Source organism: Bradyrhizobium sp. USDA 3650 (assembly GCF_054057395.1).
This window is the reverse complement of the sequence record NZ_JBSRZG010000001.1, coordinates 1064452-1122122: the sequence shown is the minus strand read 5'-3', so window position 1 is coordinate 1122122 and position 57671 is coordinate 1064452. Positions and strand designations below refer to the sequence as shown.

Here is a 57671-nt window from a genome sequence, read left to right as displayed (position 1 = left end):
ATACGGTGACGCCGATCATGCCGGAGAACACGGCGACGCCCATGGCGCGCCGCATCTCCGAGCCGGCACCGGTCGAGAGCACTAGCGGCAGCACGCCCATGATGAACGCCATTGACGTCATCAGGATCGGGCGCAACCGCAGTCGGCTCGCCTCGATCGCTGCCCGGATCGGCGTGCGGCCTGCGAACTCGAGCTCGCGCGCGAATTCGACGATCAGGATCGCGTTCTTGGCCGAGAGTCCCACCAGCACGATCAAGCCGATCTGGGTGAAGACGTTGTTGTCGCCCTTGGACATCCAGACGCCGAACATCGCAGCCAACAGGCCCATCGGCACGATCATGAGGATCGAGAGCGGCAAGGTCAGGCTTTCATAGAGTGCGGCCAGCACCAGGAACACCAGCAGGATCGCCAGCGGGAACACCCAGAGGCCGGAATTGCCGGCGATGAACTCCTGATAGGTCAGGTCGGTCCATTCGAAGGCGAAGCCGGGCGGCAATGTCTCCGCCGCGATCCGCGTCGCGACCTCCTGTGCCTGGCCGGAGGAAAAGCCGGGCGCAGCCGCCGCGTTGATGTCGGAGGACAGGAAGCCATTGTAGCGGATCGCGCGCTCGGGGCCCGCGCTCTGGCGGATCGTGAGCAACGCCGACAGCGGCACCATGTCGCCGGAGGACGAGCGCACCTTCAATTGCCTGATGTCGTCGGCACGCGCGCGGAACGGCGCGTCGGCCTGCACGTAAACGGAATACGTGCGGCCAAACTTGTTGAAGTCGTTGACGTAGTAGGAACCGAGATAGATCTGGAGCGTGTTGAACACCTCCGTCACGGGGACGCCGAGCTGGAGCGCCTTGGTGCGGTCGATGTCGGCAAAGAGCTGGGGCACGTTGACCTGGAAGCTGGAGAACACGCCGGCGATCTCCGGTGCCTTCTGCATCGCCGCCATGAACGCATTCGTCGCCTGGTTCAGCGCTTCATAGCCGAGGCCGGCGCGATCCTCGATCTGCAGCTTGAAGCCGCCGATGGTGCCGAGACCGTTGACCGGCGGCGGCGGGAACATGGCGATGAAAGCTTCCTGAATCCCGGAGTATTTCTTGTTGAGGTCGGCCGCGATTGCATTGCCGCTCAGCGCGGGGCTCTTGCGCTCGTCGAACGGTTTCAGCGTCGAGAACACGATGCCGGCGTTGGAGGAGTTGGTGAAGCCCGAGATCGACAGGCCCGGGAATGCAACCGAGCTCTCGACACCGGGCTGGGTTAGCGCGATGTCGCTCATCTTGCGGATGACGTCTTCGGTGCGGTCCAGCGTTGCCCCATCGGGAAGTCGTGAGAACCCGACCAGATATTGCTTGTCCTGACCCGGCACGAAGCCGCTCGGGACCTGCTGGAACAGGAAGGCGGTGAGGCCGACCAGGACTACATAGAGGCCCATGACGGCCGCCTTGCCCGAGATCACCTTGGTGACGGTGCCGCTGTAATTCTCCGACGAGCGTGTGAACACCTTGTTGAAGCCGCGGAAGAACCAGCCGAGGCCCTTTTCCATGATGATCGTCAGCCGGTCCTTCGGCTCGTTGTGTCCCTTGAGCAGCAGGGCCGACAGCGCCGGCGACAGCGTCAGCGAGTTGACGGCCGAGATCACAGTCGAAATCGCGATCGTCAGCGCGAACTGCTTGTAGAATTGCCCGGTGAGGCCGGAGATAAAGGCGAGCGGCACGAACACGGCGATCAGAACCATGGCGATCGCGATGATCGGCCCCGACACCTCGCGCATCGCCTGGTAGGTCGCATCGCGCGGCGACAGCCCGCCCTCGATGTTGCGCTCGACGTTCTCGACCACGACGATGGCGTCGTCGACCACGATGCCGATCGCAAGCACCAGGCCGAACAGGCTGAGCGCGTTGATGGAGAAGCCGAAGACGTGCATCACCGCGAAGGTGCCGACGATCGACACGGGCACCGCCAGCAGCGGAATGATCGAGGCGCGCCAGGTCTGGAGGAATAGGATCACCACCAGCACCACCAGCGCGATCGCCTCCAGCAGCGTGTGGATCACGGCCTCAATCGACGAGCGGACGAATTGGGTCGGGTCGTAGACGATCTGGTAGGACACGCCTTCCGGCATGTTCTTCTTGATTTCGGCCATGGTGGCGCGGACGTGGTCGGAAATCTCGAGCGCATTGGAGCCGGGCGCCTGGAAGATCGGGATCGCAACCGCCTGCTTGTTGTCGAGCAGCGAACGCAGGCCGTATTGCGAGGCGCCGAGCTCAATGCGTGCGACGTCGCGCAGCCGCACCACCTCGCCACGCGTGCCGGTCTTGACCACGATATCGCCGAACTGCTCCTCGTTCGCCAGCCGTCCCTCGGCGTTGACGGACAGTTGCAGGTCGATGCCCTTGACGTTCGGGGAGGAGCCGACCACGCCGGCGGCGGCCTCGACGTTCTGCGCCTGGATCGACTTGACGATGTCGCTTGCGGTGAGGCCGTGCTCGGCTGCCTTCTGCGGATCGACCCACACCCGCATCGAATAGTCGCCGGCGCCATAGAGTTGAACGTCGCCGACGCCGTCGATCCGCGCCAGCCGGTCCTTGACGTTGAGCACGGCGTAGTTGCGCAAATACGTCATGTCGTAGCGATTGTTCGGCGACAGCAGATGCACGACCATGGTGAGGTCGGGCGAGGACTTCTTGGTGATGATGCCGAGCTGCCGCACCACGGCGGGCAGGCGCGGCTCGGCCTGCTGCACGCGGTTCTGCACCAGCTGCGTCGCCTTGTCAGGATCGGTGCCGAGCCGGAATGTCACCGTCAGCGTCATCGCACCGTCGGTGGTCGCCTGGCTCGACATGTAGAGCATGTTCTCGACGCCGTTGATCTGCTCCTCGATCGGCGTCGCCACCGTTTCCGCGATCACCTTCGGATTGGCGCCGGGATACGTCGCGCGCACCACCACCGAGGGCGGCACGACGTCGGGATATTCCGAGATCGGCATCGCGAACAGCGAGATCAGGCCCGCGAGAAAGATCAGGACTGACAGCACGCCGGCGAAAATCGGACGATCGATGAAGAATTTTGAGAGATTCATGGCCTTGCCCCTGCGCGAGAGACGACTCTCCCGTCATTCCGGGGCGCGGACAGAGCCGCGAACCCGGAATCCAGAAGTATGTCTAGGTGGTTCAACGATTTCGACGTTCCGGTTCGCGTTGCCCGCGCGCTCCGGCATGGCGGAGACGCTAACGCTGCACGACGTCCTGATTGCTGTGGTTGGATGCCTGCTGCGGCCCGCGCGCGCCCATTGCCGCGATCTCCGTCTTGAGCAGGGCACCCGGGCGCACGCGCTGGAGGCCGTTGACGATGATGCGGTCGCCGGTCTTCAGCCCCGCCGTCACGATACGCAACCCGTCCACCGAGCCGCCGAGCGTGATCGACCGGTAGACCGCGCGGCTATCGTCGCCGACCGCCATCACGAACTTCTTGTCCTGATCGGTGCCGATCGCGCGCTCGTCGATCATGACCAGCGATTGCTGCTTGGGTTGGCCCATGCGCACGCGGGCGAACTGACCGGGGATGAGACGCCCGTCCTCGTTGTCGAACACCGCGCGGACACGGATGGTGCCGCTCTGGCCGTTGACCTGGTTGTCGATGAGCTGGATGTGCCCCTTCGCCGCGAGACCGCCGGAGGTCGCCATCGCGACCGGGATCTGGTCGAGATTGCCACGCTTGCCGGAGTCCTCGGAAATCGAGTTCAACGCCCGCACCACCAGCTCTTCATCCGCATCGAATGACGCATAGATCGGATTGACCGAGACCAGTGAGGTCAGCACCGGAGAGGCGGTGCCGGCGGCGACGAGATTGCCGACGGTGACTTCGATCTTGCCGACGCGGCCGTCCACGGGCGCACGTACCTCGGTGTAATCGAGATTGAGTTTTGCGGTCTGGAGCGTCGCCTCGGCCGCCTTCACGTTGGCGATGGCCTCGCGGTTGGCGTTGTCGCGCTGGTCGTAGTCGCGCCGCGTGACCACCGCGTTGCCCACTAGTTGCGCGCCGCGCTCGAGCTCATTCTGCGTGAACACGACGCGCGCTTTCGCAGCTTCGAGCTGGGCCGCGGCCTTGTCGACCTCGGCCGCGTAGGGCGCCGGGTCGATCTTGAACAGGACGTCGCCTGCCTTCACCAGCGCACCTTCGGTGAAGTTGGCCGACAGGATCGCACCGGCCACGCGCGGGCGAAGCTCGACGCGTTGGATCGCCTCGAGCCGGCCGGAGAAATCGTCCCACAGCACCGTCTGCTTTGGTTCGATCAGCGCGACAGTGACGGGGACAGCTTGCTCGGCCGCGGCGGTCGCAGTCGCCTGCGCGGCACGAAAGTAATGGCCGGTCGCGATCGAGCCGGCTACGGCGAGAGCGCCCACGATGGCGACGCCGCCGAGAAGGCGGCGGACACGGCCGGGACGAAAGGTATTTTGGGAGGGGGGCATTTGCGCGCTCCAGATATGTAGTGTTCACTACAGATGTGGAGCTGGATACCGCAGCGCAAGATACTTATGTACCGTCCGCTAAGAAAATTGTAGCCTCTTACCGCAAGAGTTGGCAAGTGGAAGAGAAAATAAAGCGAGAACAAAGAGATAGGATCTGGCGTTAGGTTGAGAGACGACGCCGATTTCGAGGAGAACAGGCACATGGGCATGGGACGCCCCCGCGAATTCGACGCCGAAACGGCGTTGGACCAGGCGATGGAAGTGTTTTGGCGCCATGGCTATGAGGGTGCCACGATCGCTCAGTTGACCGAGGCCATGGGGATCAATCCGCCCAGCCTCTATGCCTGTTTCGGCAACAAGGAAGGGCTGCTGAAGGCCGCGCTCGACCGCTATACCAAACTGCGCAACGTCTGGATGGACGAGGTGGTGGCGGCACCCACCGCCCGCGACGTCGCCGAGCGGATGCTAATGGGCATCGCCGACAAGCAGACCGATCCGGCCAACCCGCCCGGCTGCCTGCTCGTGCAGGGCGGCATTGCGTGCGGCACCGGATCAGAGAGCGTCCCCTTTGAGCTCGCCGCCCGCCGCAGCCAGAACGAGGACCAGCTCCGCGATCGTTTTGTTCGCGCCAAGGCCGAAGGCGATCTCAAGCCGACTTCCGATCCAGCCGCGCTGGCGCGCTACGTCTCGGCGGTGTCGGTCGGCATGGGCGTGATGGCGTCCTCAGGCTCCGATCGCGAAGCGTTGCAGCAGGTCGCGAGCGTCGCCGTGCAGGCGGTCGAGGCGCAGTCGACTGAAAGAACCTGACGACCGTTGCCGCCTTCCTCTCTCATCTCACCGATTGCGTGGCAGCCAACGACGGCGGCGGGACGAAGCCGCCGAACGCGCGTTCGATCAATCCGGCGAGCGCAATCGTGGTGCGATCCTCGAGATAAGGCCCGATGATCTGGACGCCGATCGGCAGGCCCGACGGCGTGCGCTCGATCGGAACGGCGGTCGCAGGCAGTCCGCAGGTCGAAGCGGGGTCTGCCCAGATGAAGCACGCATCGGCATAGTTGTAGAGCTGTCCGTCGATATCGAGTTGCCGCGCGTCGAACGGCTCGGACTGGTCCTGGGGAAACGCCGGCACGGCCGCGGCCGGGTAGATCACTGCGTCGAACTCGCGGAACAGCTCCTGCCATCGTTGTTGCAGCCGCAGGCGCGCCGCATCGGTCGCCAGCCATTCACGATGGACCATCGCCCAGCCGCGCGCGCGCTCGGCCTGCAGGCTGCAGTCGTCGGGCGAAAGTGCCGCGGCAACTCCTTGCGCGTCTGCGAGGGCGGCCGGTGTCAGGCGCGGACTTCGCGCCGCGTTGAGCAGCTTCATGTAGAGCCGCGCGGATTCGGCGAGGTCGGGCAGCGACGCACTCGAGCGCGAAACCCGCGCGCCTGATCGTTCGAGCCGTTCCGCCAATCGCCCGATGGCGGAACGCACGGCATCGCCTGTCGGCATCAACGGATGCGTATCGATCACGAGAATCCTGAAATCCCTGAGCTGGTCGTGTCGGGGGGCCGGCAACGCAAGACGATAGCCGATCCCGTCGCGCGTCTCGTCGGGGCCGGCGATCACGTCGAGGGCGAGCGCGAGATCCGAGGCAGTGCGCGTCATCGGCCCGACGACAGCCAGATCGCCCTGGCCGGTGACGGGCGGTGCCGGCGGAAGGCTGTATCCGCGCAGCGGGACCAGGCCGAGGCTCGGCTTGTGTCCGAACACACCGCAGAAATGCGCGGGCACCCGGATCGAGCCGCCGATATCCGAGCCGATCGAGAGCGGTCCGAACCCTGCGGCCAGCGCCGCGCCCGATCCGCCTGAGGAGCCGCCGGGCGATCGGCCGAGATCCCACGGATTGTTTGTCGTCCCGTAGATTTCATTGTAGCTCTGAAAATCCCGCAGACCGATCGGGATGTTGGTCTTGCCGATGATGACAGCGCCCGCCGCCTTCAACCGCGAGACGACAAGGGCGTCCTCCGCCGGTTGGAAATCCCTGAAATGCGGAAAGCCCCATGTCGTCGGCAGGCCGGCGACGTTGAACGGTTCTTTCAATGTCACGGGGATGCCGAGCAACGGCAGGCGCTCGCCGCGGCCAAGTGCGGCATCGGCGGCGCGCGCGGCGTCTCGTGCGCGATCGAAATCGCGAACGACGACGGCATTGATTCGCCCGTCCAGCGCCTCGATGCGCGCGATCGTATGCTCGATCAACTCCGACGCAGAAACCTTGCGCGCGTGCAGGGCGCTCAGCAGTGTGCTGATCGAACCGTAGTCCCAGTCGCTGGCGGTCAGTCCGAGCGGCATCACGATCTCCATTGTCTTGCATCGCCGCGTCGATGTCGCTCGGCTGCAAACCGATCCGAGCATCGAGCATGCAATTTGGCAGATGTAATGAGGAGGCCGCGCAACGGGAACCAGATCTGTCCGCCGGTCGGGGGCCGAAGGCGGCGTCCGACCGCCAGATCGCGGGATACGCACTTCTTGCCGCGGTCTATGCGCGATCGATGGGCTCTGTACGCGCTGCTGCTCGCGTGGCATTGGGGGCGGTGAAGCCTGGACACTGACGCATGTTCGCCCTGACATTCCTTGGGACTTCGGCCAGCGTTCCGTCGGCGGAGCGCAACCACCCCGCTCTCCTGGTGGAGGCAGCGGGCAAGCGCGTCCTCATCGATTGCGGCGAGGGCACGCAGCGCCAGTTGCTGCGCAGCGGCGCGGGGTTTCGACGGCTTGACCGCATCCTGCTGACGCATGCCCATCTCGATCACGTGCTCGGCATCCCCGGTCTTTTCTCGACGCTTGGGTTGCGCCAGCAATCGGACGTGACGATCGTGCATGGGGGGCAGGATACACTCGACATCGTCATCCGCATGCTTGCCGGCCTGTGGGGCGCAGGCAGGGCGCCGATCCCTGTGGAGTTCGCACCGCTGATTGAAGGACAGGTTGTCGACGCCGGTGACTTCACCATCGACTGCTTTCCGGTCCGCCACCGCGACACCGACAGTTTTGGCTTTTCCTTCCGGAGCCCCGCACGTCGCCATCTGGAGCGGGAGCGCCTCGCCGAGCTCGGCGTTCCCGATGGGCCGATGCGCGGAGAACTGGCGGCGGGACGACCGGTCGTGATCGCCGGCCGTACGATCGATCCGGAAGACGCTCTGGGGCCGCCGAGCGGCGGCAGGAAGCTCGTGGTAATCGGCGACACCGAAACCACCGACGGGCTATCCAAACATGTCGTCGACGCCGATCTGCTGGTGATCGAGGCGACCTTCCTCGATCGCGACGCTGCGACCGCACGGGACTATGGCCACCTCACCGCCCGCGAGGCGGCTTCATTTGCCGCCGCGAACAACGTCGGGCAACTCGTGCTGAATCACATGTCGGGGCGTTATCGGGACGAAGAAATTCTGGCCGAAGCGATAGGGATTTTTCCAAGTACCCGGATCGCCGCCGACTTCGATCACATCGTGATTTAAACGCCGCCCTCAGCTCGTCAATCCCGACTTGATCGCGAGGTCCTGCACCTCTCGCGTCGCCTGCATCAGCCTTGGCAGCGCCTGGTCGCGGAAGGTTGGCATGTCCATGCGCATCGCATCGACAGTGACGCTCAATCCGCCGATCACGAGACCCCGGGCATCGAAGATCGGCGTTGCCAGCGTGCGCAGGCCATAGGCGTTCTCGCCGTCGGAGACGGCATGGCCCTTCTTCTTCACCTGATCGAGCCGGGCGAGCAGGGCATCGAGATCGGTCAGCGTTCGCTCCGACAATTTGACGCGAGGACGCGCTTCCAGTCGCTCGATCTGCTCGTCCCGCGCCAGATGCGCCAGCATGGCATGGCCGAGCGCGGCGCTGTAGGCGGGAATGCGCGTACCCGGCCGGCGATCCATCTTGTGGCGGTCGAGGCCCGCGCCGATGCGCGCGAGATAGATCACGTCGCCGCCGTCGAGGATCCCGAGCGAGGCCGCATCGCCGACATCAGGCACGAGATCGCGCAGCAGCGGCTCGACGATCGGCCGCAATGATCCGTGCGACAGCACGGTGTAGCCAAGGTCGAGACAGGCAACCCCGAGGCGGAACCGGCGGCTTTGCGGAACCGCCTGGACATAGCCGAGCTCGACCAGGGTCTGGATCAGCCGGAACGCCGTTCCGCGATCGAGATCGGCGCGTGCGGCAATCTCACTCAGGGTCAACTCGAAGGCCTCGCTGGTGAAGCCCTTGAGCACAGCGAAGGCCTTGCCGACGGAAGCGACATAATTCTTGGGATTCTTCGGGATCGTTGCCGGTGCGCGCTTGGTGGCCTTCTTTTCTATCTTGGCCATGCTGTAATGTCTCGCCATGACATGTCGCCCTTGACGTGGCGCCAAGCTGATTTTACGACAGGTCAAGCCAATAACAAATGTTCGCATTCCGAACAACATCGATTTGACGATCGGAGGAAGTTTGTCGACATCATCGCTGCACCCTCATGGCGTGTTCTCCGCCGCGCTGACGCCGCTCGACGCCGAGCTCGCCCCCGACCATGCGCGCTTCATCGCGCATTGCCGCCATCTTCTGGACGAGGGCTGCGATGGCATCGCGTTGCTGGGCACGACAGGCGAGGCGAACTCTTTTTCGGCGGCCGAGCGCATGGCACTGCTCGAGGCGGTGGTCGCCGCCGGCATCGCACCGCAGCTGCTGCTGCCGGGCACCGGCGTTGCCGCGCTCAGTGAGACCATTGCGCTGACGCGCCACGCGCTCTCGGTCGGCGTCGATACCGTCGTGATGTTGCCGCCGTTCTACTACAAGGGCGTCACCGATGACGGCATCTTCGCCTCCTACAGTGAAGTCGTGCAGCGCATCGGCGATGCCAGGCTCAAGGTCGTGCTCTATCACATCCCGCAGATGTCGGCGCAGCCGATCTCGCATGCCCTGATTGAGCGGCTGCGCGCGGCTTATCCGTCCACCTTCACCGGCATCAAGGATTCCTCCGGCGACTTCGCCAACATGACCGCGATGGTCGAGCGCTTCCCGGGCTTTTCGGTCCTGGTCGGGGCCGATCCGCTGCTGTTGCCGCTGCTGCGCAAGGGCGGCGCCGGCTGCATCACCGCCACTTCCAATCTCGTCGCGCGCGATCTCGCCTATGTCTACAAGCATTTTCGCGATAGCGACGACGACGCGGCACTCAAGACTGCGCAGGCGCGCATCGTGAAGGCGCGCGAATTGGTCTCGCGTTTTCCGCAGATGGCCTCCCTGAAGGCGCTGGTGGCGGAGCGCACCCGCCATGCCGGATGGCAGCGCCTGCGGCCGCCGCTGGAATCCTTGCCGCCGGAGCAGGTCAAACAGCTGCTCGCGAACGCGACGGCAATCGCTGCCTAGCGCGGCGCGCGACGAGGCGATCCGATGTCCGACCCTTTCCGTGATGCGTTGACCGGGCTTGCCGCCATCGTTGGCGACAAGCACGTCGTCGCGTCGGGGCTCGACCAGGAGCCGTACGTCGTGGACTGGCGCGGGCGTTATCACGGTCGCGCCGCCGCCGTGGTAAAGCCCGGCTCGACCGCAGAGGTCGCCTCCGTCGTCGAGTACTGTGCGGCAAGGCAGCTCGCGATCGTACCGCAAGGTGGCAACACCGGGATGTGCGGCGCTGCGACCCCGGATGATCGTGCGGGCAATGTCGTGATCCGGCTCGACCGGATGCGGGCCGTGCGCGACGTCAGCCCGCTTGCCAACACCATCACGGTCGAGGCCGGATGCATTCTCGCCGAGGTGCAGAATGCGGCCCGGGACGTCGATCGCTATTTTCCCCTGAGCTTGGGTGCCGAGGGCTCCTGCCAGATCGGCGGCAATATCTCGACCAATGCTGGCGGCACGGCGGTGCTGCGCTACGGGCCGACGCGCGATCTCGTGCTCGGGCTGGAGGTCGTGCTGCCCGACGGGAGAATTTTCAACGGCCTGCGTGCGCTTCGCAAGGACAACACAGGTTACGCGCTCAAGCAGCTCTTCATCGGCGCAGAAGGGACGCTCGGCATTGTCACCGCTGCTGTGTTGAAATTGTTCTCGCCGCTGCGCAGCTCGGCGCTGGCGCTGCTCAAATTGCAAGGCGTCGAGCAGGCGCTGGAGATCATGCAACGCCTGCGCGGTGCGGTCGGCGACCGGCTCGGCAGCCTCGAGATCATGTCACGATCACAGATCGAGGCGATCGCGGAGACCGTGCCGCATGTCACGATCCCGTTCGAGCTGACTACGCCGTGGTATCTGATCGTCGAGCTGACCGACACGCTTGCGGGCGTCGACCTCGATGAGCCGCTCGGCACGGTGCTCGTGGATGCGATGGAGGCGGGGCTCGCCGAGGACGTCATCCTGGCGTCCAACCTTGCGCAGGCGAAGGCGATTTGGGCCGTCAGGCACAGCGTATCCGAGGGCAACAAGCGCAGCGGTTATGTCGTGTCGCACGACAGCGTGGTGCCGCTGGAGCGGCAGGCCAGCTTTGTCACCAATGTCGAGGCCCGGATCAACGCCGCCGTGCCGCATGCGCGCGTCGTGATGCACGGCCATATCGGCGACGGCAACATCCACGTGATCGCCCTGATCGACCGCGCGCATTGCCGGGATCCGGACGCCACGGCCGCGCTTGTCGCTGAGATCAACGAGATCGTTGACGACGAGACCGCGGCGCAGGGCGGGGCGATCAGTGCCGAACATGGCATCGGGATCACCAATCGCAGCCGGCTCGCCCGCATCACCGATCCCCTCGATATCGAGCTGATGCGCGAAATCAAGCAATTGCTCGATCCCAAGGGCCTGATGAACCCGGGCAAGATCTTCAATGCCGGAGGCGCGCGACGATGACGAGCGTCCGCCTGCTTGCCGATGATCTCACCGGTGCGCTCGACACCGCGGCGGAGTTTGTCGGCCTGTGCGGACCGTTCAACGTCACCTGGCCGGAAGCGTCTGCGTCGCAGGATTCCGGAAGCCTCGCCATCGACAGTGGCAGCCGCGAGCGGTCGAAGGCCGAGAGCACCGAGATCGTCGGACGGCTGGCGCCGCGGCTTCAGGGTGGGACGATCGCCTACAAGAAGGTCGACAGCTTGCTGCGTGGCTCATGGGCCGCTGAGCTCGGGGCCTGCCTGCGCAGCGGCCATTGGGCGTCGTGCGTTGTCGCACCTGCCTTCGACTATCAGGGGCGCCGCACCGTGGGTGGACAGCAATTTGCGCGTACGGTGCAAGGCGACTGGCATCGTGTCGGAGAGAATCTCCTGACCCAGTTGCAGGTGGAGGGCATCGAGGCACGGCAGGGCGGGGCCGATACGCTCTCGCGGGGCGGCGTTCAGGTCTTCGACGCGGAGAGCGATATCGAGCTCGATCGGGTGGTCGAGATGGGACGGCGCATGCCGGGGCCCGTGCTCTGGTGCGGAAGCGGCGGACTGGCCGGTGCGCTCGCCCGCAGTCATCGCGCCGATGCGCCGGACCAGTTGAAGCTGCCGGTGCTGGGGCTGTTCGGCTCCGACCAGGTTGCCACCGCCTCCCAACTTGCAGCATGCGGTGAGGCAACCATCACGCTTGCGGAAGCCGAGGGCGCGCCGCGCGTCCAGCGCAAACTGGCCGCCGACGGCGTTGCGCTGGTCAGGTTCTCCCTCGCCGACGGTCTGACCCGTGCCGATGCGGCGCGACGGATCGCGCACGAGATGACGGCGGTGATTGCGACACTTGAGCGGCCGGGCACGCTGATCGTTGCCGGCGGAGAGACTTTGAAGGCCGCATGCGTTGCCCTCGGAGCGCATGCGCTGCAGGTGACAGGACGTATCGTGCCGGGATTGCCGCGTTCGATCTTGCAGGGCGGCCGCTGGGCCGGCGTCGATGTGATCTCGAAATCCGGCGCGTTCGGCCCCAGCGAGCTGTGGCGCGATCTGCTTCGGACCAATCATTTGCTCAACACGGAGAGTCCGAGATGACCTCTCGCCACCTTGCCATCACCATGGGCGATCCGGCCGGAATCGGGCCGGAGATCATCGTCAAGGCCTGCGTCGGCCTGAAGGACCGGATCGCGACGGGCGATCTGCGTCTGTTGATCATCGGCAGCGGCGCGGCGCTCGATGGTGCGAAAGCCGCGCTCGGTGTGGGCATTGCGATCCCGGAGGTTACGCCCGACGATCGCGAGTGGCCAAACTTGTGCTTCCTCCAGGCCGACGCCGAAGGCGACCCGATCAAGCCCGGCGTGCTCTCGGCCGATGGCGGCCGTTTTGCCTACAAGGCGATCGAGCAGGGCGTCCGCCTGACGCAGGCGGGACGGACCGCGGCCATCGTCACGGCACCGCTCAACAAGGAAGCGCTCAACAAGGCTGGCTATCATTTTCCCGGTCATACCGAGATGCTGGCGCATCTCACCGGTGTGCGCGGCTCGGTGATGCTGCTCGCCCATGGCAACATGCGCGTCAGCCATGTCTCGACCCACGTGGCGCTCGAGGACGTGCCGAAGCGTCTGACGCCGGAGCGCCTGCGCATGGTCATCGACCTCACCAACGATGCGCTGCTCAGGCTCGGCATCGCCAAGCCGAAGATCGCCGTCGCCGCGCTCAATCCGCACGCCGGCGAGGGCGGCCTGTTCGGCCGGCAGGACATCGACGTGTCCGCGCCGACGATTGCGAGGGCGGTTGCCGACGGCCTCGATGTCGTCGGTCCCGTGCCCGGCGACACCGTCTTCGTCAAGCTGCGGGCTGGCCAGTACGATGCCGTGGTGGCGATGTATCACGACCAGGGGCACATCCCCGTCAAACTGCTCGGCTTCCAGATCGATCCCGCGACCGGGCGCTGGCAGGAGCTCTCCGGCGTCAACATCACGCTGGGCCTGCCGATCATCCGCACCTCCGTCGATCACGGCACCGCCTTTGATATCGCCGGCAAGGGCATCGCCAACGAGCACAGCCTGATCGAGGCCATCGACTATGCCGAACGGCTGGCCGCTGGCGCCTCCGCATCCAAATCATGAGATCGAGCGCGACGATGACCAACGCTTTCACACCCATCGAAATCCTTCGTCCGACCGTCCTCGAGTTCGGCTGCGGCACGATCGCCGCAGCGGCGCGCTTCGCCGAGCGCATTGGCGCCAAACGACCGCTCGTGATTTCCGATCCGTTCAACGCGCGCCGTGTCGACACGCTGGCGCTGCCGGGTGCAGTGAAGGTGTTCGGCGAGGTCAAGCCCGAGCCGGACCTGCCCAATCTCGACAAGGCCGTGGCGATGGCGCGCGACGTCAAACCCGATCTCGTCATCGGCTTCGGTGGTGGCAGTGCGATGGATCTCGCCAAGCTGGTCGCGGTGCTGTGTACCTCCGAGGTAGCCTTTGCCGATATCGTCGGTCCCGAGAAGGTGGCCGGCCGTAGCGTGGCGCTGATGCAGATTCCGACGACGTCGGGCACCGGCAGCGAGGCCGGCACCCGCGCGCTCGTCACCGATCCCGTCAGCCAGAACAAGCAGGCGGTGCAGAGCCGCTTCATGCTGGCGGATATCGCCATCGTCGATCCGGACCTGACGATGACCGTGCCGAAGGACGTCACTGCCGCCACCGGCGTCGATGCTCTGGCGCATTGCGTCGAGGCCTATACCAGCCGCAAGGCGCATCCGGCGATCGACCTCTACGCGCTCGAAGGCGCCCGGCTGGTCGGCCAATATCTCAAGCGCGCGGTCGCCGACGGCGGCGATCGCGAGGCGCGCGCGGGTCTGGCGCTGGCCTCGCTGTACGGCGGCTATTGCCTCGGGCCGGTGAACACGACCGCCGGCCATGCGGTGGCCTATCCGCTCGGCACGCGCCATCATGTGGCGCATGGGCTCGCCTGCGCGGTGATCTTCCCGCATACGCTGGCGTTCAACATGCCGGCAGCCGAGGCGAAGACGGTGGCGGTGCTGGCGGCACTCGGATTGCCGGCGCAGGGCGATGCGAAGGTTGCATTCGAGGCGACTTATGGGTTCTGCAGGAATCTCGGAATCGAGATGCGGCTGTCCGCACTCGGCGTGCCCCGGGACGATCTCGGCGTGATGGCCGGCGAGGCGCACGCAATTCGCCGCCTGCTCGACAACAATCCGCGCGACCTCGGCCGTGATGCGATCCTGAGCATGTACGAGGTCGCGTTCTAGCCATCTCCGCGCACGCGCGCGGCGGCCAATCAACAACAGGAAATGCAGAGGAAACTTCGATGAGATCGATATGGCTTGTTCTTGCCTCGGTCGTGCTGCTGGCGACGTCGCCGGCGAAGGCCCAGGACGGCTATCCGTCCAAGCAGGTGACGGTGATCGTTCCCTTCGCCGCCGGCGGCACCGCGGACATTTTCGCACGTATGGTCTCGAACCATCTGCAACTGAAGTTCGGCAAGCCGTTCGTGGTCGAGAATGTCGGCGGCGCCGGTTCGATCCTTGGCGTGACGCGGCTGGCGAAGTCGGCGCCTGACGGCATCACGCTCGGGCTTGCCAGCACGTCCGCGCTCGCAATCAACCCCACTCTCTACGGACCGAAGCTCAGTTACCAACCGGACAAGGATCTGGCGCCGGTTGCCCAGATCAGCGTGGTGCCCAACGTTCTCGTCGTCAACCCCGACAAGATCAAGGCGCGTACCGTGCCGGAGTTGATCGCCTATCTCAAGGCGAACCCGGACAAGGTCTCGTTCGGCTCGGCCGGCGTCGGCACTTCGCAGCATCTTGCCGGCGAGTTGTTTCAGCAGATGACCGGCACCAGAATGGTGCACGTGCCCTACAAGGGCTCGAGCCAGATGCTGACGGATCTGCTCAGTGGCCAGATCGATCTGGCCTTCGACAACGTGCCGCTGCTGCTGCCGCAGGTGAAGACCGGCCAGCTCGCGATGCTTGCGACCGCAACGCCCAAGCGCGCCGCCTTCGATCCGGAAACGCCCGCGGTCGCCGAATTCCTGCCCGGCTTCGAGGCCGTCGCCTGGCATGGCTTCTTCGTCCCCGCCGCGACGCCGAAGCCGATCGTCGAAAAGCTCTCGGCCGAGATCCGCGCCTTCATGCAGCAGCCGGAGACGGTGCAGAAGATGGCCGAGCTCGGCGCAACCGCGGCTGCAGTGGATTCCGAACCGTTCGCGGCCTACATCGCCGCGGAAGCGGCGCGCTGGAAGAAGGTGATCGAAGCCGCGAACATCAAGTTGGAGTAGGCGTCCGCGGGATCTCCGGGGGAGGCACGCAGCCCATCCACTGCAGCGCTTGCCAGCCCACGGCCGAGCGGGTAGAACGCTGCCACGCCTGAGCCGTGATTTGCGCCGAATGCGCTTCCGGCCTCAGCCGGGCTGTTCAATAAGCCATTGAATTTGTTCGGCTATTCCGTTGGGGAATGGTGTAACGGTAGCACAACAGACTCTGACTCTGTTTGTCTAGGTTCGAATCCTAGTTCCCCAGCCAATTCCGGCGCCTTTCTGTTTCGCCCGCTGCGCCGTCTCGGCGCTACCTCGAATTTTTCCGCGCCGGATTCTTTGCTTTTTTCGCTGCTGATTTCTTTTTCTTCGCTACGGCCTTCTTCGTCTTGGCAGGGTGAAGGGGCGGACGGCCATGAAGGCCGGATTGCTGGCGCCCACCAGCGACAGTTTGGGTGACTGATCCGGCGGCATCTTGGCGCCGATGGCGGTGTGGAAGCGCCGGTAAGATCCCTTGAATGTCCCGCCGTTCCAGACCGCCTTCAGCGTTCCCGTGAACAGGCCGTTGAATGTGCCGTCCTGCGAGAGCTGGTTGTCCTGGCAGCCGGAGATCAGCAGCACCGACGCCTTGATCTTGGAGAAGGCCTCGGAAAGGTCGCGCCGCTTCAGGATCGGATCATAGGTCTTCCTGTTGGCCTGGTAGACGCGCAGCGCCATCTCGTCCGGCATCGCACGATAGATGGTGCCGGGGACGGTGCGTGCCCTAGCCTGATCGCGCGATGCTTTGCTATCTCTTCTTTCTCGTCGCCTTCTTTGTCGCCGGCGCCTGCTTGCGCCCCGTCTTACGCGGCCGCCTGGACGGTGTTTTCGCAGCAGGCCTGGCGGACGCCGCGCCTTGCGAATTGCCCCACGGCACGGGAGCCGCACAGCGAACCTTGGCGCCGACCAGATTCGGCGTCTGGCTGTATCGCATCCGCCTCAGTTTCTCCGTGACCAGCTCGTTGAGCGTCTTGAACGAGGGATTTTCGCCCTTGGCCCTCAGTTCGCGCAGAGTCCCGGCCATGGAGTAGGTGTAGACGCCGCAAGACGTCGCGCCGTCCCGGTATTCGTAGGAGAGCTGCTGCTCCTGACAGGCCTCGAGCAGGATCGGCATGTACGGGCCGAGATGGTCGAGCTCCTTGCGCGTCTTGTCGTAGTCCTTGTCCGGCTTGGTTCGCAGCATCATGGCGCGCCCCAGCCGTTGTGTTGCCCCGTTCTCCCCGAGGAAGTCGGCGCCATTTTTCCTGTCGTTCAGGCTCCTGTTCAGAGGCGTGAAGTCGCGCGGCACCCACATCCGCTCGGCCGCATCCCACTTCAGCGCACGGTGGCGGATGTCGTCTGGAGGGCTCAAGCCCCGGACACGGGGACCGCCGTCGCGCGTCAACCCGCCCGAATGGCAGCAATCGAACATCGCCACGAAATAGCTGTCATAGGGCAGTTGCGAGTACAGCTCGGCGAACTGCCGGTCCAGAATGGCGTGAGCCGGCGACCAGTCGAAATCATAGGGAACGAGACATTCGTCAACGTGATCCGGCTCGCCCTGGATGTTGTAGCGCGGAATCTGGGCGCCGTGTCCCGAATAGAACAGCATGCGCTCGTCACCGTCACGAACGCCGTCGAGCAGCCAATGCAACCGGTCCATGATCCCTTGCGTCGTCGCGCGGTCGTTGAGGACGATGCGGATATCCTCCGGCTCGAAACCGCTCTCCTGAAGCACCGAGCTCATCAGGAACACGTCGTTGACGCAGCCCTCGAGCCTGCTGGCCGGATCGGGGTAGTCGTTGATGCCGATCAGCAGCGCGCGGCGGCCGGGTTTGACCGCAAGGCTCGCCATCTCGCGCGCGGCGCTCACGATCGCACGCGGGGCAGGCGTCGGAACGCCGTCATGCCAGACGGTCGCAATTGTGCTGGTGTGCGACAGGTACCACGTCGCATCGTGATTGAGCGCGTCGTTGGGAACGTCGAAGGACACGATGACCTGCTGATAATTATCCGCACGAATGTCGAGTGGATAGGTCAGCACGTGATCGCCGCGGATTATAGAGGTGATACCATTTCCGGCAGGTCAGGGGCTGAATGCGGCCGGCAAAGACGTCGCGCACCGCGGGGTTGCCGATCTGCGATCCGAAGCTGACGAATATCGCGTCCTTGATCGCGTCGCCGTCGTGCAGGAAGGTGTCGTAGCAGATCAGCGAGCCGAGGCTGTGCGCCAGGACCATGTCGTAGGTCTTGCCCTCGATCTTGTCGAGAATGAGCTGGCGCAGGTCCTTGCGAAGTTGCTCGTCGGTTGACCACTGGGCGATCATGCCTGCGGTCCATTTGATGACGACGGGGATGTCGCCAATGCCGCGTGCGCCGGTCAGGAGGCCGCCGATGCCGTGAACGGCCGCGCTGGCCAGCAGCTTGGCCGAGGCCGCGGCGTAGGTGAGGAGATTGAGCGGCGCCTTGTCGAACAAATCGTCGTAGCGAATGAAATCAATCTCGAGCTGGACTCCCTGGTCGACCTGCTCGACGGCACGCGTGATGGCTTCGGACCAGGACTGCTGAAATCCGGCGTCGATCTCCGCGTGACCGACGCCGTGGACGCAAAGCAACGACAAGCGGGTGCTCATGAAAGCCGCCTTCTCAAATGCAATCTGAAATAGCTATCGTGCGGGCGCAAACGTCAGGGATGATGTCACGGAGCCGCGACCTGTAAATGTGAAGTAGCGCACGAATTGCTCGCGACAGTTTGCCTCACCTTGCCGGTGCCATCACGGGTCGGATCGACGCGCGCTGCATCGTCCTTGGATCACACAACCCAAGGAGATCCGTGATGCCCTATGTCGATGGTTTCGTGCTGGCCGTGCCGAAGGACAACATCGAGGCCTACAAGGCGCTGGCGACAACGGCCTGCGCGATCTGGATGGAGCACGGTGCGCTCGATTATGTCGAATGCATTGGCGACGACGTGCCCTATGGCGAGTTGACCTCGTTTCCGCGCGCGGTGATGGCGAAGGAGGACGAGATCGTGGTGTTCTCATGGATCGTCTATCGCGACCGGGAGACTCGCGACGCCGTCAACAAGAAGGTGATGGTGGACCCGCGGCTGAAGTTGGAGGGCATGCCGTTCGACGGCAAGCGCATGATCTATGGCGGCTTCACGACGCTGCTGAGGGCGAGCGACCTCGTGGAGTGAGGGCGCTGACCCGGCCCACACATCGGTGCTTGCCCATGCAGCAGCATCGTGGTTAGCCGTTTCACTTGCTCTCGCGCGTCACTGTCATCATGCACGACGACCAGAAGCTCGACGGCGACGCCGTCGGCAACGCGCAGATGGCGCGGCAGTGAACGCGCGAAAGAGCTACTTGATCTTGTCGTAGGCCGCCGCGAAATCGCCCAGCGGCATCGGGACCGCGATGGTTTCCTTGGCCATGTTCTGGAAGGAGACCTTGAGCTGCTTGCCCGACCGCAAGGTCGCAAGCAGGTCTGGCGCGATCGGCGTCGATGCGTAGCAGCCGCGGTTCTCGCAGGTCTGGATTGGGAGATCGACCGTCTTGCCGTCGTCGACCTGGAGCTTGGCACCGATGGGAAGGTTGAGGCCAAGCGGCAATTGCAGCAGCGCCACCGGTGTGCGGGTGTCGGGCGCGATGCGGATGTTGATCAGGACGATGGTCTGGCCGGTCTTGGTGAGCACCGCGTTCTGCTCCATCGCGCATTCGAGCGGTGCGTCGCGGCTGACGCTGGTGCAGCGCACGACCCAGCCGGGCTGCTGCGCCGCAGCGCCGTCAGCCTGCGGCTGCGTCGGAGCCGGCTGTGCTGCCGGGGCAGAGGGAGCCGCGCTCTTCTTGGCGCCTTGCTGGGCATGCGCGGCACTCGCCGACAACAGGACAGCGGCGGCAAGGGCGACAAGTCTGGATTGCATGGGCATGGCAAGACCGCGTTGACGTGAACCGAAGGCCTCGCTGTAACGTCGTGAGGCGCGCGGTGCAAGCTGCTACTCGGCAGCTTCCTTAACGCTGCCGTGCTCGACCGTCTCGTCGCCTTCGCCGTCACCCTTACGGCCCCAGCCCGAGAACCAGTTGTTGAGCTCGTCGAGATAGAGATAGACGACCGGCGTGGTGAACAGCGTCAGCGCCTGGCTGACGATCAGACCGCCGACCATGGCGTAGCCGAGCGGCTGGCGAATCTCGGCGCCGGTGCCGTGGCCGAGCATCAGCGGCACGCCGCCGAGCAGCGCAGCCATCGTCGTCATCATGATCGGACGGAAGCGCAACAGCGCTGCCTGCCGGATCGATTCCGCCGGCGTCTTGTGCTCGTCGCGCTCCGCGGCGATGGCGAAGTCCACCATCATGATGCCGTTCTTCTTCACGATGCCGATCAGCAGAATGACTCCGATCAAAGCAATGAGGCTGAACTCGAAGCCGGCCGCCATCAGGATCGCGAGAGCGCCGACGCCGGCCGAGGGCAGGGTCGACAGAATCGTGATCGGATGGATGTAGCTCTCGTAGAGGATGCCGAGGATCAGATAGACCACGACCAGCGCGGCGAGGATGAGGAGCGGCACGGTGCCCAGCGACTGCTGGAACGCCTGTGCCGTGCCCTGGAAGCTCGAATTGAGCGTCGGCGGCGCGCCGAGATCGGCCATTGCCTTCTGCACGGCCTCGGTGGCCTGGCCGAGCGCAACGCCCTGGGCGAGGTTGAAGCTGATCGTGATTGCCGGGAACTGGCCCTGGTGGCTGATCGAGAGCGGGCGCACCGGATCGGTGCTCCAGGTCGCGAAGGTCGACAGCGGCACCTGGTCGCCGGTCAGCGGAGATTTCAGGTAGAGCTTGTTCAGGCTCTCGAGGCTGCCCTGCATCTCCGGCAGGATCTCGAGGATCACCTTGTAGGTGTTGAGCTGGGTGAAATACTGCGTGACCTGGCGCTGTCCGAAGGCGTCATACAGCGTGTCGTCGATCAGCTGCGGCTGGATGCCGTAACGCGCAGCCGTGTCGCGGTTGATCTTGAGCTGAACCGTGGTGCCCTGGGTCTGCTGGTCGGTCGCGACGTCGCGCAGTTGCGGCAAGGTCTGCATCTTGGCAAGGATCTTCGGCGCCCAATCGTTGAGCTCGGCGAGATCGGCGTCCTGCAGGGTGAACTCGAACTGGGTGCGCGTCGGCCGGCCGCCGAGCCGGACGTCCTGGGCCGCCTGCATGTAGAGGCGGGCGCCGGACACCTTCTCGAGCTTGGGACGCAGCCGCGCGATGATCTGCTGTGCGGAGGCATTGCGGACGCTGAGCGGTTTCAGCGTGATGAACATGTTGCCGTTGTTGCCCGCGCGGCCGCTGCCGCCGATGTTCATTGCGATCGTTGCGACGTCGGGATCGTCCATCACGATCTTGCCAAGTTCGACCTGGCGGCGCTGCATCTCCGCGAATGAGATGTCCTGGGAGGCTTCCGAGGTCGCGGTGATCAGGCCGACGTCCTGTTGCGGGAAGAACCCTTTCGGGATCAGGACGAACAGATAGATCGACAGGGCAAGGGTCGCGAAGAAGATCGTGAGCGTCGTGCGGCGCCAGCTCAGGGCATGGTCGAGCACCCATTCATAGCCGCGCAGCATCGCATCGAAGCCGCGCTCGCTCCACTGGTAGAACTTGCCGTGGGTGACCTCGCCATGGGCGCGCAGGAAGCGCGAGGCCATCATCGGCGTCAGGGTGAGAGACACGAACATCGAGACGAAGATCGTCATCGCCAGCACGACGGCGAATTCCCGGAACAGGCGTCCGATGATGCCGCCCATCAGCAGCAGCGGAATCAGCACCGCGACCAGCGAGATGCTGATCGACACGATGGTGAAGCCGATTTCCTTCGAGCCCTTGAAGGCGGCCGCCATCGGCGATTCGCCTTCCTCGATGTAGCGCGTGATGTTCTCCAGCATCACAATGGCGTCGTCGACGACGAAGCCGACCGCGATGGTGAGGGCCATCAGCGACAGATTGTCGAGCGAATAGCCGACGACCCACATCAAGGCGCACGCGCCCAGCAGCGCCAGCGGCACCGTGATGGTGGGAATGACGGTCGCCCAGAAACTGCGCAGGAAAATGAAGATGACCATGACCACCAGCGCAATGGTCAGCAGCAGCGTGAACTGGACGTCCTCGACCGCGGCGCGGATTGTCGTGGTGCGGTCGCTGATGAGCTCGATCTTGATCGCGGGCGGGATCGCGGCCACGAGGCGAGGCAAGGTAGCCTTGATCCGGTCGACAGTCTCGATGACGTTGGCGCCCGGCTGCTTGAATATCACCAGGAACACGCCGCGCTTGCCGTTGGCCCAGGCCGCCTGCTTGGCGTCCTCGGCGCCGCTGACCGCCTGGCCGACATCGCGGATTCGCAAGGGACCGCCATTGCGGTAAGCGATGATGACGTCGTTCCAGTCCTTGGCCTGGGTGAGCTGGTCGTTGGCGTAGATCGTGTAGGCGCGCTTCGGACCGTCGATGTTACCCTTCGGGCTGTCGACCGTGGTGATCGCGATCTGGCTGCGCACGTCCTCCATCGACAGGCCCTTGGCGACGAGTTTCGCCGGGTCGATCTGGATGCGGATGGACGGTTTCTGCTGGCCGCCGATGAAGACCTGCGCCACGCCGGAGAGCTGGCTGATCTGCTGAGCGAGCTGGGCGTCGACCGCGTCGCTCACACTCGTCAGCGGCAATGTCTCGGAGGTCGCCGACAGCAGCAGGATCGGAGCGTCGGCCGGGTTGACCTTGCGGTAGGTCGGTGGCGAGGGCAGGTTCTTCGGCAGCTGACCGCTCGCGGCGTTGATGGCGCCCTGCACGTCGTTGGCGGCGCCGTCGATGCTGCGGTTGAGATCGAACTGGATGGTGATCGACGCGGTGCCCAGATAGCTCGTCGAGGTCATCTGGGCGATGCCCGGGATCTGGGCGAATTGCCGTTCGAGCGGCTGGGCCACCGACGAGGCCATGGTCTCGGGGCTGCCGCCCGGCAGATTGGCGGTGATCTGGATGGTCGGGAAGTCCACCTGCGGCAGGGGCGCGACGGGCAGCAGAGGATAGGCGACGAGACCGACGAAGAGAATGCCGGCCATCAGCAGCGAGGTGCCGATGGGATAACGGATGAAAGGTGCCGAAATCCCGCCCGCGTTCATTCCTGTCGAACCTTGTTCTGGGCCGGATCCGTACTCGCCACGGCCGTGGAGACGAGGCTTCCGGGCTGGACCTTGAATTGGCCCCCGGTGATCACCTGCTGCCCGGGCGTCAGCCCTTCGTCGACGACCGAACGTCCATCAATCGCGTAGCTGACCTTGATCTTGTGCACCTCGGCCTTGTTGTCCTGATTGACGGTATAGGCGTAGAGGCCGTTGGTGGAGTGCTGGACCGCGTCATCCGGGACAACGGTCGCATCCTTCAGAGTGCGCACCAGCAGGCGCGTCGACACAGACTGCCCGGGCCACAGCGCGTGGTCCTTGTTGTCGAACACCGCCTTGAGCCGGATCGTGCCGCTGCTGGTGTCGACCTGGTTGTTGATGACGGCGAGCTTGCCCTCGGCCAGTGTCTTCTTGCCGTCGGTGGTGAAGGCGATCACCCTGAGCGCGCCGGCCTTCTGGCCCTCGCTGATATAGGGCAGCTGGTCTTCCGGCGCGGTGAAGATCACCGAGATCGGCTCGACCTGCGAGATCGTGACGATGCCGGTCTGCGTCGAGGAATTGACGATGTTGCCGACGTCGACCTGGCGCAGGCCCGCGACGCCGGTGATCGGCGCCTTGACCTGGGTGTAGTCGAGCTGGGTCTGCGCGTTGGAGATCGAAGCTTCGTCGGCGGCGATCTGTGCGGTGAGCTGGGCGACCGTGGAGCGCTGGGTGTCGACCCGCTGGGCGGTGGCGAATTCGCCGAGTTTCATGGCGCGCTGGAGCTCGAGATTGGCGTTGGCCAGATTTGCCTCGTCCTGCGCCTTCTTGGCCTTGGCCTGGTCGAGCGTGGCCTGATAGGGGCGGGGATCGATCGAGGCGAGAAGCTCGCCTTCCTTGACGATCTGGCCTTCGGTGAAGGCGATCTTGTCGATCTGGCCATCCACCCGGGTCCGGACTTGGACGGTGTTGAAGCCCGCAACCGTGCCGAGACCGGTCAGGTAAACCGGAAAGTCCACCTTCTGGACCGGGGAAACGCTCACGGGGACGGCGGGCGGGCGCTGCGGCCCCTTCTGTGCGGTCTGGGTTTTTCCGGCGTCGGGCGCGCCGAATTTCTGCCAACCATAGTAACCCGCGGAGGCCACGGCCGCGATGATCAGAATCCAGAGGATCGGCCGGGACTTTTTCATATCGTCTCGTGTCGGCTCTTATGCCTTAAGCTACGAATTATGAGGCAATCATAGGGTTCCAGGGCGCTTGTATAATACACGCCAAGTTCCAGTGTAAACAGCACTATCGGCTGAGAATCCTAAACAATTGGAAAGCTTTGCACTGCCTAGGCAGCTCCGTGTCACTACGGTGTGCAGTGCTGCATTTTCCTGTCAGGAACGATCAGCGTGCAAAATTTGTGCAATGCTCGAAAGCGGTGTGCTCTGGACCGGGCGGCGCTGCGCATAGGCCGCAAGGCGTCGGCTCGCGAGAACGGTTCTAAATCGTGCGGAGGCCGTTTCGGTTGTCAGGAAAACCGGCATCAGTCATATCGGCGCTCCACAACGGGAGCGCAGCATGGACGAACTGAACGGCAAGCTGATCGCGTGTCAGATCCTGATCACGGGACTGATCGCACGCGTCGCCAACGAGCAGCGTGATCCCTTGCGCTTTCTCACCGACTTCCGCGACGAGATCAGAGCCGTCGTCGGCGGCGTCAACATTGCCGGCATGGACGACAGCGATCGCGTGCGCGCGGTGGCGCAGAAGACCGTCGACGAATTGTTCTCGCTAATGAAGCCGCCAAGCAGCGATTGACGATGCGCGCGCGACCGCCGATCTCGCTGCATTTTCGCGCACTCTTTAGAACGAATCCAATCTCGATTTAGAACGGTTTCAAACTGCAGTTTAGAATCGTTTTGATCTGGACTTATTCAAGCGTTCTCGCGGCTTGCTCGCATTGACCCGCTATTTTGCGGCCGATACCAACACTCCAATCGCTCATCGAAGTGAATGGGCGAACAGGAATATGGGGCGTGTTTGGTAATGGGGCAGGTGGTCGCACCGAAGTCGTTGCGTTCGGTCGCAGCATTCGATGAAAAGTTCACGGGCGTTTCCGGCAAGAAGGTCTCCGCTGTCGCGGGCCTAATCGCGGCAGCATCGGTGTCGAGCGGTGCGGAAGCGCAGCAGTCGAACCTGCCGCCGGTAACGGTCGATGCGCCGGTCGCGCGTCCGCGCCCGGTAGCTTCGAAGCCGACGGCGGACCAGGTCCGCGCGCGCAATGCGCTTCGCCGCGCCGCGCAGCGGCAGCAGGCGGCCCAGCAGACCGCTCCCACCCCGCTGTCCGGTCCCGCCGACGCCAATCCGTATGCGGATCCGGCCGCGCCCTACAAGGTCGATCACGTGCAGGCCGGCGGAAAATTCCCGGAGAAGCTGGTCGATACGCCGAAATCCATCACGGTTCTCAGCAAGGAAGTGCTCGCGGACAAGAACGCCACGTCGCTGAAGCAGGCGATTCTGAGCACGGCCGGCGTGACGCTCGGTTCAGGCGAGGGCGGCAATGCGTTCGGAGACCGTTTCTTCATTCGCGGCTTCGATGCTCGCAACGACATCTTCATCGACGGCGTTCGCGATTCCGGCGTGAGCGTTCGTGAGAACTTCTTCACCGAGCAAGTTGAGATCCTGCGCGGTCCCGGCTCGACCTTTTCCGGCCGCGGTGTCGCTGGCGGTGCGATCAACATCGTCACCAAGCAGGCAAATTCGGACAAGAGCTTCTACAACATGGACACGACGTTTGGCACCGACCAGACCAAGCGTGTCACGCTCGACGTCAACCAGGTGATCAATCCGACGCTCGCCGTTCGCGCCGGCGGTCTGTTTCAGGACGCCAATGTCGCCGGTCGCGACTACGTCAAGGACGACCGCAACGGCGCCTTCGTCGCGACGACCTGGAGGCCTGTCGACGCCGTCAAGGTCACCGCTGGCTACATCCATACCGAATTGACGGGAGTTCCGGACTTCGGTGTGCCCTATTATCGGCCGAGCACGACCTCGGCCGCGGGCGGTCCATTCCCGGACTTCGGCGCCAACCGCAACAACTGGTATGGTCAGATCAACCGGGACTTCTTCCGGACCGGTCAGGACATCGGCACGCTCAACGCCGAGGTGCAGATCACCCCGGACCTGATCGTCAGCAACAAGTTCCGCGCGTCGCGTTCGACGCAGAATTATGTCGGAACGCTGCCGGAGAGCCCGGTCATCGCCACTCCGCTCTCGGCGTCGACGCTCACGATGAATCCGCAGAGCCGCCTGCAAATCACCGACGTGCTCGCCAACCAGACGGAGGCGACCTACAAATTCCAGGATGGGGCCGGCTTCAAGCATACCGCGCTGGCAGGAATCGAAGTCGATCGCGAGAGATCGTCGATCGATAAGTACCTCGGGCTTACCTCGGAGGGAAATGGTGTTCTCGTAACGCCAGGTGGCTCGCCGACGGGCGTCAGTGTGTTCTCTCCCCAGGACACTTATCTGCCAGGCAAAGCGCTCGCACTGGCAGGTCTGCCCATCAGCGTCGGCATCGACACCGTCAGCGGCTACGTCATGGACAGCGCGAATTATCGCGACCTGCTGATCCTCAACGGCGGCTTTCGCTACGAAAATTACAGCATCAATTCATCCGGCTATGCGGCAAATGGCACGCTCGGCCAGCAGTCGGCGGAATTCCTGATCCCCAACTTCAATCTCGGGCTGACGCTCAAGCCTGCTCCGAACGGCAGCGTCTATGTGGCCTATGCCACTTCGGCGAACCCCGTCGGTGCCGAGTTCGACGGCACCAGCACGCCCTATGGCGCCTTCAATCCGACTCTCGCCGGCGGCAACACCCAGATCTTCGGGCCCGAGAAAAACAAGGCGATCGAACTCGGCACCAAATGGGAGCTGTTCGATCGTCATCTTTTGCTCACCGCGGCGCTGTTCCAGACCACCAAGGACAATGCGCGCGAGTCGCAGAACGTCGGTAGTGCGGCCGCCGCTGCGCCCTTGGGATGCGTCTATCCGACCGGAACGACCGGCAACATATCTTGCATTACCGCCGGTGCAGCCTACCGCATCCGCGGCATCGATCTCGGTATCGGTGGCAAGATCACCGACAAGTGGAGCGTGTTCGGCGGTCTCGTGCTGATGCAGTCGGAGGTGACGCAGTCGCTGGCGCCGTCAGCGAACAAGGCGCTGTATCCGACAAATGTCGGGCGTCCGCTCGCCAACGTCGCCCATGAGTCCTTCAGCTTGCTCACGAAGTACCAGCTCACCGACGTCTGGGAACTGGGTGGACAGGCGGTCTACCGTTCGAAGATCTACGGCGGCACTTTGCTCGCGGCGAACGTGGGCACGTCGCTTCCGAGCTATTGGCGTTTCGACATGTTTGCTGAGGCCAAGATCAACAAGAACTGGCAGGTCAAGCTGTTCGTGAACAACATCTTCGACAAACGCTATAACGACGCGCTGTACCAGAGCGCTGCGCCCTTCGTGCTGGAAGCACCGGGCCGTGCCGCCTATGTGGTGCTCTCGGCGCGCTACTGATGGAGCGACAGCCAGTTTCATGCTGACATGCATAGAAAACGTTCTGAGCAAAGATGATGTGGCGGATTTCCGCCGCATCATGGACGCCAGCGAATGGGAGGACGGCCGTTCCACCGCCGGCTCGCAGTCGGCCATGGTCAAGCGCAACGAGCAACTGCCGCCCGATAGCGAAGTCGCGCGAAAACTCGGCAACCGCATCATTTCGGCGCTGACGTCGAATCCGCGTTTCATCGCGGCGGCGATCCCGCTCCAGATCTTCCCGCCGCTGTTCAACCGCTATGCGGCTAGCAGCGGCCACCATTTCGGCCTGCATGTCGACAATGCCATCCGCGGCGACCGCCTGACCGGCCTTCGCATCCGCACAGACCTGTCGGTGACGCTGTTCCTGGCCGAGCCGGAGGAGTACGACGGTGGCGAACTTGTGATCGAGGACAGCTACGGTTCGCACGAAGTCAAGTTGCAGGCCGGGGACTGCGTGCTCTATCCCTCGACCAGCCTCCATCTCGTGACGCCGGTGACCAGGGGAACGCGGGTTGCGTCTTTCTTCTGGCTTCAGAGCATGATACGGGACGATCAAGCCCGGAGCATGATCTTTGACCTCGACACCGCGATACAGGCGCTGGTGGAACGGCTCGGGCGTGACGATTCCGAAACGGTCAAATTGACGGGTATCTATCACAACCTCATTCGCTACTGGGCCGAAGTATGAAGATCATGTCCTTCCAAGCAAGCCTTGCCGCAGCTCTGGTGCTGACGGCCGCCTGGCTTGCATCCCCTGTTTCTGCCCAGACACAAGCCGCGCCCGCGGCACCGGTCCAGTCGACGGCTCAGCCGTCTGCGGTCGGCCCGGCACCGGTCGTTGCTCCGCCTGCGGCGCCCCAAGCTGCCGCGCCTGCGGCTGCAAAGTCCGATACGGCGGCCGGCATCGCGCCCGCCATGAAGGAATTGTCGCCCTGGGTGATGTTCCAGTCGGCGGATATCATCGTGAAGGCAGTGATGATCGGGCTCGCTTTTGCATCGCTGATGACCTGGACGGTGCTGATCGCCAAGTCGATCGAGCTGTCGATCGCTGCGACCAAGCTTCGTTCGGCGCTGAAGAAGATCGCAGAGGCGCGCTCGCTCGCGGAAGCGCAGATGGCGCTCGGCGCCAAGGAGGGCATCCTGCCGTCCTTCCTGGCGGCGGCGCTGCGGGAGGCGCGGATGTCGGCCGGGCTCTCCAGCGACACCGGCATCAAGGAGCGGGCGGCTTCGAGCTTCTCCGAGATCATGCGCGCGGAGGCGCGGCGCATCCGCGTCGGCATGGGCGTGCTCGCCACCATCGGCTCGACCTCGCCCTTCGTCGGCCTGTTCGGCACGGTGTGGGGCATCATGAACAGCTTCATCGGCATCTCGAAGTCGCAGACCACGAACCTCGCCGTCGTCGCGCCCGGCATCGCCGAGGCGCTGCTCGCCACCGCGATCGGCCTGGTCGCCGCCATTCCCGCCGTCATCATCTACAACTACTTCTCGCGCGTGACGAAGAGCTATCTCGAGCTCGTCAGCCGTGCTTCGGGCGCGGCGGGGCGGTTGCTCTCGCGCGATCTCGACCGCAGCCACGGCAGCGTGCATTCGCGCGCGGCGGAGTGAACCATGGGCGTTTCGCTCGCAGACAATGATGACGACGACGATTTCGGCGAGACGCATGAAATCAACGTCACGCCGTTCATCGACGTCATCCTGGTGCTGCTGATCATCTTCATGGTCGCAGCGCCGCTCTCGACTGTCGACCTGCCGATCGATCTGCCGACGTCGAGCGCGACGCCGCAGAAGAAGCCGGACAAGCCGACCTATCTCAGCATCAAGCCCGATTTGACGCTTGCCATCGGAGAGAACCCGGTTCACCGCGCCGAGTTGATCGGCACGCTGGACGGCCTGTCCGACATGAGCAAGGACAAGTATGTCTTCCTGCGCGCCGATCGCTCGGTGCCGTATGGCGAGTTGATGGGCGTCATGGAGCTGTTGCGCTCAGGCGGCTATTCGCGGGTGAAGCTGGTTGCGCTGGAAGGCGCTCCGGGAGCGCCTGCGGCAGGCGCCGCTCAGCCTTAGAGGGCACCAATGTCGGACGAGTCCAGACCAGCCCGGACGCTTTGGATTTTGGCAGCGCTGGCGGCGCTCGCGCTCCATCTCGGTGGTGCCGCGCTCGCGCTGGCGCACCTGCGGGCCGATGACGGCGACGACGGCCTCGGCGCGGCCGGCGCGGAGTTCGCTGTCGAGATGGCCTCGCCGAAGGCGCCCGACACCGACCTTCCGCCGGGACCGGATAGCGAAGCGATGCAGGAGCAGCAGGCGCTTCCCGAGCAAAAGGCCGAGACCAAGGAAACCGAGCTTCCAAAGGATCAGTCGCAACAGGTCGACGATCCCGATCGGGTCGTCACCGAGAACATCTCGAAGAAGCCGCAGGACGAGGATCCGAAGATCGCCGCGGTCGAAACGCCCGCTGCGGAGGCCTCGCCGAAGTCCGTTGCGACGGCGCGGCAGACACTCGATGAGGACGCGCGCGAGGCCGAGAAGGCGCTGGCGCCCGTGCTCGGTATCGGCAAGGACATTCTGAAGCTGACGGCAGACTGGAATCGCAAGATCAGTGCGCATCTCACGGCCCACAAGGTCAACCCGGAGGGCAAGGAGCCCAACAATCAGAAGGTTAAGGTTAGCTTCGCGATCAACCGACGGGGCAACGTGCTTTCAGTCGACGTTGTCGAGTCGTCCGGGGATGCAGCTTACGATGCGGCGGCGATCTCGATTGTCCGCAAATCCGATCCCATCCCGCAGCCGCCCGCCAGCCTGACCGACGACCGGTTCGAGCGCACCGTCGACATCATCTTCACACCGCCGGACGCAAAGAAAAAGAAGAAGTCGGCTCAGCGCCAGTAGAGCCTGATCCCGACATAGACCACGACCAGGCAGGCGAAGATCAAGGCCACCGGGAGCGGCCGTTTCTGGGTTGCGCCAGCGGTCGCTGCCCCGAAGAAATTGACCTTTTTCGGCTTCGGGTCTGGGCGACGGAAAGCGGTAACATTGTCCGCCGCCGGTTCGGCCGCCCGGGGGCGGACGTCAGGCGGGGTTCCCGCGCCGCCCATCTCGGCATAGTAGGCCTTGTAGATGGCGCCGATGGTGGCCTCGGTAGCCTCGCCCTCGTTCATCTGCGCCTGCAGGTTCTTGTAGCTCACCAGGAATTCCTGCGCCCCCGGAGGCAGCGCGGACGACCCGTTGAGCTTGGCCATCATCTTCCAGGTGGCGAAATCGGCGCGGGCGCGGGTGTCGGCGCGTCGCGCGATCAGCATATCGGCAGCTTTGACCAAGTCGGCCTCGAGCCCTTCGGCTTGTGTTCGGGTGTGGCGCTGTTCAACTACGCATTGCCGGTCAGAATGAGAACACCCTGAATCACATAACCGGTCAACGTTCGCAGTATTGCTGAAATAACATCAAGATTTAGACCGAACTGGGAGCCCGCCAGCGGTAGCAGGATCAGCAAGCCGATCAGGATCAGCATCCCGAACGGTTCGAGCCGGGCCAGCGGCAAGGCGAGCGCGCGGGGCAACAGCCCCACCGCGACGCGCCCGCCGTCGAGCGGCGGGATGGGCATCATGTTGAACACCGCCAGCACCGCGTTGATCAGCAGTGCGTTCTTGAGATTATCGAAGATCCATTGCGCCGAGTTGGCCGGAGCCCAGGGGAGGGCGTGCAGGGCAAGAGCTGCAGCCAGCGCCAGCAGGATGTTAGTGGCGGGCCCGGCCAGCGCCACCCAGACCATGCCGAGCCTGGGGTCGTTGAGCTTGCGGAAATTCACCGGCACAGGCTTGGCATAGCCGAACAGGAACGGCGAATGCGCGAACAGCAGCATCGCCGGCAATATCAGCGTGCCGAACGGGTCGATGTGGCGGAGCGGGTTGAAGCTGACACGGCCGAGCTGCCATGCGGTGTCGTCACCGAGACGATATGCGACGAAAGCGTGCGCAGCCTCGTGGAAGGTGATGGCGAGCACCAGCGGCAGCACCCACACCGAGAGGTCATACAAAGAAATGTTCACGGCTCGTCCGTCCCGGTTTGCCTGCGGTCTTGCAGCCGACCCAGCCAACCGGTGGTGCAGCAACGCTTCACCCCAACATAGGGTGGCCGGCTCCGAAATGCCACGCTGCAAATGATCGGCGAGACCGGCGGCCATGACGTCGAGCCTTGGCGCCGGATGAGCTACGTCGGGATCGTCCCCTCATATCGGATCATGCCGTCCTCGATCGTCACCCAGCCCATCTTTTCGCTGACCCAGATGTGCTCGGTCGGCACAAACGCGTTGCGATCGTCGAAGGTCGCCAGCGCGACGCCCGCCAGCGTGCCGTTGCGCCGCCAGGCGAACAGCCGCGTGCCGCAGCGTTTGCAGAACACGCGGTCGATCTGCTCGGACGACGCATAGCGCTCGGTGTCGCCATGGACGGTCAGTGCGCGCTGGTCGAACTGTGCGCGGGCGAAGTAGGGCGAGCCCATCGCCTTCTGACAAAGGCGACAATGGCAGACGCGAACATTGAGCGGCTCACCTTCCGCCTTGAACCGCACCGCGCCGCACAGGCATCCGCCTTCTCTGATCATGGCGCCCTCAGTAAGTTGCGCGCCCGCCGGAGATGTCGAACACGGCGCCCGTCGAAAACCCGCAGTCCTCGGATGCGAGCCAGCTCACCATCGCGGCGAGCTCCTCCACCAGCACGAAGCGGCCTTTTGGAATCTTCGACAGCATGAAGTCGATATGCTGCTGCGTCATCTGGTCGAAGATCGCGGTCTTCGCAGCCGCGGGCGTCACCGCATTGACGAGAATGTCGTGTGCCGCCAGTTCCTTGCCGAGCGACTTCGTCAGCGCGATCAGGCCGGCCTTGGACGCCGAATAGTGCGAAGCGTTGGGATTGCCTTCCTTGCCGGCGATCGAGGCGATGTTGACGATGCGCCCGTATTTTTGCTTCAGCATCGCGGGCACGATCGCCTTGCAGACGATGAAGGGGCCGTCGAGGTTGATGCGCAGAACTTTCCGCCATTCCTCGAGATCGGTCTCCCAGACCGGCTTGTTGACCCCGGCGATGCCGGCATTGTTGACGAGGATGTCGATCTTGCCGAAGGCGGCCAGCGTCGCGTCGCGGGCCTGCTCGACTGCCGCGGTATCGGTGACGTCGACCTTGAAGACGCGGGCATTGTCGCCGATTTCCTTTGCCGTCTTCTCGGCGAGGGCTGCATCAAAATCCCAGATCGCGACCTTGGCGCCGGAGGCGACGAAGCGCTGAACGATCGCGCGGCCGAAGCCCTGCGCGCCGCCGGTGACGATGGCGACACGGCCGTTGAGATCGATCTTGTTCATGCTGGATGCCTTCTGGATGCCTTGGCGTCAGAGCATGTAGCCGCCGTCGACGACGAGGTCGACGCCGGTGGTGAAGGCGCTCTCGTCACTGCCGAGATAGACCGCCATGGACGCGATCTCGTCGGCGGTGCCGAGCCGGCCCATCTTCTGGCGGGAGACGAACATCTCCTTGCCCTGCGGCCCTTGCGCCGCGGCGCGGTCGAGCATCGAAGGCGTCTCGACGGTGCCCGGGCAGATGCTGTTGCAGCGGATGCCCTTGGTGATGAAGTCGAGCGCGACCGCGCGCGTCAGCAGCGACACCGCGGCCTTCGAGGCGCTGTAGACGTAGCGGTTGGCCGGCGGCCGAAGCGCCGCGCAGGAGGAGATGTTGACGATGCTGCCGCCGCCGCCCGCGAGCATGTCCGGCAGGAAGGCCCTGATGGTCCGGTGCATCGACTTGACGTTGAGGTCGAATGAGAAATCAAAATCCTCTTCCGAGCATTCGAGGATGGTGCCGTGGTGCACGAAGCCGGCCGCGTTGAGCAGGATGTCGACCTTGCCGACGCGCTTGGCGAAGGCGTTGACGTCGGCGGTGTTGCGGACGTCGAGCTTGGCGACCTCGGCGATACCTTCCTTGGTCAGGCCCGCGATGCCGCTCTCGTTGATGTCGGTGGCGATGACGGTTGCGCCTTCACGCGCGAATGCGATGGCGCATGCGCGTCCGATGCCTGCCGCTGCAGCCGTGATGACGGCGCGCTTTCCCTTGAGGCGGTCTGCCATTTGTTGTTCTCCTCGATACTCAGTGCCGTAGCCCGGATGAGCGCGCGAGCGCGATATCCGGGAGCGGATGTCCCGGGTGTCGCTTCGCTCACCCGGGCTACGTGTTCCTAACTCAGTGATTATCCCGCGCCACACCAAAGCTGCCGGCGACGTTCTGGTAGCGCGTGGCGAGCTCCATGCAGGCGCCGGTCGCGTGCTGGCCGACGGTGTTGCGATAAAGCTCCTGCCACGGCGTCTGGTTCGGCGGATGCTTGAAGCCGCCATTGGCCTTGAGCTCGGCATGGCGCTTCTTCACCTCGTCGTCGGAGATGAGAATGTTGGCGCTGCCCTTGTTCAGATCGACCCGCACCTTGTCGCCGTTCCTGAGGATCGCGAGCCCGCCATTGGCGGCGGCTTCCGGCGAAGCATTGAGGATCGAAGGCGAGCCCGAGGTGCCGGACTGCCGGCCGTCGCCAATGCAGGGCAGGGACATGATGCCGCGTTTGATCAGCGCCGCAGGCGGCTGCATGTTCACGACCTCGGCGCCGCCGGGATAGCCGATCGGGCCGGTGCCGCGGATGAACAGCACGCAGCGCTCGTCGATCTCGAGCGAGGGATCGTCGATCCGCTCGTGATAGTCCTCAGGACCCTCGAACACGACGGCGCGGCCTTCGAAGGCATTGAGATCGGTGGGGTTGCTGAGGTAACGCTCGCGGAATTCCTTGGAGATCACGCTGGTCTTCATGATCGCGGAATCGAACAAATTGCCCTTCAGCACCAGGAAGCCGGCGTCCTTCACCAGCGGCTTGTCGTAAGCCCAGATCACGTCGTTGTCCGGCTTTGGCGCATTGGCGCAGTTCTCGCCGATGCCGCGGCCGTTGACCGTGACAGCGTTCTCGTGGATCCGCTTGTGCTTCATCAATTCGCGCACCACGGCCGGCACGCCGCCGGCGCGGTGGAATTCCTCGCCGAGATAGAAGCCGGCCGGCTGCATGTTGACCAGGAGCGGCACGTCGTGGCCGACCTTCTGCCAGTCGTCGATCGAGAGCTCGACGCCGATGTGGCGCGCCAGCGCGTTGATGTGGATCGGCGCGTTGGTCGAGCCGCCGATTGCCGAGTTGATCACGATGCAGTTCTCGAACGCCTCGCGGGTCAGGATGTCTGAAGGCTTGAGGTCTTCCCAGACCATGTCGACGATCCGCTTTCCCGTCTCGTAGGCGATCTGGCCGCGCTCGCGATAGGGAGCGGGGATCGCCGCACAGCCCGGCAGCGAGAAACCGAGCGCTTCCGCGAGCCCGTTCATGGTGGAGGCGGTGCCCATGGTGTTGCAATGGCCGACCGAGGGCGCCGATGACGCCACGATCTCCATGAATTCTTCGTAGTCGATTTCGCCGGCGGCGAGTCGCTCGCGCGACTTCCAGACGATGGTGCCGGAGCCGGTGCGCTCGCCATTGTGCCAGCCGTTCAGCATCGGCCCGCCCGACAGCACGATCGCAGGCAGGTTGACGGTCGCCGCCGCCATCATGCAGGCCGGGGTGGTCTTGTCGCAGCCGGTGGTCAGCACCACGCCGTCGAGCGGATAGCCGTAGAGGATTTCAACGAGGCCGAGATAAGCGAGGTTGCGGTCGAGCGCGGCGGTCGGGCGCTTGCCAGTCTCCTGGATCGGATGGGTCGGGAATTCCATCGCAATGCCGCCGGCCTCGCGGATGCCTTCGCGGACGCGATGGGCAAGCTCGATATGGTGGCGGTTGCAGGGAGAGAGGTCGTTGCCGGTCTGCGCGATGCCGATGATCGGTTTGCCGGACTGGAGCTCGGAGCGGGTGAGACCATAGTTCAAATAGCGCTCCATATAGAGCGCGGTCATGCCCGGATTATGCGGATTGTTGAACCATTCCTGCGAGCGGAGGTGGCGGCGAGCGCCGTTGCCGGCGGGGGCATGCCCATTGGTTGGTTTTTTTGTCATTGGTTTCTCCTGCAATGCAAACGCACTGGCCTCCGTTTTAGGGTATCGGCTTGTGCGATGCCCAACGGCGCGAGCGACGATTTGCCTGCCCGCTGGCGGGTCGTTTCCTCACAAATCCGATATTAGTCATGGCCGCTTGGTAACGCTACCATTTTGTTCGCAGCGCCCGTGCCTGAAGCGGCTGGCCGGTTGTCCGACCGCCGGGCCAACGAGCTTTGCCGCTCGATCACTTTGAAGCCGAGATCGAGCACCGGATACTCCGGGCGCCGTCCATCGATCGCATCGATCAGCATGCTGGCGGCCGTGTTGCCCATCTCGTAGCGGTTGGTGCGCACGCTCGTCAAAGTCGGCACGGCGGAGGCCATGAATTCGAGATCGTTGAAGCCGACGATCGCGATCTGTTCGGGGATGGCAATCTCGCGGCGTCTGCATTCGAACAGCACACCCAGCGCGAGGTCGTCATTGGCGCAGAACACCGCGTCCATGCCGGGCTCCCGCGCCAGGAGATCGGTGAACAGGGCGCCTCCGAGCGTCACCGAGGTCGGTGTCGCCGTCGTCACGACGAGGCGTTGCTCGAACAGCCCTGCGTCCTTCATGGCCGAGACGTACCCGTCGAGCCGCCGCTGCACCCGCGGATCCATCCGCGCGCCGACGAACCCGATCTTGCGGTGACCTTGTGCGAACAGATGCGCAACCGCCGCACGGGCTGCGTCATAGTGCGAAAAGCCGATCATCATGTCGACCGGATTGGGTCCGATCTCCATGATTTGCACGATCGGGCAGTCGGCGGCATCGAGCATCGCGCGCGATTCCGTGGTCTGGTCGATGCCGGTGACGATCAGCCCGGCGGGCTTCTGCGCGAGAAACAGGCGCAGCAGCTTCTCCTCCTGGAGAATACTGTAGCGTGTGTTGGACAGCTGGATCGAGTAACGGCTGTTTTCGGAGGCGTCGTAGATGCCGCGCAGCACGTCGGAGAACACATTATTGGTTAGTGACGGAATCAAGACACCGATCACCTCGGTGCGCTGCGAGGCCAACGCGCGTGCCGCCAGGTTCGGCACATAGCCGAGCTCCCTGGCCGCGCTCTCGACCCGTGTCCGCTTGGCGACCGATAGCGCCTCGGGATTGCGGAAGAAGCGGGACGCCGTGATCGGGCTTACGCCGGCGAGCTCGGCGACTTCCGCCAGCCGGATTTTGCCTGACTTGGTGCGGTTTCGACCCATTTGCTGCTCTTAACACACTCACTGTCGCAAACAAAGGAACGTTGACAGCGCTACCAGCACAGACTAACCAAAGACAAATTGCCAAAACCGCACAAACTGCCGACAATGTCGCCCGCTAAGGTTGGGCTTCGTTCGGTGAAGTCTGAAAAAACAAGACGGTCGCGGCGCGAGAGGCGTCGTGGACTTTCGAGGAGGGAGCTAGATGTCGTCTGTGCAAATCCGCGACGTGCGGAAATCGTTCGGCAATTTTGAAGTCCTGCACGGCGTTTCGATTCCGATCGAGGACGGCCAGTTCGTCGTTCTGGTTGGCCCCTCCGGCTGCGGCAAGTCGACGCTTCTGCGCATGCTCGCCGGTCTCGAGAATATCACCTCAGGCACGATCTCGATCGGCGACCGCGTCGTGAACAATGTCCAGCCCAAGGAGCGGGACATTGCGATGGTGTTCCAGAACTACGCGCTCTATCCGCACATGACGGTCGGCGAGAACATGGGCTTCTCGATGAAGCTGCGGGGCGAGAGCACCGAAGAGATCAACAAACGCGTCAAGCGCGCCGCCGAGATCCTTGCGCTGTCGCCGCTGCTCGAGCGCTATCCGCGCCAGCTCTCCGGTGGCCAGCGCCAGCGCGTCGCCATGGGCCGCGCCATCGTGCGCGATCCGCAGGTCTTCCTGTTCGACGAGCCCTTGTCGAACCTCGACGCCAAGCTGCGCGTCGCGATGCGCACCGAGATCAAGGAGCTGCACCAGCGGCTGAAGACCACGACGGTCTACGTCACCCACGATCAGATCGAGGCCATGACCATGGCCGACAAGATCGTCGTTATGCACGATGGCATCGTCGAGCAGATGGGTACGCCGCTCGAGCTCTACGACAAGCCCGAGAACCAGTTCGTCGCGGGCTTCATCGGCTCGCCGTCCATGAACTTCCTCAAGGGTCATGTGCGCGTCAACGGCGTTGCGACCTTCGAGGGGCCGAATGGCGTCAAGCTGCCGCTCAGGAACGCGCCGGCGGCGTCCGACGGGCGTCCTGTCGTTTACGGCGTGCGTCCCGAGCATTTCACCATCGCTGACGACGGCGCCGATGCCGAGATCGTGGTGGTCGAACCGACCGGCTCGGAAACGCAGGTGTTTGCGAAGCTCGGCGGTGAGCAGGTCGTCGCGGTCTTCCGCGAACGTCACCAGTTCAATCCGGGTGACAAGGTCAAGCTGAAGCCCGATCCTTCCGTAATTCATCTGTTCGACGAGGCGACGGGCAAACGCGTGTAGCGACGCTGAAGAACTGCCCAAGCAGAACTGCCCAATACAAGACGACCCAATACAAATATAAAATTTAGGGAGAGAACGATGAGCGATTTCGACAGGCGAAGTGTGCTTAAAGTCGGTCTGGGCGGCGCGGCGCTGCTGGCCGGCCCGGGCATCGTCCCGGTGCGCGCGGCGGAGTGGACCAACACGCCCGAGCCGAACGCCTCCATCCGCGTGCTGCGCTGGAAGCAGTTCATTCAGGCGGAGTTCGACAAATTCGCCGAGCAGACCAAGGCGTTCTCCGAGAAGACCGGCGTCAAGGTCAAGCTCGAGGCCGAGAGCTGGGAGGACATCCGCCCGAAAGCCGCGGTCGCCGCCAATGTCGGCGCCGGTCCCGACCTGATCATCGGCACGCTCGATGATCCCCACAAATTCCCGGAAAAGCTGATCGACATGACTGACGTCGCCGACTATCTCGGCGCGCAGTATGGCGGCTGGTACCCGGTCGCCGAACGCTACGGCAAGAAGGGCAACAGCTGGATCGCCATTCCGCAGGGCGCGACCGGCGGCTGCCTGAACTACCGCGTCAGCCACGTGAAGGCTGCCGGCTTCGATGAATTTCCCAAGGACACTGCCGGCTTCCTCAAGCTCTGCCAGGCGCTGAAGAAGAACAACACGCCGGCCGGCTTCGCGCTCGGCCACGCCACGGGCGACGCCAACGGCTGGTGCCAGTGGGCGCTGTGGGCCTTCGGCGGCAAGGTCGTCAACGACAAGAACGAGGTCGTGATCGACTCGCCGGAGACGATCGCCGCGCTCGAATACGTCAAGAGCAGCTCTACGAGACCTTCATCCCCGGCGTGCTGTCGTGGAACGATTCGAACAACAACAAGGCGTTCCTCAATGGCGAGCTCAGCCTGACGCTGAACGGCATCTCGATCTGGACCGTCGGCAAGAACTCGACCGATCCGAAGCAGCAGGAAATCGCCAAGGACATGAACCACGCGCCGATGCCGATCGGTCCCGTGGGCGTGTCGACCGAGCAGCAGAACGTGCTCGTCTATTACGGTTACAAGCACTCGAAGTATCCGAAGGCGGTCAAGGAATACATCAAGTTCATGATGGACAAGGCGAACTACGACGCCTGGGAGGTCTCTTCCAACGGCTACGTGTCTCCGCCGCTGCCGGCCTACAACGACAACCCTGTGTGGACGTCGGATCCGAAGATCACGCCGTATCGCGACTGCCTGAAGCGCTGCCGCGACAACGGCTATGCCGGCGATCTCGGCTATGCCTCCGCCGCCGTCATGGGCGACTTCGTCGTCGTCGACATGTTCGCGGAAGCCGCGTCGGGCTCCGTGACGCCGAAGGCGGCAGCCGCGCGCGCGGCCGAGCGCGCCAAGCGCTATTACCAGGTCTGATCAGCTCCAATCTACGCGGCGTCCGGTTCGCCGGACGCCGCGACTTTTCGTCAAGGGGAATCCGACATGGCAGTTATGGCCGAGTCCACTGTCGCGCAGGTCAAGCGCAGCAGCTTGTGGACCAGAGCATTCGAGAGCCGGCATTTCCTCGGCGCGATGTTCATGGTGCCGGCGATCGCCATCCTCATCCTGTTTCTGGCTTACCCGCTGGCGCTGGGCTTCTGGCTCGGCATGACCGATACCAAGATCGGCGGCGCCGGCCGCTACATCGGCTTCCAGAATTTCGTCTCGCTGGCGAAGGACTCGGTGTTCTGGCTGTCGGTGTTCAACACCATCTTCTACACGGTCGCCGCCAGCGCGGTGAAATTCGCCATCGGCCTCTATTTGGCGCTGCTTCTCAACGAACGGCTGCCGATGAAGTCGATGGTCCGCGCCATCGTCCTGTTGCCCTTCGTCGTGCCGACGGTGCTCTCTGCGATCGCGTTCTGGTGGATCTATGACAGCCAGTTCTCGATCATCTCCTGGGTGTTGATCAAGGCCGGCCTGATCACACGCTATATCGACTTCCTCGGCGATCCCTGGAATGCGCGCTGGTCGGTCGTCGCCGCCAATATCTGGCGCGGCGTGCCTTTCGTGGCGATCACGCTGCTGGCGGGACTTCAGACCATTTCGCCCTCGCTCTATGAGGCCGCCAATCTCGACGGCGCCACCAATCTGCAGCGTTTCCGCCACATCACGCTGCCGATGCTGTCGCCGATCATCGCGGTCGTGATGACGTTCTCGGTGCTGATGACCTTCACCGACTTCCAGCTCATCTACACCATCACGCGGGGTGGGCCGATCAACTCCACCCATCTGATGGCGACGCTGTCGTTCCAGCGTGCCATCACCGGCGGCAATCTGGGCGAGGGCGCGGCGATCTCGAATGCGATGATTCCGTTCCTGGTCGCGGCGATCCTGCTCAGCTTCTTTGGGCTTCAGCGTTCCCGCTGGCAGCAGGGCGGGAGGGACTGACAATGACCACGGCAGACGACCAAAGCGTCGGAATGGACTACCTCGAAAGCTTCCCACGGAAGTTTTTTCGGGTCTACCTTCCGCTCGGCCTGATCATCTTCTTCCTGCTATTCCCGTTCTACTGGATGGCGGTCGCGACGTTCAAGCCGGACGCGGAAATGTACGACTACGAAAAGTACAATCCGTTCTGGATCGTGCATCCGACGCTGGAGCACATCAAGAAGCTGTTCTTCGACACCGACTATCCGCTCTGGATGTGGAACACCGTGATCGTCTCGGTGTCGTCGACCTTCATTTCGCTGTTCGCCAGCGTCTGCGCCGCCTACGCGATCGAGCGCTTGCGCTACAAGGGCTCGCGCTATGTCGGCCTTGCGATCTTCCTCGGCTATCTCGTGCCGCCCTCGATCCTGTTCATCCCGCTGGCGGCGATCGTGTTTCAGCTCGGGCTGTTCGATGGCAATCTGGCGCTGATCCTGACCTATCCGACCTTCCTGATCCCGTTCTGCACCTGGCTGCTGATGGGCTATTTCCGCACCATTCCCTATGAGCTGGAGGAGTGTGCGCTGATCGACGGGGCGACGCGGCTGCAGATTCTGATGAAGATCACGCTGCCGCTGTCGCTGCCGGGCGTGATCTCGGCGGGCATCTTCGCCTTCACCTTGTCCTGGAACGAGTTCATCTACGCGCTGACCTTCATCTCCTCGTCCGAGAACAAGACGATCCCCGTCGGCGCGATCACCGAGCTCGTCAATGGCGACGTCTACCATTGGGGTGCGCTGATGGCGGCGGCTCTGACTGGCTCGGTTCCCGTAGTTATCCTTTATTCCTTCTTCGTGGAGTATTATGTGTCGGCGATGACCGGCGCCGTGAAGGAATGATCGCGGGGCCTGCCTTGAGAGCGCGCCAGGACGAATCGCCGAAACCGGCGCGTTCCGGCCAATAAAAAGGAGTAGGCTCTTGCACATTCTGGTTCTGGGCGCCGCCGGCATGGTCGGCCGCAAATTGTGCGAACGGCTGTTGCGCGACGGCCGGCTCGGCAAGAGCGATATCACCAAGCTGACCATGCATGACGTGGTCGAGCCGAAGACGCCGGAAAAAGCCGGCTTTGCCGTCGAGACGGTTTCGAGCGATTTCGCCGTGCCGGGTGCGGCCGAAAAGCTGATCGCCGGCCGTCCGGACGTGATCTTTCATCTCGCCGCGATCGTCTCGGGCGAAGCCGAGCTCGATTTCGACAAGGGCTACCGCATCAATCTCGACGGCACGCGGATGCTGCTCGATGCCGTCAGGCTCGCAGGCGGCGGCTACAAGCCGCGCGTGGTCTTCACCTCCTCGATCGCGGTGTTCGGCGCGCCGTTCCCCGATGCGATCGGCGACGAGTTCTTCCACACGCCGCTTCTGAGCTACGGTACGCAGAAGGCGATCGGCGAATTGCTGCTGGCCGACTATTCCCGCCGGGGCTTCCTCGACGGCATCGGCATCCGCCTGCCGACCATCTGCATTCGGCCCGGCCTACCCAACAAGGCGGCATCGGGCTTCTTCTCCAACATCCTGCGCGAGCCGCTGGCCGGCAAGGAAGTGGTCCTTCCCGTGTCCGAGGACGTCCGCCACTGGCATGCCACGCCGCGCTCCGCCGTCGGCTTCCTGCTGCATGCCGCCACCATGGACCTCGCCGCGGTGGGGCCGCGCCGTAATTTGACCATGCCGGGCCTGTCGGCGACGGTTGGCGAGCAGATCGCTGCACTGAAACGCGTCGCCGGCGACAAGGTCGCCGCCCGCATCAAGCGGGAGCCCGATCCCTTCATCGTCGGCATCGTCGGCGGCTGGCCGCGCAACTTCAATGCAAAGCGGTCGCTCGAGCTCGGCTTCACCACCGCCGAAAAGACTTTCGACGACATCATCCGCATTCACATCGAAGACGAGCTCGGCGGCAATTTCGTCGCGTGATCTCTGACTGAGCGGGTAAAGTGATGGCGAGCGTTGCTTGCATCGGCGAATGCATGGTCGAGCTCCGGCAGGCCCAGGGTGGACAATCCGCCGGACATTCCAGCGGGCAGGGCGGGGGCCTCTACTCGCGCGGATTCGGCGGCGACACTCTCAACACGGCCGTGTACCTCGCGCGGCTCGAGGTCAAGGTCGATTATTTCACCGCGCTCGGCGACGATGCCCTGAGCGATGAGATGATCGCGGCCTGGACTGCGGAGGGCGTTGGCACCAGGCGCGTCGCGCGGCTGCCCGGCAAGCTGCCCGGCCTCTACATGATCCAGCTGGATGCGAAGGGGGAGCGCCAGTTCTTCCACTGGCGCGACAGTGCGGCGGCCCGCCAGCTGATGAATCTGCCTGAGACGGACGATCTCCTCAACTCCCTCATGAGCTACGACATCGTTTATCTCTCTGCGATCACGCTCTCGATCTACGACGCGGCCGGGCGCGAGCGCCTGTTCGCGGCGATCAAGCGCGCGCGCCTGCTCGGCACCCGCTTCGTGTTCGACACCAATTTCCGCGCGCGCGGATGGCCGGATCGCGACGTCGCGCGCGAGGTGTTTTCAGCGGCCTTCGCGGCCGCCGACATCGTGCTGACCTCGACCGAGGACCTGCTCGCTCTCTATCCCGGCGAAAGCCGCGAGCAGTTGATGGCGCGCATCCCGAGCCCTGAGCTGGTGTTCCGGCTCGCCGAGCCGGTCAGCCTGCTGCGTTTTCCCGGGGGGCCCTACGAGGTCCGCGCCGAGCCCATGACCAAGCCCGTGGTCGACACCACCGCGGCCGGCGACAGCTTTGCGGCGGCCTATATCGCGGCGCGGCTCGCCGGTTCCGACCCGGTCGAGGCCGCCCAGGCCGGGCACCGCCTCGCCAGCCTCGTGATCTGCTATTCCGGCGCCATCATTCCGGGTTATGCCATGCCGCCGAAGAAACGGCACCGGCCGGCGACCACGCGTCAAGCGACCAAGTGAAACGAAAGCCAAGATGACCACGACTGCCCAACAGAACCACCTCGCCGCGCTGTTCAAGGCTGCGACCGTCATTCCCGTCCTCACCATCGAGCGGATCCAGGATGCTGTGCCGCTGGCGCGTGCGCTGGTGGCCGGCGGCGTCCGTACGCTGGAGGTGACCATGCGTACCCCTGTTGCGATCGAGGCTGCGAGGGCGATGATGGCCGAGGTGCCCGAAGCGGTGGTCGGCATCGGCACGATTCTCAATCCGGCCGACTTCACCCGCGTCGAGAAGCTCGGCGTCGCCTTCGGCATCAGCCCGGGCTTGACCCCGGACCTGTTGAAGGCCGCCACCCATAGCTCCTTGCCGTTTGCGCCGGGTATCGCCACCGCGTCCGAGCTGATGATGGCGCTGTCCTACGGCTTCGACATTGCAAAATTTTTCCCGGCCGAGCAGGCCGGCGGCATCAAGGGGCTGCGCTCGCTGGGTGGGCCGTTCCCGAACGTGCGGTTCTGCCCGACCGGCGGGGTCGGCGAGGCCAATGCGGCAACCTGGCTCGCGGAGCCCAATGTGGTCGCGGTCGGCGGTTCCTGGCTGTGCCCGACGGCGGAGATCAGGGCCGGGAACTGGGCCGGCATAACTGCCATCTGCCAGCGCACCCTCCAGGCCCTTAAACCCGCGTGAAGTCTTGCCATCCCTGGGCTAAGACTTAGGTCAGCAAGAGACCGCCAGGGAGAAAGACCATGACCGCCAGCATCGTCGGATGGGCGCATACGCCGTTCGGCAAGTTCGACACCGAGACCGTGGAAAGCCTCGTGGTGAAGGTCGCCAATGAGGCGCTGGCGGATGCAGGCATTTCGGCCGGCGATGTCGACGAGATCGTGCTCGGCCATTTCAACGCCGGCTTCTCGCCCCAGGATTTTACCGCCTCGCTGGTGCTCCAGGCCGACCCGAAGCTGCGCTTCAAGCCGGCGACCCGGGTCGAGAACGCCTGCGCCACCGGCTCCGCCGCCGTCCATCAGGGCGTGCGCGCAATCGCGGCCGGCGCGGCCAGGATTGTCCTCGTTGTCGGCGTCGAACAGATGACGCGCACGCCGGGGCCGGAGATCGGCAAGAACCTGCTCAAGGCGTCCTATCTGCCTGAGGACGGCGACACCGTCGGCGGCTTCGCGGGCGTGTTCGGCAAGATCGCCAGCTCCTATTTCCAGAAATACGGCGACCAGTCCGATGCACTGGCGCTGATCGCGGCCAAGAACCACAAGAACGGCGTCGCCAATCCCTTCGCCCAGATGCGCAAGGATTTTGGCTTCGAGTTCTGCCGCGCCGAGAGCGAGAAGAACCCCTACGTTGCCGGCCCCCTGAAGCGCACCGACTGCTCGCTGGTCTCAGACGGTGCCGCTGCCCTGGTGCTGGCCGATGCGGAAACCGCCAAGGGCATGAGCAAGTCGATCGGCTTCCGCGCCACCGCGCACGCCCAGGATTTCCTGCCGATGTCCAAGCGCGACATCCTCCAGTTCGAGGGCTGCACGGTCGCCTGGCAGCGCGCGCTGGAGAAGGCGGGCGTTACACTGTCCGATCTCTCGTTCGTCGAGACCCATGACTGCTTCACCGTCGCCGAGCTGATCGAGTACGAAGCGATGGGCCTGACGCCGAGGGGGCAGGGCGCCCGCGCCATCAAGGAAGGCTGGACGCTCAAGGACGGCAAGCTGCCGGTCAATCCATCCGGTGGCCTGAAGGCCAAGGGCCATCCGATCGGCGCCACCGGCGTCTCCATGCACGTGATGACCGCGATGCAGCTCGCCGGCCAAGCGCCCGAGGGCATGCAGCTCAAGAATGCAAAGCTCGGCGGCATCTTCAACATGGGCGGTGCGGCGGTCGCCAACTACGTCTCCGTGCTGGAGCCGCTGAAGTAAGCCCCGATCTTGTAGGGTGGGCAAAGGCGCGCAAGCGCCGTGCCCACCATCTTGTTTGCGCTAGATCATGGTGGGCACGCTTCGCTTTGCCCACCTTACGGCACTGATTGATTCGCGGGACATGCATCATGAGCAATGACTACGAAGATTCGCTGTCGATGGACGCACTCAACGATCGCATCGCGATTCTCGAGGACAATATCCGCCAGCTCATCGAGCAGGCCGCGGCCGCCTCGGGTGAGCAGAACGAGTCGCGGATCGCGGACCGCATCAACCAACAGAATGAGGAGCTCGACCGTCTCCTCAAGATTCGCGAATCCCGTCAGAAGAAATAGCGGCCTTTCGCCGCCGGCGCATGCGGCCATACGCGGGCTGCCCTTGCGCAAGCGCCGCCGCTGCCGTTAGCTGAACCGAAATCGCAGGGCTCATCTGAGCCCGCGCAGTCGGGAGTGAACGATGGGGCCGCTGAAGGGCATCAAGGTCGTCGACATGACCACCGTGCTGATGGGTCCCTATGCGACCCAGATGCTCGGCGACTACGGCGCAGACGTCATCAAGGTGGAGTCTCTGGACGGTGACGTCACCCGCCTGATCGGCCCGATGCGGCACGCCGGCATGGGCCCGGTGTTCCTGAACACCAACCGCAGCAAGCGCTCGATCTGCCTCGACCTGAAGAAGCCCGCCGGCCGCGAGGCCGTGCTGCGCTTGCTGAAAGACGCCGACGTTCTCGTCTACAACGTCCGCCCGCAGGCGATGGCGCGGCTTCAGCTCGGCTATGACGTTGTCTCGAAGATCAATCCGCGTCTGGTCTATGCCGGCGTGTTCGGCTTCGGCCAGGACGGGCCGTATGCCGCAAAGCCCGCCTATGACGATCTGATCCAGGGCGCCACCGCGCTGCCGGCTCTGATGGCGCAGACCGGTGACGGCGTGCCGCGCTATGTGCCGAACGCACTGGTCGATCGCATCGTCGGCCTCACCGCCGTGGGCGCGATCTGCGCCAGCCTCGTGCACCGCGACCGCACCGGCCGCGGCCAGCGCGTCGACATCCCGATGTTCGAGACCATGGCCGGCTTCGTCATGGGCGACCACATGGGCGGGCTCACCTACGAGCCCCCGCTCGACAAGGGTGGTTACGCCCGCCACCTCTCGCGCGACCGCCGGCCCTACAAGACATCAGACGGTTATCTCAGCGTCATCGTCTACAACGACAAGCAGTGGGAGAACTTCTTCAAGGCGACGGGACGCGACGATCTGCGGGCCGACGCGATGTTCGCGACATTCGCCGGCCGCGCCGCCAATATCGACGTCGTCTATGCCGAACTCGCGCGCATCTTCGAGACGCGTTCCACAACGGAATGGATCGACCTGCTCACCAAGGCCGACGTGCCTGTGATGCCGATGCACGACCTCGCGTCGATGCTGCACGACGAGCATCTGGAGGCGACCAACTTCTTTCCGGTGGTGAACCATCCAACCGAAGGGCCGATCCGGAGCATGAGGGTGACGGCGACCTGGTCCGAGACCGAGGCCGAACCGGTGCGGCTTGCGCCGCAGCTCAACGAGCACGGCGCGGAGATCCTGCGTGAGGTCAGCTATTCCGCCGATGAGATCGACGCCATGGTCCGCGATGGCGTGACCCGTTCGCCGCCTCGGAATGATGATGCGCAGGTGCGCCCGTGAGCTTCATCACCGGCGTCGGCCTCACGCCTTTCGGCAGGCACGAAGGCTCGTCCTCGCTCGACCTGATGAGCAGGGCCGCGCAAACCGCGCTCGACGATGCCGGGCTCAAGCGCGCCGAGATCGACGGCATCCTCTGCGGCTACTCCACCGTGTCGCCGCACATCATGCTGGCGACCGTCTTTGCCGAGCATTTTGGCGTCCGCCCCAGTTACGCCCATGCCGTCCAGGTCGGCGGCGCCACGGGGCTGGCGATGACGATGCTCGCCCATCATCTCGTCGAAGCGGGCGTCGCCCGCAATGTGCTCGTGGTCGCCGGCGAGAACCGCCTCACCGGGCAGAGCCGCGATGCCTCAATCCAAGCGTTGGCGCAGGTCGGCCATCCCGATTACGAGGTGCCGCTCGGCCCGACGATTCCCGCCTATTACGGCTTGGTCGCCAACAGGTACATGCACGAATACGGCGTGACGGAAGCAGACCTCGCCGAATTCGCGGTGCTGATGCGCGCCCACGCCTGCAATCATCCCGGCGCCCAATTCCGCGATTCCATTACTGTTGGCGACGTCATGGCCTCGAAGCCGGTGGCGATGCCGCTGAAGTTGCTCGATTGCTGCCCGGTGTCCGACGGCGGCGCGGCCTTCGTCATCAGCCGCGAGCGGACCGGGGAGGCCGGCGTGCGCATTCGCGGCTGTGCCCAGGCTCATACCCATCAGCACGTCACCGCAGCGCCGCGCTTAAGCGAGCTCGGTGCCGAGATCTCCGTCGCCCGCGCCAGGGAGGCCACCGGCCTGGCGATCTCCGATGTGCGCTGCGCGGCGATCTACGACAGCTTTACCATCACGCTCGCGATGCTGCTGGAAGACCTCGGCCTCGCTGGCCGCGGCGAGGCAGCCGCGCGCGTGCGCGCCGGCCATTTCAGTCGCGACGGCGCAATGCCGCTGAACACCCATGGCGGCCTGCTCAGCTACGGTCATTGCGGCGTCGGCGGCGCCATGGCGCATCTGGTCGAGGCCCATATGCAGATGACGGGACGGGCGGCGAATCGTCAGGTGCGTGACGCCTCGATCGCGCTGCTTCACGGCGATGGCGGCGTGCTGTCGTCCCATGTGAGCATGTTTCTGGAGCGGGTGCGATGAGCGAGCGAATCGCGGATTGGACCCAGGGTGAGCAGGTCATCATCTTTCAGACCTGCACCTCATGCGGCCATGTGCAGTATTTCCACCGCGCCTTCTGCGCGGCCTGCGGCGCGTCCGATCCGCGCGCGCAGCGTGCCAGCGGCAAGGGCAAGGTCTACGCGACGTCGCTGGTCTGCCGCGCCGCCACGTCCGAGACGCGCGCGCACGTGCCCTACAACATCCTGCTGGTCGATTGCGCTGAGGGTTTTCGCATGATGGCGCATGGTGAGAATGATCTCGCCATCGACGATGAGGTCAGTGTGAGCTTCAAGCTGTTCGCCGGAAAGATTGTGCCGTTCTTTGCCAAAGACAGATAGCGAACTTTGAATGCTCGAGCGTAGCCCGGATGGAGCGCAGCGAAATCCGGGTTTTCACCTCATCGATAGACTTTCCCGGATTGCGCTTCGCTCCATCCGGGCTACCGCAGCAAAGCAAACGGTGGGATCCGTCATTCGGGGGCGGTCCTGAGAGACCGAGCCTGGAACGGGAATTCTGGGCCTGGCCTGTGCGAGGGCCACCCCGGAATGACGAAAGCTCTCACCCGACTCTTAACTAGCGCCCGTAGAACAGGATGCTGGCGATGACGAGCATCGCCATCACCGCCAGCATATGCGCGAACGCTTCCGAGGCCGCCCCCTTGGTGGCTTCCTTCATGCCGTTTTCTCCCTAGACTTGGGCGTGACTCATCGATGCGCGGTTAGCGCCCAAAGGCCAATTGTTTTTACTCGGAACACCCCTTGCGAGTATCCGCCGCGATTAAGTCCCCACGCGGCGAATATCGACTGTCCCAAGGTCGTTCAGCAATGCGGCGGCATTTTGACTCGATGTTGTTGCTCCTGCGGACGCGCAAGAATACAGTTTCGTGGAACTTTCGCCGCTAACGACAAAAAGCATCAAAGGCTTAGGGAAAAACTTCAGGAAAATCATGGCCCGCATCAACTACAGCGACCCGTCCAAGGCATCCGACCGCACCCGCGAAATCCTCGACAAGAATCGCAATGCCAACATCTTCCGCATGATGTCGCATTCGCCGAGCTACTTTGAGCAATACTGTCGCCTTGGCGGTGCCATCCGCCACAAGGGCGAGCTCGATCCGATCGTGCGTGAGCTCGCGATCACTCGCACCGGCATTTTGTGCGAGGCGCCGTATGAGATCGTGGCGCACAAGCGCATCGGCAAGAATGTCGGCGTCACCGACGAGCAGAACGAGGCGCTCGAGAACTGGCAAGCCGCGAGCTGTTTCGACGAGACGCAGCGCGCCGCGCTCGCCTTCACCGACGAGATCGTCAAGCTGAACAAGCCGACCGATGCGACCTTCAAGGCGATCTCATCGAAACTGACGTCGGCCGCGCTCGTCGAGCTGCAGCTCTCTGTCGGCTTCTACATCATGACGTCGAAATTTCTGGAGACCTTTGAGATCGACCTTCAGCCGGTCACCGAAGTGGTAGGCTGATCGAGGCATTGCTGTGAGGGACGCTCATGACGATCGATGAATATGCCGCCTGGGCTGCAACGATTGCGAAAGTCGATGAGCGTCCGTCCAACGAACGGCTGTCCTATCTCGGGCTCGGCCTCGCCGGCGAATCCGGCGAAGTCGCCGACCACATCAAGAAGCTGCTCCGCGATGACTGGCTCGACCAGGCGGGCCTCGTCGAAGAGCTGGGTGATGTCATCTATTACTGGGCCTGCCTGTGCGTGGCGACCGGCCAGCAGCCATCGGAGCTGCTCAAGGCCAGTGCCGCAAAGATCAAGCGGCGGATCAGCGAGGCGGCGAGCCGCTAGGCCGCTCAGGTCGACGTCAGGATATCCACTCTGGCGTTCGCGACGATCAGGCGGTCGGCGAGAAGCTGCGCAAGATTGCGCATGATGCGTTCGCTGGCGTGCGGGTGTTGCTTGCGGAAGCGTTCGAACGCTTTCAGGGGAGCTTCGAACGCCGTCGCCGCCATGTCCGCGAACACGTCGGCGGAGCGAGTGGTCTCGATCAGGGCCATTTCGCCGAAGGCCATGCCGGCGGTGAGCGTCGCGAGCCGCACGCCGTCGGGCAGCGTGACGTGCACGGCGCCGCTGCGCAGGAAGAACAGAGCATCGGCGCGATCGCCCGTGGTGAGGATCTTTGTGCCGGATTGATAGGTCCGAAGCGTGCAGATCGAGGCGAGGTCGGTCAGCTCTTCCTCGCTCATGCCGGCCAGCAGCGGCTGCTCGGCAAGCTCGGTGGTCTCGTGGAAATCGATCGAGCCTCCGTACCGATAGATGATCTGGTCTTCGGCCCATTCGATCGCGGTGTCGAGCAAATAGAAGTCGCGGACGTTCTTGAGCTCGGCGGTCCATTCCCGCAGGCTGTCCCATTCCTTAGAGGCGCGCCTGACGCCTGACAGTACGACGGTCACATTCAGCGCCGCGAGTTCCTCGAACGCTTCGGCCACCAGCCGCGCCCCGGCGCGTGTGGTGGAGGTGACGCGGTGGAGATCGAAGATCACGAATTGCGGCCACGGCCGGCCCGCAAGCCGGCGCGAGACATAGTCGACCGCCGACAGCGACAGCGTGCCGACCAGCTCGATGATCCTCACCTCCTGCTCGTGGGCCGCAAGAATATCGCGCTCCTGCGGGCGGCGCACGCGCCGCGACGGACTCTTGCCGATGTCGTAATCGGCGATGACGGCGTTGCGCGCGTCGTCGCTGCGGTTGAGCATGTGCAAATCGTAATGCGAGGACAGCGCCTCGCACACCTTGATGCCGCGCACGCTGTTGCCGTGCTTGTCGAGTCTTGGCGAATAGCTGCCGAGCCCGAGGCGAGCGGGGAGGGCGGCGAGAATTCCGCCGCCGACGCCACTCTTGGCGGGAATGCCGATCCGGTAGATCCATTCGCCGGCATAGTCGTACATGCCCGACGACGTCATCACCGACAGCGTGCGCGAGATCGCGTAGGGCGTCAGCACCTGCTCGCCGGTGACCGGGTTGACGCCGCGGTTGGCGAGCGTTGCCGCCATCACGGCGATGTCGCGCGCGGTGACCAGCACTGCGCATTGCCGGAAATAGACGTCGAGCACGGCAGCGACATTATCCGAGATCACCGCATTGGTCTTGAGGAGATAGCCGATGGCGCGGTTGCGGTCGCCGGTCTGGCTTTCGGACGCGTAGACGGCCTCGTCGACGGCGAGGTCGCGGCCGGCAAAACGACTGAGCGCGAGGCGAATTTGCTCGAAGGCATCCGGACCCTTGCTGTCGTGGATCAGCCCGGTGCAGGCGATCGCGCCGGCATTGACCATCGGGTTGAACGGATGGTTCTCCGAGTTGAGCCGGATCGAGTTGAAGGGATCGCCGGAGGGCTCGACGCCGATCGCGCTCTCGACCTTGTTTGCGCCGAGCAGGTCCAGCGCCAGTGCGAACACGAACGGCTTTGACATCGACTGGATGGTGAAGGGGGCCCTGGAGTCGCCGACCTCGTAGACATGACCGTCCAGGGTCGCGAGGCTGATGCCGAAACAGGCAGGATCGGCCTTGCCGAGCTCGGGAATGTAATCGGCGACCACGCCCGAGGTCTCCGCCGAGAATTCGTTGAGGCAATTGTCCAGAAACCGCAGCAAAGGCGGCTTCGAACGGGTCCAGGCGGTGGCGAGAGGCGAAAGCGGTTTCATCACCTCTCTTTGTGCAACGCAATCAGGGCACGCGCAACCCGTTCGGCACCATGGCTTGTCGCCGGACCAGCAGCAGGGCGAGCAAAACCGTGGGCACGAGGATGGCGAGGCCGAGCGCCGTCACCTGCATCTGCGACAGCGGCATGATGCCGCCGCCGGGGGTGGCCACCACGAACCCGCCGATCACCAGCAGCACGCGGATCGGCCATTCCAGCGCACCGGCGCCGCGGAGATCGCCGACGAAGGGCTGATAGCCCTGGATGCCGCCGCAGATGAACAGCGTGCCGAACGCCGCAAGCGCCATCAAGCCGAGGCCGGCCAAATAGGGGCTCGGCCCCTGCAGCACCAGCGCCGGATTGAGCACGAAGAAGAACGGGATGAAATAGATGATGCTGCCGACCCACATCGATTCCCAGCCCGTCTTCATCGCCGGCGAGCCGGCAATACCTGCCGCTGCGAACGAGGCGATCGCCACCGGCGGGGTGATCGACGACAGCATGCCCCAGTAGAAGATGAACATGTGCACGGCCATCTTGTTCAGCCCGAGCTTTTCCAGTGCCGGCGCGACCAGGATCGCGAGGAAGATGTAGCAGGCCGTCGTGGTCAGCCCGAGCCCGAGGATCAGGCTGGTGAGGGCACACATGCCGAGCAGCAGGAACGGATTGTCACCGGCAATGCGCAGCAAATCGTTGGCGAGGCTCGACACCACGCCTGTCATCGAGAAGGCGCCGATCAGCAGGCCGCAGCCGGCGAGGATGCCGACAAGCTCGACGAAGGTGCGGCCGTTGACCTCGAGGAATTTTCCGATGGTCGCGACGGTCCAGCGCGTGTCCTTTGCGAACAGCTGGTTGAGAAGCAGAAGCAGGGCTGTGGCATAGAATGGCGCATGGCTCTCGCGCTTGAAGTAGAGCAGCATGACGATCAGCAGCGCGATGACGAAGACGTAGTACCAGCCGTCCCGGATCGTATCCATGACCCGCGGCAGCTCCGCGCGCGGAATGCCCTTCAGCCCGTGTCGCGCGGCATAGGAATCGACCTGCATGAACAAGCCGATGTAATAGAGCGCGGCCGGAATGATGGCCGCGATCGCGACATCGGCGTAGCTGACATTGAGGAACTGTGCGATCACGAAGGCGGTCGCGCCCATCACCGGCGGCGCCAGCACCGCGCCGGTCGAGGCACAGGCTTCGATCGCGCCGGCATAGGAGGCGCGAAAGCCGCTCTTCTTCATCACCGGAATGGTCATGGTGCCGGCGGTCAGCACGTTGGAGATGATCGAGCCCGACATCATGCCGAGCAGGCCGCTGGCGAAGATGCAGACCTTCGCCGCGCCGCCGCGGAAGGTACCGCACAGCGCGAAGGCGAGATTGATGAAGAACTTTCCGGCGCCGGTCATCATCAGCGCGGTGCCGAATACCAGGAAGCCGATCACGGTGTCGGCAAAGGCCTGGATGGGAATGCCGAGCAGGCTCTCGCCTGACAGCACGTGATAGGCGGTCGCCTGCTCCAGAGTCGATTGCGTGCCGCGGAACGGACCTAACCAGCTGGATTCCGCGAACAGCGGATAGACGGTGAAGGGAAGCACGCTCAGGAGCAGGCTCCAGCCGCCGGTCCGGCGCAGCGCCTCCATCAGCATCACCCACATCACGAGACCCGCGGCTGTCACACTGTTCGGCGCGCCGCCGAATTCCCAGCCTGCCTCCGCGGCCTTGCGCACGTTCGACATCAACACAAGCGCCGCGGCAAAAGTCACGACAAAGCAGAGAAGATCATACCAGGGAATGCGGTCAAGCGGCGCGCGCGCGGTTCCCGGGAAGATCAGGAACGTGAACGGCAGCATCAGCGCGATCAGGAGATAGAAGTACTCCGTGTTGAGCTGGGTGTAGCCGACGAAGAAGCGCAGCGAGAACTGCTGGTTGATGCAGAGCAGGATGGTCGCGGCGGTCGCGACGACGAGCATCCAGCGCCACGCGCCGCGCAAGCTTCGGACGCGCGTGACCTCCGCTTCCTGCATGTTGCCGGCGGCGCCATGCGGATCGTCGAACACGATCCGCTTGGCCTCGTCCTGCGCCGCGGTGGAGACTGAAGCAGACGACATGATCGACCCCGCGCGTGGACAATTGACGCTGAGAACTAGTCCTCGAAGCCGTTCGGCATGTCGGCCTTCGCAAGCGCCGCGGCACGCGCCTTCATCCAGCCATCGAGGAACGCCTTGTCATCCGCAGGCGGGTTGGACTTTCCGTAGTCGTTCCACGCCGCGCCAAGCACCTCTTGCCGCTTGATCAGTCTGTTGTTGTGCGTGTCCTGCGCGTCGCTCCATTGCCCGGCTTCCTTCAGCGCCTTCACCGCGCCGGGATGCACCGGCACCACCCAGTTCTTGGTCTGGCGATCGGCCGCAAGCCCGCCGGCGCCGGGCGCGGCGTCCTTGTAGGAATCATAGTTCACGATCATGGCCTTGGTGATCGCATAGACCTGGTCGGGGGCTTGCGAGGCGTAGGCGACGAAAATCGGGTAGGGGTAGTTGCCGAGCTCGACGGGTTTGTCCGGCGAGATGCCGGCGCCGCAGGTCGCGGTCTGCGGGAAGAAGAAAGAGCCGACCTTCTGCATCCGCGCCCAGCCTTCCTTGTCCTTGGCGGGCAGCGGCGGCCAGATCAGGCCGCGCGGCGAGGTCTCGGCTTCCTTGGCGGGACCCGTGATGGTGGTGCCGAAGGCCGCATCGGTGTCGTTGTTGATCAGGCCCTTCCACATCGCGCCGTAGCTTGCGAACTCGACGACCTTGACGTCCTTCTGCGTCAGGCCGGCGAAGGCGAGCACCGCGAGCGAGTTCTGGTTCAGTGCCGGCGAGCCGACGACGAATCCGACGCGCTTTCCCTTGAGGTCCTTCAGCTCCTTCACGCCTGTATCCGCGGCCACGCCGAGCGTGCCGCAATTGCAGTCGACGGATGAGAGCAGGATCTGGAGCGGTTGCGGGCCCCATTCCCTAGAGCCGAACTCGAACACGCCTTCCTGTGCGAAATAGGTCCCCGATCCCATCGCCGCGGAGACCGCACGCTTGGCACGCAGCGGCGCCAGACGCGCGACGTCGTTGCCTGCGGGGAGCACGCGCACGTCGGTCGCGTATTTGTCCTTCATCATCTTGCCGACGCCGACCGCGATGTTGAAGCCGGCGGTGCCGGTGTCATAGGCGGTGAACGTCAATGTCGCCGGCAGCTTGATATCTTCGGCGAATGCATAGCGTGTAGACGCAAAAGAAAGGCCCGCCACCAAGGCAGGCGCGAGCATGACCAGCCCACGAAGCATGTTTCCCTCCAATGATCCTCGCGTTTGCCGCGACGATTTTCTTTCTTTGTTTGAAACAGGTTTTGTTTGAAACAGATCATGTCATCGCGATCAGGCGATGGCAACGCCGTACCGCGAACGCAGCAATGAGGCTGACAGAATGTCGCGGAAACGACGGATAATGCGGTCAGCTCGCGATGATCGCGATCGCCTGTCCCTCGGCAACGACGTCGTCGAGCTTGACCAGAAGCGATGTGATCTCGCCGCTCGCAGGAGAAAGCACAGGGATCTCCATCTTCATCGCTTCGACCACCACAATCTCATCACCATCCGCGACGGTTCCTCCAACTTGCACGGGAGTTGAGCAGATGCGACCCGCGATCTCCGTGACGATCTTAATCTCTGGCATGCCATCGCCTTCTTCTTGTGGTCGCAAAATGCCTGAGGTAGTTTCTTCTGCAAGCGGAATTTAATTCCGCACAGCGGAACAAGCGGTAGGGATCATGGGACGACGTTCAGAGCGGTTGAGTAGACAAGGTGCGCTCGCCGGCGATGCCGGTGAGGGTGATGTCATCCAAGTGGTGTCGCGCGCGTTCGACGTGTTGCGATGCTTTGAGGGCCACGATAGCAGGCTCGGCAATCTCGAAATTTCAAACCGCTGCGGTCTGCCGCGCTCGACCGTGTCGCGGCTCACGCACACGCTGACGCGAATGGGTCAGCTGGTCTATCTGCCGCGCGATCAGAAATATCGCATCGGGCCGAGCGCGGTGGCGATGAGCGCCTCGATGATGAAGGGCGCGCAACTGCGCAGCATGATCCGCCAGCGGCTCCAGGAAGTCGCCGAGCAACTGCCGGGTACCGTCGGCTTCGTGGTCCCCGATCGCTTCCATCTGGTCTATCTCCAGTTCGCGCGCTCGGCCTCGGCACTCGGCCTGCACGAGGGCACCGGCAGCCGCATCTCGATGGCCTCGACCGCTGCGGGCGCAGCCTACACCGCGGCATTGGCGCCCGAGGTCGGCGATGCCTTCATCGCGGACATGGAGCGGGAAGCTCCCGAGGCTGCGAAAATTCTGCGGCCGCGCATCGAGGCCAACCGGCAGTCGCTGCATGAGCGCGGCTATGTCGTGGCCTGCGGCCTGTGGAGCCCGCATATCAACGGGCTCGCGGTGCCGATCTGGTCGCCGCAATACCAGACGTTTGTGGTGATCACGATCGGTCTTCTGTCGTCGATGTATGACGAGCAGCGCCTGCATGCCGAGGTCGCCCCGTTGATGGTCGCGCTCGGCCGCTCGCTCGGCAGCCTGATGGACGGCGCGGAGGGCGACGTATTCAACGCCCGCATCCCGCGCAAACCGGTCGCCATGGCCGTGCACAACAATAACAAGCCGATCAATTCGGAGGGAGTGAATGAACTGGAAGTCGGAACTCGACGAGCTCGCCCGGCGCGAAGCCTTCGCGCGGGAGATGGGCGGCGTTGACAAGGTCAAGCGTCAACATGACCAGGGCCGACTGACTGTTCGGGAACGTATCGACAGACTGACCGACAAAGGCAGCTTTCACGAAATCGGCGCCGTCTCCGGCGTCGGCGAGTACGATTCCAGCGGCGAGTTGCAGAAATTGACGCCGGCGAACTGCGTGTTCGGCCGCGCGCGCGTCGAAGGCCGCACCGTCGTCGTGGTCGGCGACGATTTCACCGTGCGCGGTGGCTCGGCGGACGCGTCCATCTCCGCAAAACCGCTGATGGCGGAGGAGATGGCGCATGATCTCCGCCTGCCCATCGTCCGCATCATCGAAGGCTCGGGCGGCGGCGGCTCGGTCAAGACCATCGAGACCAAGGGCGCGGCGAACTTGCCGGGTGGCATCGGCGGCACACGCTGGTATCGGTTCACAACGGAGAATTTGTCGCGCGTGCCCGTGGTTGCGCTCGGCCTCGGCTCGGTGGCAGGGCTCGGTGCCGCGCGTCTTGCCGCCAGCCACTATTCCATCATGACCCGGAAGTCCGCGATGTTCGTCGCAGGCCCGCCGGTGGTGAAGGCGCTGGGGCAGGACCTCTCGAAGGAAGAGCTCGGCGGCGCCGACATCCAGACCCGCGCCGGCGCGGTCGACCATGCCGTCGACACCGAGGAGGAGGCCTTTGCCTGCGCGCGGCGATTCCTGTCCTATCTGCCGTCGTCGGTCGACGGGCTGCCGCCGACCTTGCCCTGCACCGACAATCCGGAGCGCTCCGAAGAGGCGCTGATGAGCGCAGTGCCACGCAATCGCAAGCAGGTCTACAAGATACGGCCGATCGTCGAGCAGGTCGTGGACAAGGGCTCGTTCTTCGAGGTCGCCAAGAATTTCGGCAAGCCGATCATTGTCGGCCTCGCGCGGCTCGAGGGCAGGGCGGTGATGGTGCTTGCCAGTGACAGCTTTCACTATGGCGGCTCCTGGACGGCGGATGCGTGCCAGAAGGTGGTCCGCTGGGTCGACTTCGCCGAGACCTTCCATTTGCCGATCGTCTATCTCATGGACTGCCCCGGCTTCATGATCGGGCTCGATGCGGAGAAGGCGGGCACCATCCGCCATGGCGTTCGCGCCATGGCCGCGGTCAACCAGACCACGGTGCCCTGGTGCACGGTGATCCTGCGCAACGCCTTCGGCGTCGCCGGCGTGGTGCATCAGCCCGCCGACCGCTTCTCGATCCGCTACGCCTGGCCGTCGGCCTATTGGGGCTCGCTCCCGCTCGAAGGCGGCATCGAAGCCGCCTACCGCGCGGACATCGACGCGGCCGAGGACAAGACGGAGAAGCTGA

51 protein-coding genes, 1 tRNA gene and 1 pseudogene (2 of these 53 only partly in view) are annotated in these 57671 nt (G+C 64.1%); 32 read left to right on the top strand and 21 right to left on the bottom strand.

The features are described from left to right. Both ACVIN2_RS05555 and ACVIN2_RS05550 read right to left on the bottom strand, forming a co-directional pair. A protein-coding gene (locus ACVIN2_RS05555; RefSeq protein ID WP_456764802.1) for an efflux RND transporter permease subunit crosses the window boundary here: on the bottom strand, positions 1-3070 show its 5' portion. Its footprint begins 119 nt before the window's first position; 3070 of the gene's 3189 nt are visible here — the first part of the coding sequence; the start codon lies at positions 3068-3070; its stop codon lies off the left edge, out of view. A gap of 148 nt (positions 3071-3218) precedes the next feature. After that, positions 3219-4460, bottom strand: a complete 1242-nt coding sequence (locus ACVIN2_RS05550) for an efflux RND transporter periplasmic adaptor subunit (RefSeq protein ID WP_456764801.1) — start codon at positions 4458-4460, stop codon at positions 3219-3221. A gap of 201 nt (positions 4461-4661) precedes the next feature. Between ACVIN2_RS05550 and ACVIN2_RS05545 the strand changes: the two genes are divergently transcribed. Next, positions 4662-5267, top strand: coding sequence for a TetR/AcrR family transcriptional regulator (locus tag ACVIN2_RS05545; protein ID WP_456764800.1), 606 nt, complete (start codon positions 4662-4664; stop codon positions 5265-5267). A 22-nt stretch (positions 5268-5289) separates the two neighbouring features. Here the strand turns inward: ACVIN2_RS05545 and ACVIN2_RS05540 are convergent, their stop codons facing one another. Further along, positions 5290-6792, bottom strand: coding sequence for an amidase (locus ACVIN2_RS05540; RefSeq protein WP_456764799.1), 1503 nt, complete (start codon positions 6790-6792; stop codon positions 5290-5292). Positions 6793-7055: 263 nt separating this feature from the next. Here ACVIN2_RS05540 and ACVIN2_RS05535 point away from each other — a divergent pair, with 263 nt between their 5' ends. Continuing rightward, positions 7056-7958: a ribonuclease Z gene (locus ACVIN2_RS05535; protein ID WP_456764798.1), complete on the top strand. Its 903-nt coding sequence runs from the start codon at positions 7056-7058 to the stop codon at positions 7956-7958. Between the two features lie 9 nt (positions 7959-7967). On the opposite strand, the gene ACVIN2_RS05530 is transcribed toward ACVIN2_RS05535, so the two are convergent. Next, on the bottom strand, positions 7968-8801 hold the full coding sequence (locus ACVIN2_RS05530; protein ID WP_456764797.1) for an IclR family transcriptional regulator: 834 nt from the start codon (positions 8799-8801) through the stop codon (positions 7968-7970). 121 nt (positions 8802-8922) lie between these two features. On the opposite strand from ACVIN2_RS05530, the gene ACVIN2_RS05525 reads away from it, so the two are divergent. The 7 genes from ACVIN2_RS05525 to ACVIN2_RS05495 all read left to right on the top strand — a co-directional run bounded on the left by ACVIN2_RS05525 (position 8923) and on the right by ACVIN2_RS05495 (position 15864). After that, positions 8923-9837, top strand: a complete 915-nt coding sequence (locus ACVIN2_RS05525; RefSeq protein ID WP_456764796.1) for a dihydrodipicolinate synthase family protein — start codon at positions 8923-8925, stop codon at positions 9835-9837. 24 nt (positions 9838-9861) lie between these two features. Further along, on the top strand, positions 9862-11307 hold the full coding sequence (locus ACVIN2_RS05520; RefSeq protein WP_456764795.1) for an FAD-binding oxidoreductase: 1446 nt from the start codon (positions 9862-9864) through the stop codon (positions 11305-11307). After that, a complete protein-coding gene (locus ACVIN2_RS05515; RefSeq protein WP_456764794.1) occupies positions 11304-12410 on the top strand; it encodes a four-carbon acid sugar kinase family protein in 1107 nt (368 codons plus the stop codon). The genes ACVIN2_RS05520 and ACVIN2_RS05515 overlap by 4 nt, the downstream gene beginning before the upstream one ends. Then, positions 12407-13444, top strand: coding sequence for a 4-hydroxythreonine-4-phosphate dehydrogenase PdxA (pdxA, locus tag ACVIN2_RS05510; RefSeq protein WP_456764793.1), 1038 nt, complete (start codon positions 12407-12409; stop codon positions 13442-13444). The genes ACVIN2_RS05515 and pdxA overlap by 4 nt, the downstream gene beginning before the upstream one ends. Before the next feature lie 14 nt (positions 13445-13458). Further along, positions 13459-14589, top strand: a complete 1131-nt coding sequence (locus ACVIN2_RS05505) for an iron-containing alcohol dehydrogenase (RefSeq protein WP_456764792.1) — start codon at positions 13459-13461, stop codon at positions 14587-14589. A 59-nt stretch (positions 14590-14648) separates the two neighbouring features. Continuing rightward, positions 14649-15620, top strand: a complete 972-nt coding sequence (locus ACVIN2_RS05500; protein WP_456764791.1) for a Bug family tripartite tricarboxylate transporter substrate binding protein — start codon at positions 14649-14651, stop codon at positions 15618-15620. A 170-nt stretch (positions 15621-15790) separates the two neighbouring features. After that, positions 15791-15864: transfer RNA gene (locus ACVIN2_RS05495), tRNA-Gln, on the top strand. 104 nt (positions 15865-15968) lie between these two features. Here the strand turns inward: ACVIN2_RS05495 and ACVIN2_RS05490 are convergent. From ACVIN2_RS05490 to ACVIN2_RS05480, 3 genes are read right to left on the bottom strand one after another with little or no spacing between them, the layout of a single operon-like run. Next, positions 15969-16469 carry a CocE/NonD family hydrolase gene (locus tag ACVIN2_RS05490; protein WP_456769651.1) on the bottom strand — a complete coding sequence of 167 codons (501 nt, stop codon included), beginning with the start codon at positions 16467-16469 and terminating at the stop codon, positions 15969-15971. Continuing rightward, entirely contained in the window at positions 16384-17658 is a 1275-nt protein-coding gene (locus ACVIN2_RS05485) for a caspase family protein (protein WP_456764790.1), read from the bottom strand. Before ACVIN2_RS05485 ends, ACVIN2_RS05490 begins: the two co-directional genes overlap by 86 nt. Then, positions 17624-18247 (bottom strand): hypothetical protein, encoded by a 624-nt coding sequence (locus ACVIN2_RS05480; protein WP_456764789.1) that lies wholly within the window; start codon positions 18245-18247, stop codon positions 17624-17626. Before ACVIN2_RS05480 ends, ACVIN2_RS05485 begins: the two co-directional genes overlap by 35 nt. Before the next feature lie 203 nt (positions 18248-18450). Between ACVIN2_RS05480 and ACVIN2_RS05475 the strand changes: the two genes are divergently transcribed. Then, a complete protein-coding gene (locus tag ACVIN2_RS05475) occupies positions 18451-18813 on the top strand; it encodes a DUF1428 domain-containing protein (protein WP_456764788.1) in 363 nt (120 codons plus the stop codon). Positions 18814-18978: 165 nt separating this feature from the next. On the opposite strand, the gene ACVIN2_RS05470 is transcribed toward ACVIN2_RS05475, so the two are convergent. From ACVIN2_RS05470 to ACVIN2_RS05460, 3 genes are all read right to left on the bottom strand, one after another. After that, the gene (locus ACVIN2_RS05470) at positions 18979-19545 is read right to left on the bottom strand and encodes an invasion associated locus B family protein (protein ID WP_456764787.1); all 567 of its coding nucleotides are present in this window, start codon (positions 19543-19545) and stop codon (positions 18979-18981) included. Positions 19546-19611: 66 nt separating this feature from the next. After that, entirely contained in the window at positions 19612-22758 is a 3147-nt protein-coding gene (locus tag ACVIN2_RS05465; protein WP_456764786.1) for an efflux RND transporter permease subunit, read from the bottom strand. Then, the gene (locus tag ACVIN2_RS05460) at positions 22755-23927 is read right to left on the bottom strand and encodes an efflux RND transporter periplasmic adaptor subunit (protein ID WP_456764785.1); all 1173 of its coding nucleotides are present in this window, start codon (positions 23925-23927) and stop codon (positions 22755-22757) included. The genes ACVIN2_RS05465 and ACVIN2_RS05460 overlap by 4 nt, the downstream gene beginning before the upstream one ends. A 376-nt stretch (positions 23928-24303) precedes the next feature. Between ACVIN2_RS05460 and ACVIN2_RS05455 the strand changes: the two genes are divergently transcribed. The 6 genes from ACVIN2_RS05455 (at position 24304) to ACVIN2_RS05430 (ending at position 30213) form a co-directional block, all read left to right on the top strand. Beyond that, on the top strand, positions 24304-24543 hold the full coding sequence (locus ACVIN2_RS05455; RefSeq protein ID WP_456764784.1) for a hypothetical protein: 240 nt from the start codon (positions 24304-24306) through the stop codon (positions 24541-24543). Between the two features lie 228 nt (positions 24544-24771). Continuing rightward, complete coding sequence (locus ACVIN2_RS05450; protein ID WP_456764783.1) at positions 24772-27303, top strand: TonB-dependent receptor; 2532 nt, start codon at positions 24772-24774, stop codon at positions 27301-27303. A 19-nt stretch (positions 27304-27322) separates the two neighbouring features. Then, positions 27323-28012, top strand: coding sequence for a Fe2+-dependent dioxygenase (locus ACVIN2_RS05445; RefSeq protein WP_456769650.1), 690 nt, complete (start codon positions 27323-27325; stop codon positions 28010-28012). Further along, positions 28009-28929: a tonB-system energizer ExbB gene (gene exbB / locus ACVIN2_RS05440; RefSeq protein WP_456764782.1), complete on the top strand. Its 921-nt coding sequence runs from the start codon at positions 28009-28011 to the stop codon at positions 28927-28929. Before ACVIN2_RS05445 ends, exbB begins: the two co-directional genes overlap by 4 nt. Before the next feature lie 3 nt (positions 28930-28932). Beyond that, positions 28933-29388: a TonB system transport protein ExbD gene (exbD, locus tag ACVIN2_RS05435; RefSeq protein WP_018459254.1), complete on the top strand. Its 456-nt coding sequence runs from the start codon at positions 28933-28935 to the stop codon at positions 29386-29388. 9 nt (positions 29389-29397) lie between these two features. Further along, a complete protein-coding gene (locus ACVIN2_RS05430; protein WP_456764781.1) occupies positions 29398-30213 on the top strand; it encodes an energy transducer TonB in 816 nt (271 codons plus the stop codon). Here ACVIN2_RS05430 and ACVIN2_RS05425 read toward each other — a convergent pair. The 7 genes from ACVIN2_RS05425 to gntR form a co-directional block, all read right to left on the bottom strand. Beyond that, entirely contained in the window at positions 30201-30623 is a 423-nt protein-coding gene (locus tag ACVIN2_RS05425; RefSeq protein ID WP_456769649.1) for a hypothetical protein, read from the bottom strand. The two genes, ACVIN2_RS05430 and ACVIN2_RS05425, sit on opposite strands and share 13 nt — an antisense overlap. A 65-nt stretch (positions 30624-30688) precedes the next feature. After that, on the bottom strand, positions 30689-31369 hold the full coding sequence (locus tag ACVIN2_RS05420; RefSeq protein WP_456769648.1) for a site-2 protease family protein: 681 nt from the start codon (positions 31367-31369) through the stop codon (positions 30689-30691). Between the two features lie 161 nt (positions 31370-31530). Next, positions 31531-31923, bottom strand: a complete 393-nt coding sequence (locus tag ACVIN2_RS05415; protein WP_456764780.1) for a GFA family protein — start codon at positions 31921-31923, stop codon at positions 31531-31533. 7 nt (positions 31924-31930) lie between these two features. Then, complete coding sequence (locus ACVIN2_RS05410; protein WP_456764779.1) at positions 31931-32677, bottom strand: SDR family NAD(P)-dependent oxidoreductase; 747 nt, start codon at positions 32675-32677, stop codon at positions 31931-31933. Between the two features lie 27 nt (positions 32678-32704). After that, complete coding sequence (locus ACVIN2_RS05405) at positions 32705-33436, bottom strand: SDR family oxidoreductase (RefSeq protein WP_456764778.1); 732 nt, start codon at positions 33434-33436, stop codon at positions 32705-32707. Between the two features lie 112 nt (positions 33437-33548). Beyond that, on the bottom strand, positions 33549-35378 hold the full coding sequence (locus ACVIN2_RS05400; RefSeq protein ID WP_456764777.1) for an IlvD/Edd family dehydratase: 1830 nt from the start codon (positions 35376-35378) through the stop codon (positions 33549-33551). Positions 35379-35500: 122 nt separating this feature from the next. Then, the gene (gene gntR / locus ACVIN2_RS05395) at positions 35501-36601 is read right to left on the bottom strand and encodes an HTH-type transcriptional regulator GntR (protein WP_456764776.1); all 1101 of its coding nucleotides are present in this window, start codon (positions 36599-36601) and stop codon (positions 35501-35503) included. Positions 36602-36803: 202 nt separating this feature from the next. Between gntR and ACVIN2_RS05390 the strand changes: the two genes are divergently transcribed. The 14 genes and pseudogenes from ACVIN2_RS05390 to ACVIN2_RS05325 all read left to right on the top strand — a co-directional run bounded on the left by ACVIN2_RS05390 (position 36804) and on the right by ACVIN2_RS05325 (position 49748). After that, the gene (locus ACVIN2_RS05390; protein ID WP_007592328.1) at positions 36804-37865 is read left to right on the top strand and encodes an ABC transporter ATP-binding protein; all 1062 of its coding nucleotides are present in this window, start codon (positions 36804-36806) and stop codon (positions 37863-37865) included. A 78-nt stretch (positions 37866-37943) separates the two neighbouring features. Then, positions 37944-39259 (top strand): annotated as a pseudogene (locus tag ACVIN2_RS05385) (ABC transporter substrate-binding protein). 66 nt (positions 39260-39325) lie between these two features. Next, the gene (locus ACVIN2_RS05380; RefSeq protein WP_456764775.1) at positions 39326-40273 is read left to right on the top strand and encodes a carbohydrate ABC transporter permease; all 948 of its coding nucleotides are present in this window, start codon (positions 39326-39328) and stop codon (positions 40271-40273) included. Positions 40274-40275: 2 nt separating this feature from the next. Continuing rightward, the gene (locus tag ACVIN2_RS05375) at positions 40276-41151 is read left to right on the top strand and encodes a carbohydrate ABC transporter permease (RefSeq protein ID WP_007592322.1); all 876 of its coding nucleotides are present in this window, start codon (positions 40276-40278) and stop codon (positions 41149-41151) included. Between the two features lie 79 nt (positions 41152-41230). Next, positions 41231-42217, top strand: coding sequence for a D-erythronate dehydrogenase (gene denD, locus ACVIN2_RS05370; RefSeq protein WP_456764774.1), 987 nt, complete (start codon positions 41231-41233; stop codon positions 42215-42217). Positions 42218-42240: 23 nt separating this feature from the next. Then, positions 42241-43221, top strand: a complete 981-nt coding sequence (locus ACVIN2_RS05365; protein ID WP_027517386.1) for a sugar kinase — start codon at positions 42241-42243, stop codon at positions 43219-43221. 13 nt (positions 43222-43234) lie between these two features. Further along, positions 43235-43885: a bifunctional 4-hydroxy-2-oxoglutarate aldolase/2-dehydro-3-deoxy-phosphogluconate aldolase gene (eda, locus tag ACVIN2_RS05360; RefSeq protein WP_204510940.1), complete on the top strand. Its 651-nt coding sequence runs from the start codon at positions 43235-43237 to the stop codon at positions 43883-43885. A 59-nt stretch (positions 43886-43944) separates the two neighbouring features. Continuing rightward, positions 43945-45114, top strand: coding sequence for an acetyl-CoA acetyltransferase (locus tag ACVIN2_RS05355; RefSeq protein WP_027569542.1), 1170 nt, complete (start codon positions 43945-43947; stop codon positions 45112-45114). 128 nt (positions 45115-45242) lie between these two features. Further along, entirely contained in the window at positions 45243-45449 is a 207-nt protein-coding gene (locus ACVIN2_RS05350; RefSeq protein ID WP_027517389.1) for a hypothetical protein, read from the top strand. Positions 45450-45570: 121 nt separating this feature from the next. After that, entirely contained in the window at positions 45571-46794 is a 1224-nt protein-coding gene (locus ACVIN2_RS05345; protein WP_456764773.1) for a CaiB/BaiF CoA transferase family protein, read from the top strand. After that, on the top strand, positions 46791-47927 hold the full coding sequence (locus ACVIN2_RS05340) for a thiolase family protein (protein WP_456764772.1): 1137 nt from the start codon (positions 46791-46793) through the stop codon (positions 47925-47927). Before ACVIN2_RS05345 ends, ACVIN2_RS05340 begins: the two co-directional genes overlap by 4 nt. Next, complete coding sequence (locus tag ACVIN2_RS05335; RefSeq protein ID WP_456764771.1) at positions 47924-48283, top strand: Zn-ribbon domain-containing OB-fold protein; 360 nt, start codon at positions 47924-47926, stop codon at positions 48281-48283. The genes ACVIN2_RS05340 and ACVIN2_RS05335 overlap by 4 nt, the downstream gene beginning before the upstream one ends. A gap of 608 nt (positions 48284-48891) precedes the next feature. Beyond that, positions 48892-49419, top strand: a complete 528-nt coding sequence (locus ACVIN2_RS05330; RefSeq protein WP_456764770.1) for a carboxymuconolactone decarboxylase family protein — start codon at positions 48892-48894, stop codon at positions 49417-49419. Positions 49420-49445: 26 nt separating this feature from the next. Further along, positions 49446-49748: a nucleoside triphosphate pyrophosphohydrolase family protein gene (locus tag ACVIN2_RS05325; RefSeq protein ID WP_456764769.1), complete on the top strand. Its 303-nt coding sequence runs from the start codon at positions 49446-49448 to the stop codon at positions 49746-49748. Between the two features lie 5 nt (positions 49749-49753). Here the strand turns inward: ACVIN2_RS05325 and glsA are convergent, their stop codons facing one another. The 4 genes from glsA to ACVIN2_RS05305 all read right to left on the bottom strand — a co-directional run bounded on the left by glsA (position 49754) and on the right by ACVIN2_RS05305 (position 55289). Further along, on the bottom strand, positions 49754-51601 hold the full coding sequence (glsA, locus tag ACVIN2_RS05320) for a glutaminase A (RefSeq protein WP_456764768.1): 1848 nt from the start codon (positions 51599-51601) through the stop codon (positions 49754-49756). A 22-nt stretch (positions 51602-51623) separates the two neighbouring features. Next, positions 51624-53699 (bottom strand): TRAP transporter permease, encoded by a 2076-nt coding sequence (locus tag ACVIN2_RS05315; RefSeq protein ID WP_456764767.1) that lies wholly within the window; start codon positions 53697-53699, stop codon positions 51624-51626. Between the two features lie 35 nt (positions 53700-53734). Then, a complete protein-coding gene (locus tag ACVIN2_RS05310) occupies positions 53735-54901 on the bottom strand; it encodes a TAXI family TRAP transporter solute-binding subunit (RefSeq protein ID WP_456764766.1) in 1167 nt (388 codons plus the stop codon). Positions 54902-55067: 166 nt separating this feature from the next. Further along, entirely contained in the window at positions 55068-55289 is a 222-nt protein-coding gene (locus tag ACVIN2_RS05305) for an acetyl-CoA carboxylase biotin carboxyl carrier protein subunit (protein WP_456764765.1), read from the bottom strand. Between the two features lie 94 nt (positions 55290-55383). On the opposite strand from ACVIN2_RS05305, the gene ACVIN2_RS05300 reads away from it, so the two are divergent. Continuing rightward, on the top strand, positions 55384-56358 hold the full coding sequence (locus ACVIN2_RS05300) for an IclR family transcriptional regulator (protein ID WP_247286556.1): 975 nt from the start codon (positions 55384-55386) through the stop codon (positions 56356-56358). Beyond that, positions 56288-57671, top strand: the 5' portion of a protein-coding gene (locus ACVIN2_RS05295) for an acyl-CoA carboxylase subunit beta (protein WP_456764764.1). It continues 176 nt past the right edge of the window; only the first 1384 of its 1560 coding nucleotides appear in the window; it begins with the start codon at positions 56288-56290; its stop codon lies beyond the right edge, outside the window. Before ACVIN2_RS05300 ends, ACVIN2_RS05295 begins: the two co-directional genes overlap by 71 nt.

Coding starts and splice junctions, on each gene's coding strand:
- ACVIN2_RS05550 (WP_456764801.1), bottom strand. CDS start 4,460: ATGCCCCCCTCCCAAAATACCTTTCGTCCCGGCCGTGTCCGCCGCCTT.
- ACVIN2_RS05545 (WP_456764800.1), top strand. CDS start 4,662: ATGGGCATGGGACGCCCCCGCGAATTCGACGCCGAAACGGCGTTGGAC.
- ACVIN2_RS05540 (WP_456764799.1), bottom strand. CDS start 6,792: ATGCCGCTCGGACTGACCGCCAGCGACTGGGACTACGGTTCGATCAGC.
- ACVIN2_RS05535 (WP_456764798.1), top strand. CDS start 7,056: ATGTTCGCCCTGACATTCCTTGGGACTTCGGCCAGCGTTCCGTCGGCG.
- ACVIN2_RS05530 (WP_456764797.1), bottom strand. CDS start 8,801: ATGGCCAAGATAGAAAAGAAGGCCACCAAGCGCGCACCGGCAACGATC.
- ACVIN2_RS05520 (WP_456764795.1), top strand. CDS start 9,862: ATGTCCGACCCTTTCCGTGATGCGTTGACCGGGCTTGCCGCCATCGTT.
- ACVIN2_RS05515 (WP_456764794.1), top strand. CDS start 11,304: ATGACGAGCGTCCGCCTGCTTGCCGATGATCTCACCGGTGCGCTCGAC.
- pdxA (WP_456764793.1), top strand. CDS start 12,407: ATGACCTCTCGCCACCTTGCCATCACCATGGGCGATCCGGCCGGAATC.
- ACVIN2_RS05505 (WP_456764792.1), top strand. CDS start 13,459: ATGACCAACGCTTTCACACCCATCGAAATCCTTCGTCCGACCGTCCTC.
- ACVIN2_RS05500 (WP_456764791.1), top strand. CDS start 14,649: ATGAGATCGATATGGCTTGTTCTTGCCTCGGTCGTGCTGCTGGCGACG.
- ACVIN2_RS05480 (WP_456764789.1), bottom strand. CDS start 18,247: ATGAGCACCCGCTTGTCGTTGCTTTGCGTCCACGGCGTCGGTCACGCG.
- ACVIN2_RS05475 (WP_456764788.1), top strand. CDS start 18,451: ATGCCCTATGTCGATGGTTTCGTGCTGGCCGTGCCGAAGGACAACATC.
- ACVIN2_RS05470 (WP_456764787.1), bottom strand. CDS start 19,545: ATGCCCATGCAATCCAGACTTGTCGCCCTTGCCGCCGCTGTCCTGTTG.
- ACVIN2_RS05465 (WP_456764786.1), bottom strand. CDS start 22,758: ATGAACGCGGGCGGGATTTCGGCACCTTTCATCCGTTATCCCATCGGC.
- ACVIN2_RS05460 (WP_456764785.1), bottom strand. CDS start 23,927: ATGAAAAAGTCCCGGCCGATCCTCTGGATTCTGATCATCGCGGCCGTG.
- ACVIN2_RS05455 (WP_456764784.1), top strand. CDS start 24,304: ATGGACGAACTGAACGGCAAGCTGATCGCGTGTCAGATCCTGATCACG.
- ACVIN2_RS05450 (WP_456764783.1), top strand. CDS start 24,772: ATGGGGCAGGTGGTCGCACCGAAGTCGTTGCGTTCGGTCGCAGCATTC.
- ACVIN2_RS05445 (WP_456769650.1), top strand. CDS start 27,323: ATGCTGACATGCATAGAAAACGTTCTGAGCAAAGATGATGTGGCGGAT.
- exbB (WP_456764782.1), top strand. CDS start 28,009: ATGAAGATCATGTCCTTCCAAGCAAGCCTTGCCGCAGCTCTGGTGCTG.
- exbD (WP_018459254.1), top strand. CDS start 28,933: ATGGGCGTTTCGCTCGCAGACAATGATGACGACGACGATTTCGGCGAG.
- ACVIN2_RS05430 (WP_456764781.1), top strand. CDS start 29,398: ATGTCGGACGAGTCCAGACCAGCCCGGACGCTTTGGATTTTGGCAGCG.
- ACVIN2_RS05425 (WP_456769649.1), bottom strand. CDS start 30,623: ATGCTGATCGCGCGACGCGCCGACACCCGCGCCCGCGCCGATTTCGCC.
- ACVIN2_RS05415 (WP_456764780.1), bottom strand. CDS start 31,923: ATGATCAGAGAAGGCGGATGCCTGTGCGGCGCGGTGCGGTTCAAGGCG.
- ACVIN2_RS05410 (WP_456764779.1), bottom strand. CDS start 32,677: ATGAACAAGATCGATCTCAACGGCCGTGTCGCCATCGTCACCGGCGGC.
- ACVIN2_RS05405 (WP_456764778.1), bottom strand. CDS start 33,436: ATGGCAGACCGCCTCAAGGGAAAGCGCGCCGTCATCACGGCTGCAGCG.
- ACVIN2_RS05400 (WP_456764777.1), bottom strand. CDS start 35,378: ATGACAAAAAAACCAACCAATGGGCATGCCCCCGCCGGCAACGGCGCT.
- gntR (WP_456764776.1), bottom strand. CDS start 36,601: ATGGGTCGAAACCGCACCAAGTCAGGCAAAATCCGGCTGGCGGAAGTC.
- ACVIN2_RS05390 (WP_007592328.1), top strand. CDS start 36,804: ATGTCGTCTGTGCAAATCCGCGACGTGCGGAAATCGTTCGGCAATTTT.
- ACVIN2_RS05380 (WP_456764775.1), top strand. CDS start 39,326: ATGGCAGTTATGGCCGAGTCCACTGTCGCGCAGGTCAAGCGCAGCAGC.
- ACVIN2_RS05375 (WP_007592322.1), top strand. CDS start 40,276: ATGACCACGGCAGACGACCAAAGCGTCGGAATGGACTACCTCGAAAGC.
- ACVIN2_RS05365 (WP_027517386.1), top strand. CDS start 42,241: ATGGCGAGCGTTGCTTGCATCGGCGAATGCATGGTCGAGCTCCGGCAG.
- eda (WP_204510940.1), top strand. CDS start 43,235: ATGACCACGACTGCCCAACAGAACCACCTCGCCGCGCTGTTCAAGGCT.
- ACVIN2_RS05355 (WP_027569542.1), top strand. CDS start 43,945: ATGACCGCCAGCATCGTCGGATGGGCGCATACGCCGTTCGGCAAGTTC.
- ACVIN2_RS05350 (WP_027517389.1), top strand. CDS start 45,243: ATGAGCAATGACTACGAAGATTCGCTGTCGATGGACGCACTCAACGAT.
- ACVIN2_RS05345 (WP_456764773.1), top strand. CDS start 45,571: ATGGGGCCGCTGAAGGGCATCAAGGTCGTCGACATGACCACCGTGCTG.
- ACVIN2_RS05335 (WP_456764771.1), top strand. CDS start 47,924: ATGAGCGAGCGAATCGCGGATTGGACCCAGGGTGAGCAGGTCATCATC.
- ACVIN2_RS05330 (WP_456764770.1), top strand. CDS start 48,892: ATGGCCCGCATCAACTACAGCGACCCGTCCAAGGCATCCGACCGCACC.
- ACVIN2_RS05325 (WP_456764769.1), top strand. CDS start 49,446: ATGACGATCGATGAATATGCCGCCTGGGCTGCAACGATTGCGAAAGTC.
- glsA (WP_456764768.1), bottom strand. CDS start 51,601: ATGAAACCGCTTTCGCCTCTCGCCACCGCCTGGACCCGTTCGAAGCCG.
- ACVIN2_RS05315 (WP_456764767.1), bottom strand. CDS start 53,699: ATGTCGTCTGCTTCAGTCTCCACCGCGGCGCAGGACGAGGCCAAGCGG.
- ACVIN2_RS05310 (WP_456764766.1), bottom strand. CDS start 54,901: ATGCTTCGTGGGCTGGTCATGCTCGCGCCTGCCTTGGTGGCGGGCCTT.
- ACVIN2_RS05305 (WP_456764765.1), bottom strand. CDS start 55,289: ATGCCAGAGATTAAGATCGTCACGGAGATCGCGGGTCGCATCTGCTCA.
- ACVIN2_RS05300 (WP_247286556.1), top strand. CDS start 55,384: ATGGGACGACGTTCAGAGCGGTTGAGTAGACAAGGTGCGCTCGCCGGC.